52 protein-coding genes, 2 tRNA genes and 1 other RNA gene (2 of these 55 only partly in view) are annotated in these 57385 nt (G+C 59.8%); 27 read left to right on the top strand and 28 right to left on the bottom strand.

Features of this window, described 5'->3' with window-relative positions; all coding sequences use genetic code 11:
• From GOB81_RS05755 to GOB81_RS05715, 9 genes are all read right to left on the bottom strand, one after another.
• Positions 1 to 1519: the 5' portion of an RNB domain-containing ribonuclease gene (locus tag GOB81_RS05755; RefSeq protein ID WP_173569418.1), read on the bottom strand. 506 nt of this gene lie to the left of the window's left edge; 1519 of the gene's 2025 nt are visible here — the first part of the coding sequence; it begins with the start codon at positions 1517 to 1519; its stop codon lies beyond the left edge, outside the window.
• Positions 1516 to 4236 carry a type I DNA topoisomerase gene (gene topA / locus GOB81_RS05750; RefSeq protein ID WP_173569417.1) on the bottom strand — a complete coding sequence of 907 codons (2721 nt, stop codon included), beginning with the start codon at positions 4234 to 4236 and terminating at the stop codon, positions 1516 to 1518. Before topA ends, GOB81_RS05755 begins: the two co-directional genes overlap by 4 nt.
• Before the next feature lie 35 nt (positions 4237 to 4271).
• Positions 4272 to 5417 (bottom strand): DNA-processing protein DprA, encoded by a 1146-nt coding sequence (gene dprA, locus GOB81_RS05745; protein ID WP_173569529.1) that lies wholly within the window; start codon positions 5415 to 5417, stop codon positions 4272 to 4274.
• Positions 5418 to 5446: 29 nt separating this feature from the next.
• Positions 5447 to 6085 (bottom strand): glycerol-3-phosphate 1-O-acyltransferase PlsY, encoded by a 639-nt coding sequence (gene plsY / locus GOB81_RS05740; RefSeq protein WP_173569416.1) that lies wholly within the window; start codon positions 6083 to 6085, stop codon positions 5447 to 5449.
• A complete protein-coding gene (locus GOB81_RS05735; protein WP_173569415.1) occupies positions 6082 to 7404 on the bottom strand; it encodes a dihydroorotase in 1323 nt (440 codons plus the stop codon). Before GOB81_RS05735 ends, plsY begins: the two co-directional genes overlap by 4 nt.
• Entirely contained in the window at positions 7404 to 8360 is a 957-nt protein-coding gene (locus tag GOB81_RS05730; protein ID WP_173569414.1) for an aspartate carbamoyltransferase catalytic subunit, read from the bottom strand. Before GOB81_RS05730 ends, GOB81_RS05735 begins: the two co-directional genes overlap by 1 nt.
• Positions 8353 to 9756 (bottom strand): glutamate--tRNA ligase, encoded by a 1404-nt coding sequence (gltX, locus tag GOB81_RS05725; protein WP_173569413.1) that lies wholly within the window; start codon positions 9754 to 9756, stop codon positions 8353 to 8355. Before gltX ends, GOB81_RS05730 begins: the two co-directional genes overlap by 8 nt.
• Positions 9757 to 9969: 213 nt before the next feature.
• Positions 9970 to 11478, bottom strand: coding sequence for a sodium:solute symporter family protein (locus tag GOB81_RS05720; RefSeq protein ID WP_173569412.1), 1509 nt, complete (start codon positions 11476 to 11478; stop codon positions 9970 to 9972).
• Positions 11475 to 11654 (bottom strand): DUF3311 domain-containing protein, encoded by a 180-nt coding sequence (locus GOB81_RS05715; RefSeq protein ID WP_173569411.1) that lies wholly within the window; start codon positions 11652 to 11654, stop codon positions 11475 to 11477. The genes GOB81_RS05720 and GOB81_RS05715 overlap by 4 nt, the downstream gene beginning before the upstream one ends.
• A 100-nt stretch (positions 11655 to 11754) precedes the next feature.
• Between GOB81_RS05715 and GOB81_RS05710 the strand changes: the two genes are divergently transcribed.
• The 3 genes from GOB81_RS05710 to GOB81_RS05700 all read left to right on the top strand — a co-directional run bounded on the left by GOB81_RS05710 (position 11755) and on the right by GOB81_RS05700 (position 16915).
• Entirely contained in the window at positions 11755 to 13185 is a 1431-nt protein-coding gene (locus tag GOB81_RS05710) for a protein adenylyltransferase SelO (RefSeq protein ID WP_173569410.1), read from the top strand.
• Between the two features lie 210 nt (positions 13186 to 13395).
• On the top strand, positions 13396 to 16242 hold the full coding sequence (locus GOB81_RS05705) for a DNA translocase FtsK (RefSeq protein WP_173569409.1): 2847 nt from the start codon (positions 13396 to 13398) through the stop codon (positions 16240 to 16242).
• A gap of 1 nt (position 16243) precedes the next feature.
• Positions 16244 to 16915 (top strand): RluA family pseudouridine synthase, encoded by a 672-nt coding sequence (locus tag GOB81_RS05700; RefSeq protein WP_338421315.1) that lies wholly within the window; start codon positions 16244 to 16246, stop codon positions 16913 to 16915.
• A 25-nt stretch (positions 16916 to 16940) separates the two neighbouring features.
• On the opposite strand, the gene GOB81_RS05695 is transcribed toward GOB81_RS05700, so the two are convergent.
• Positions 16941 to 18083 (bottom strand): glycosyltransferase family 32 protein, encoded by a 1143-nt coding sequence (locus GOB81_RS05695; RefSeq protein WP_173569408.1) that lies wholly within the window; start codon positions 18081 to 18083, stop codon positions 16941 to 16943.
• A gap of 239 nt (positions 18084 to 18322) precedes the next feature.
• Between GOB81_RS05695 and thiO the strand changes: the two genes are divergently transcribed.
• The 5 genes from thiO (at position 18323) to GOB81_RS05670 (ending at position 21594) form a co-directional block, all read left to right on the top strand.
• The gene (gene thiO / locus GOB81_RS05690) at positions 18323 to 19294 is read left to right on the top strand and encodes a glycine oxidase ThiO (RefSeq protein WP_173569407.1); all 972 of its coding nucleotides are present in this window, start codon (positions 18323 to 18325) and stop codon (positions 19292 to 19294) included.
• A 69-nt stretch (positions 19295 to 19363) separates the two neighbouring features.
• Positions 19364 to 19561 carry a sulfur carrier protein ThiS gene (gene thiS / locus GOB81_RS05685; protein ID WP_173569406.1) on the top strand — a complete coding sequence of 66 codons (198 nt, stop codon included), beginning with the start codon at positions 19364 to 19366 and terminating at the stop codon, positions 19559 to 19561.
• 5 nt (positions 19562 to 19566) lie between these two features.
• Positions 19567 to 20337, top strand: coding sequence for a thiazole synthase (locus GOB81_RS05680; RefSeq protein WP_173569405.1), 771 nt, complete (start codon positions 19567 to 19569; stop codon positions 20335 to 20337).
• Positions 20334 to 20957 (top strand): thiamine phosphate synthase, encoded by a 624-nt coding sequence (locus tag GOB81_RS05675; RefSeq protein ID WP_173569404.1) that lies wholly within the window; start codon positions 20334 to 20336, stop codon positions 20955 to 20957. The genes GOB81_RS05680 and GOB81_RS05675 overlap by 4 nt, the downstream gene beginning before the upstream one ends.
• A gap of 148 nt (positions 20958 to 21105) precedes the next feature.
• Positions 21106 to 21594 carry a hypothetical protein gene (locus GOB81_RS05670; RefSeq protein WP_173569403.1) on the top strand — a complete coding sequence of 163 codons (489 nt, stop codon included), beginning with the start codon at positions 21106 to 21108 and terminating at the stop codon, positions 21592 to 21594.
• Between the two features lie 5 nt (positions 21595 to 21599).
• Here GOB81_RS05670 and GOB81_RS05665 read toward each other — a convergent pair whose 3' ends face one another.
• Positions 21600 to 22541, bottom strand: coding sequence for an N-formylglutamate amidohydrolase (locus tag GOB81_RS05665; protein WP_173569402.1), 942 nt, complete (start codon positions 22539 to 22541; stop codon positions 21600 to 21602).
• A gap of 83 nt (positions 22542 to 22624) precedes the next feature.
• Between GOB81_RS05665 and GOB81_RS05660 the strand changes: the two genes are divergently transcribed.
• Positions 22625 to 22699, top strand: a tRNA-Val gene (locus GOB81_RS05660).
• 184 nt (positions 22700 to 22883) lie between these two features.
• On the opposite strand, the gene GOB81_RS05655 is transcribed toward GOB81_RS05660, so the two are convergent.
• The 6 genes from GOB81_RS05655 to GOB81_RS05630 all read right to left on the bottom strand — a co-directional run bounded on the left by GOB81_RS05655 (position 22884) and on the right by GOB81_RS05630 (position 30116).
• A complete protein-coding gene (locus GOB81_RS05655; protein WP_173569401.1) occupies positions 22884 to 23525 on the bottom strand; it encodes a LolA family protein in 642 nt (213 codons plus the stop codon).
• Positions 23526 to 23539: 14 nt separating this feature from the next.
• Complete coding sequence (locus GOB81_RS05650) at positions 23540 to 24958, bottom strand: NAD(P)H-dependent flavin oxidoreductase (RefSeq protein WP_173569400.1); 1419 nt, start codon at positions 24956 to 24958, stop codon at positions 23540 to 23542.
• A gap of 140 nt (positions 24959 to 25098) precedes the next feature.
• Positions 25099 to 27246, bottom strand: coding sequence for a polyribonucleotide nucleotidyltransferase (pnp, locus tag GOB81_RS05645; RefSeq protein WP_173569399.1), 2148 nt, complete (start codon positions 27244 to 27246; stop codon positions 25099 to 25101).
• A 342-nt stretch (positions 27247 to 27588) separates the two neighbouring features.
• Positions 27589 to 27858, bottom strand: a complete 270-nt coding sequence (gene rpsO, locus GOB81_RS05640; RefSeq protein WP_173569398.1) for a 30S ribosomal protein S15 — start codon at positions 27856 to 27858, stop codon at positions 27589 to 27591.
• A gap of 15 nt (positions 27859 to 27873) precedes the next feature.
• Positions 27874 to 28797, bottom strand: coding sequence for a tRNA pseudouridine(55) synthase TruB (gene truB / locus GOB81_RS05635; RefSeq protein WP_173569397.1), 924 nt, complete (start codon positions 28795 to 28797; stop codon positions 27874 to 27876).
• Between the two features lie 98 nt (positions 28798 to 28895).
• Positions 28896 to 30116 (bottom strand): lytic transglycosylase domain-containing protein, encoded by a 1221-nt coding sequence (locus GOB81_RS05630; RefSeq protein WP_242010076.1) that lies wholly within the window; start codon positions 30114 to 30116, stop codon positions 28896 to 28898.
• 247 nt (positions 30117 to 30363) lie between these two features.
• Between GOB81_RS05630 and GOB81_RS05625 the strand changes: the two genes are divergently transcribed.
• Positions 30364 to 30690, top strand: coding sequence for a TIGR02300 family protein (locus GOB81_RS05625; protein ID WP_173569396.1), 327 nt, complete (start codon positions 30364 to 30366; stop codon positions 30688 to 30690).
• A gap of 187 nt (positions 30691 to 30877) precedes the next feature.
• Here GOB81_RS05625 and clpS read toward each other — a convergent pair whose 3' ends face one another.
• Positions 30878 to 31198 carry an ATP-dependent Clp protease adapter ClpS gene (gene clpS / locus GOB81_RS05620; RefSeq protein ID WP_173569395.1) on the bottom strand — a complete coding sequence of 107 codons (321 nt, stop codon included), beginning with the start codon at positions 31196 to 31198 and terminating at the stop codon, positions 30878 to 30880.
• A 436-nt stretch (positions 31199 to 31634) separates the two neighbouring features.
• On the opposite strand from clpS, the gene GOB81_RS05615 reads away from it, so the two are divergent.
• Positions 31635 to 32717, top strand: a complete 1083-nt coding sequence (locus tag GOB81_RS05615; RefSeq protein ID WP_173569394.1) for a D-alanyl-D-alanine carboxypeptidase family protein — start codon at positions 31635 to 31637, stop codon at positions 32715 to 32717.
• A 37-nt stretch (positions 32718 to 32754) separates the two neighbouring features.
• Here GOB81_RS05615 and prmC read toward each other — a convergent pair whose 3' ends face one another.
• Positions 32755 to 33612: a peptide chain release factor N(5)-glutamine methyltransferase gene (gene prmC / locus GOB81_RS05610; protein WP_173569393.1), complete on the bottom strand. Its 858-nt coding sequence runs from the start codon at positions 33610 to 33612 to the stop codon at positions 32755 to 32757.
• A 94-nt stretch (positions 33613 to 33706) separates the two neighbouring features.
• Between prmC and GOB81_RS05605 the strand changes: the two genes are divergently transcribed.
• Together GOB81_RS05605 and GOB81_RS05600 are read left to right on the top strand one after the other, a co-directional pair.
• Positions 33707 to 34186 carry a hypothetical protein gene (locus GOB81_RS05605; protein WP_242010075.1) on the top strand — a complete coding sequence of 160 codons (480 nt, stop codon included), beginning with the start codon at positions 33707 to 33709 and terminating at the stop codon, positions 34184 to 34186.
• A gap of 109 nt (positions 34187 to 34295) precedes the next feature.
• A complete protein-coding gene (locus tag GOB81_RS05600; protein WP_173569392.1) occupies positions 34296 to 34529 on the top strand; it encodes a hypothetical protein in 234 nt (77 codons plus the stop codon).
• 120 nt (positions 34530 to 34649) lie between these two features.
• Here GOB81_RS05600 and GOB81_RS05595 read toward each other — a convergent pair whose 3' ends face one another.
• Together GOB81_RS05595 and GOB81_RS05590 are read right to left on the bottom strand one after the other, a co-directional pair.
• Positions 34650 to 36338, bottom strand: coding sequence for a putative bifunctional diguanylate cyclase/phosphodiesterase (locus tag GOB81_RS05595; RefSeq protein WP_173569391.1), 1689 nt, complete (start codon positions 36336 to 36338; stop codon positions 34650 to 34652).
• 719 nt (positions 36339 to 37057) lie between these two features.
• Positions 37058 to 37147: transfer RNA gene (locus GOB81_RS05590), tRNA-Ser, on the bottom strand.
• Between the two features lie 394 nt (positions 37148 to 37541).
• Here GOB81_RS05590 and GOB81_RS05585 point away from each other — a divergent pair.
• Genes GOB81_RS05585 through GOB81_RS05575 form a run of 3 tightly spaced genes read left to right on the top strand, consistent with a single transcriptional unit; the run spans position 37542 to position 39608 of the window.
• Positions 37542 to 37751, top strand: coding sequence for a helix-turn-helix domain-containing protein (locus GOB81_RS05585; protein WP_338421314.1), 210 nt, complete (start codon positions 37542 to 37544; stop codon positions 37749 to 37751).
• A gap of 13 nt (positions 37752 to 37764) precedes the next feature.
• Positions 37765 to 39186 carry a hypothetical protein gene (locus GOB81_RS05580; protein ID WP_173569390.1) on the top strand — a complete coding sequence of 474 codons (1422 nt, stop codon included), beginning with the start codon at positions 37765 to 37767 and terminating at the stop codon, positions 39184 to 39186.
• A gap of 11 nt (positions 39187 to 39197) precedes the next feature.
• Positions 39198 to 39608 carry a hypothetical protein gene (locus GOB81_RS05575; RefSeq protein ID WP_173569389.1) on the top strand — a complete coding sequence of 137 codons (411 nt, stop codon included), beginning with the start codon at positions 39198 to 39200 and terminating at the stop codon, positions 39606 to 39608.
• Between the two features lie 50 nt (positions 39609 to 39658).
• Here GOB81_RS05575 and folB read toward each other — a convergent pair whose 3' ends face one another.
• From folB to ffs, 6 genes are all read right to left on the bottom strand, one after another.
• Entirely contained in the window at positions 39659 to 40069 is a 411-nt protein-coding gene (gene folB / locus GOB81_RS05570) for a dihydroneopterin aldolase (RefSeq protein ID WP_173569388.1), read from the bottom strand.
• 3 nt (positions 40070 to 40072) lie between these two features.
• On the bottom strand, positions 40073 to 40888 hold the full coding sequence (locus GOB81_RS05565; RefSeq protein ID WP_173569387.1) for an SDR family oxidoreductase: 816 nt from the start codon (positions 40886 to 40888) through the stop codon (positions 40073 to 40075).
• A gap of 11 nt (positions 40889 to 40899) precedes the next feature.
• The gene (gene recR / locus GOB81_RS05560; RefSeq protein ID WP_173569386.1) at positions 40900 to 41493 is read right to left on the bottom strand and encodes a recombination mediator RecR; all 594 of its coding nucleotides are present in this window, start codon (positions 41491 to 41493) and stop codon (positions 40900 to 40902) included.
• 26 nt (positions 41494 to 41519) lie between these two features.
• Positions 41520 to 41843: a YbaB/EbfC family nucleoid-associated protein gene (locus GOB81_RS05555; protein WP_173569385.1), complete on the bottom strand. Its 324-nt coding sequence runs from the start codon at positions 41841 to 41843 to the stop codon at positions 41520 to 41522.
• Positions 41844 to 41905: 62 nt separating this feature from the next.
• On the bottom strand, positions 41906 to 43852 hold the full coding sequence (locus GOB81_RS05550) for a DNA polymerase III subunit gamma/tau (RefSeq protein WP_173569384.1): 1947 nt from the start codon (positions 43850 to 43852) through the stop codon (positions 41906 to 41908).
• 94 nt (positions 43853 to 43946) lie between these two features.
• Positions 43947 to 44041, bottom strand: an RNA gene (ffs, locus tag GOB81_RS05545) — signal recognition particle sRNA small type.
• A 298-nt stretch (positions 44042 to 44339) separates the two neighbouring features.
• Between ffs and clpA the strand changes: the two genes are divergently transcribed.
• The 11 genes from clpA (at position 44340) to GOB81_RS05490 (ending at position 56376) form a co-directional block, all read left to right on the top strand.
• Positions 44340 to 46694: an ATP-dependent Clp protease ATP-binding subunit ClpA gene (gene clpA / locus GOB81_RS05540; protein ID WP_173569383.1), complete on the top strand. Its 2355-nt coding sequence runs from the start codon at positions 44340 to 44342 to the stop codon at positions 46692 to 46694.
• Positions 46695 to 46799: 105 nt separating this feature from the next.
• Positions 46800 to 47603, top strand: coding sequence for a type I methionyl aminopeptidase (gene map / locus GOB81_RS05535; protein ID WP_173569382.1), 804 nt, complete (start codon positions 46800 to 46802; stop codon positions 47601 to 47603).
• A 33-nt stretch (positions 47604 to 47636) separates the two neighbouring features.
• Positions 47637 to 49490, top strand: coding sequence for a gamma-glutamyltransferase (gene ggt, locus GOB81_RS05530; RefSeq protein ID WP_173569381.1), 1854 nt, complete (start codon positions 47637 to 47639; stop codon positions 49488 to 49490).
• A 140-nt stretch (positions 49491 to 49630) separates the two neighbouring features.
• Positions 49631 to 50872 carry an argininosuccinate synthase gene (locus GOB81_RS05525; RefSeq protein ID WP_173569380.1) on the top strand — a complete coding sequence of 414 codons (1242 nt, stop codon included), beginning with the start codon at positions 49631 to 49633 and terminating at the stop codon, positions 50870 to 50872.
• 95 nt (positions 50873 to 50967) lie between these two features.
• On the top strand, positions 50968 to 51417 hold the full coding sequence (locus GOB81_RS05520; protein ID WP_242010091.1) for an FKBP-type peptidyl-prolyl cis-trans isomerase: 450 nt from the start codon (positions 50968 to 50970) through the stop codon (positions 51415 to 51417).
• Positions 51418 to 51903: 486 nt separating this feature from the next.
• Complete coding sequence (locus tag GOB81_RS05515) at positions 51904 to 52359, top strand: c-type cytochrome (protein ID WP_173569379.1); 456 nt, start codon at positions 51904 to 51906, stop codon at positions 52357 to 52359.
• A 41-nt stretch (positions 52360 to 52400) separates the two neighbouring features.
• Complete coding sequence (gene trpS / locus GOB81_RS05510; protein WP_173569378.1) at positions 52401 to 53396, top strand: tryptophan--tRNA ligase; 996 nt, start codon at positions 52401 to 52403, stop codon at positions 53394 to 53396.
• 37 nt (positions 53397 to 53433) lie between these two features.
• A complete protein-coding gene (locus GOB81_RS05505; RefSeq protein ID WP_173569523.1) occupies positions 53434 to 53931 on the top strand; it encodes a CinA family protein in 498 nt (165 codons plus the stop codon).
• An 80-nt stretch (positions 53932 to 54011) separates the two neighbouring features.
• Complete coding sequence (gene hslV / locus GOB81_RS05500) at positions 54012 to 54608, top strand: ATP-dependent protease subunit HslV (protein ID WP_173569377.1); 597 nt, start codon at positions 54012 to 54014, stop codon at positions 54606 to 54608.
• Positions 54605 to 55918 (top strand): ATP-dependent protease ATPase subunit HslU, encoded by a 1314-nt coding sequence (gene hslU, locus GOB81_RS05495; protein ID WP_173569376.1) that lies wholly within the window; start codon positions 54605 to 54607, stop codon positions 55916 to 55918. The genes hslV and hslU overlap by 4 nt, the downstream gene beginning before the upstream one ends.
• Complete coding sequence (locus GOB81_RS05490; protein ID WP_173569375.1) at positions 55918 to 56376, top strand: SufE family protein; 459 nt, start codon at positions 55918 to 55920, stop codon at positions 56374 to 56376. Before hslU ends, GOB81_RS05490 begins: the two co-directional genes overlap by 1 nt.
• Positions 56377 to 56435: 59 nt before the next feature.
• Here the strand turns inward: GOB81_RS05490 and pdxR are convergent, their stop codons facing one another.
• A protein-coding gene (gene pdxR, locus GOB81_RS05485; RefSeq protein WP_173569374.1) for a MocR-like pyridoxine biosynthesis transcription factor PdxR crosses the window boundary here: on the bottom strand, positions 56436 to 57385 show its 3' portion. It continues 478 nt past the right edge of the window; only the last 950 of its 1428 coding nucleotides appear in the window; the start codon falls outside the window, past its right edge; the stop codon is at positions 56436 to 56438.

Genomic DNA, 57385 nt, shown 5'->3' with positions numbered 1-57385 from the left:
GCATCCCTGGCAGGAGACTGTAAATGGCGGGAAGCCGGGGGGCGTCCGCATTCCTTCCGGCTGCATCGTGATGTCTGAAAAGGGCCGGACGACCGTCATCGCGCAATGCACGTGCCACGACCTGACCAGCGGCTATCATGAAGGACGCGACCAGATCACGGCTTTCCAGCGGCGGGGTCTCCGACACGGTCAGTCGACCGGTCCGATCCAGTGCCACCCGAAGGGGCTCCTGCTCCTCAACGACCACACACCCACGCCTCAGTCGGGCTGCCAGCAAAACTGCGTGGGTCGCGTAGAGCGTATCGAGCCATTCCCGGTTAAAGCCTGAAACGAGTGGCGCAGTGCCATCCCGCATGGCCTGCACCTGCTCGTAGGTCAGCCGCGCATGACTACGCATGACGCCCCGCTGAATGCTCGACCGCGTGACTTCCCCGCTCTCGTCAATGAGCAGTTCGAAGACGACACAGTACCGCTCCTCACCGGGGAGCAGTGAGCAGAGATCCTCGGAAAGACGTGGCGGCAACATGGGCACGACCGCATCCGGCAGATAGACCGAATGACCTCTCCGGCATGCCTCCCGATCCAGCGCTGAACCTGCTCGCACATAATGAGCAACATCCGCGATGGCGACGCACAGGCGAAACCCTTTTCCCTCGCGCACAGACCAGATGGCATCGTCGAAATCACGCGCATCCGGTCCGTCGATCGTCACAAAAGGAACGTCGCGGAAATCATGGCGATCGACCGCCCAGTCCTCCAGCTCTGGAGGACGCAGTCGGGCCGCTTCTTCCAGCACATCATCTGGAAAGACACGAGGAAGATCATATTCAGCGCGCAAGGCGTCCATCACGGCGACAGAATCGTCTGGGCGACCGAAAACCGCTTCAACCCTGTCGCCATTGTCTGCGACCAGAATCAGATCGCCATCCACCGCCCCGTTGGCGCCATCGGCAGGCACAGATCGCACACAGGCATTTTCGGACCTGACTTGGGGAGTTTCCTGTCCATCCGCTCCGTCACAAAATACGCCGATAAACCGTGGCCGGTCCATCCGCCGCATGATCAGCGCGTCATAACGGTTTTTTCCGGCACCCCGCAGCCGCGCCATGACGCGCGAGCCCGCGACCAGCAGCGGTTCACCGGCTGTGTCTCCGTGCAAAAAAACAATTGGCAGCTTTCCGGATGCACCGACTCTCCGTCCAAACGGATCGGTGGGAGCCAGACGTCCAAATGGCGCACCATGCCGATCCCGTCCTGTGACGACGACCTCCGCCAGCAAAGGCAGGTCCGGCTCGCCACGCAGCTTGCCGATCACGGCATCTTCGCGAAACGCGCCTTCTGTCGCCATGCCATGCAGGAGGGTGCGGAGACGTCCTTTCCAATCAGGAGTCAGTCCCAGCCGACGGAGCAGTTGCCCGGCCGTCAGCGGTGTCGGTGTCGCGCGCAGGACACTCAACACCGCTTCCCGGTCAGGCATGGCGGACGCCCCCGCAGAACGGGTGACGGCCTCAGCCATCATTCGCCAGAAGTGTCGTCTTTCGCAGCAGCAGCCTTCTTCCGTGTCGCAGGCTTTTTCACAGCCTTGGTCGCGGTTTTGGCTGTCGCAGTTTTGGCTTTCGTCGCCTTTTTGACCGGCTTTTCCGCGTCGCCTTCGGTTTTCGCCTTAGCCTTCGTGGTTTTCGTAGCCGTCTTGGTGGTCTTTTTCGCCGCAGCCTTACCCTTCGGCTTCAGCGCCTTGCCCTTTTCAACCAGCAGTTCCAGCGCACCGTCCAGCGTGACGTCATCCATGCTCTCGCCACGCGGCAGATTGGCAACAACCTGACCATGCTGGACATAGGGACCGAAGCGCCCCTTACGAACCATCACCGGCTCATTGTCCTTGGGGTGGTTACCGAGCGTGCGGATCGAGGCCATTTTCTTGGCCAGCGCATCCACAGCGCGGTTGAGGCCGACTGTCAGGACATCGTCATCCTTATCCAGCGATCCGTAGATGGCACCCATTTTCACATAAGGCCCGAAGCGGCCGAGACCAGCTTCGATCGGCTCATTGAACTCGGGGTGGATACCGATGATCCGGGGCAGACTGAGAAGCCCGACAGCCTTTTCGAGTGTCAGGTTCTCAGGGGTCAGGCCACGCGGCAGAGAAGCCCGCTTCGGCTTGGCCTTCTTATCCTCCGGGTCCGGCTCCCCCTGCTGGACGTAGAGTCCCCACGGTCCGCGCTTGAGGGTGATATCCTCATTCGTGACAGGATGCTGGCCAAGCAGCTTCATCCCATCCTTGAGGCCCTCGCTGCCGTCCCCTTCGCCGCCCTCGACAGCCAGCTTCCGGGTGTACTGACATTCCGGATAATTCGAGCAGCCGATGAACGCGCCGTACCGACCGAGCTTCAGCCCCAGACGTCCCGTACCGCAGGCCGTGCAGACGCGCGGATCGGTGCCTTCCTCGTTCGGCGGGAAGAAATGCGAGCCGAGATCCTGATCGAGCGCGTCGATGACCTCGGTGATGGTGAGGTCCTTCGTCTGCGCCACGGCCGCGGAGAAGGCCTCCCAGAAGGCGCTCATCACCTTGCGCCAGTCCGCACGACCGCCGGAGATGTCGTCGAGCTGCTCCTCCAGACCTGCCGTGAAATGCGGGTCCACGTAACGTTCGAAGAAGGAGACGAGGAACGCCGTCACCAGCCGTCCCCGGTCCTCCGGCATGAAGCGCCGGGATTCCAGCCGCACGTAATTGCGGTCCTGCAAGACAGTCAGAATCGACGCATAGGTCGATGGGCGACCGATCCCGATCTCTTCCATCTTCTTCACCAGCGACGCTTCCGAATAGCGCGGTGGTGGCTGCGTGAAATGCTGGTCCGGGACCACGTCACCGCGTTTGAGCGGATCGCGCTCGCTCATCGGCGGCAGCATGCGGCTTTCATCGTCCGCAGCCTTGTCGGATTCGTCCCTGCCTTCGGAATAAAGCTTCAGGAAGCCATCGAACGCGATGATCGAACCGGTGGCGCGCAGCACCGTCTTGCCCGGCTGATCCGCCACATCGACGGCGACCTGATCCAGTTCCGCCGACTGCATCTGGCTGGCGACCGCGCGCTTCCAGACGAGTTCATAGAGACGTCGCTGTTCGTTGCTCAGATAGCGCGCCATGGAGGCAGGCGTGCGGCTGACATCTGTAGGCCGGATCGCTTCATGCGCTTCCTGCGCGTTCTTGGCCTTGGTGGTGTAGACGCGCGGCTGCGGCGGCACGTAGTTCGCGCCGAAATCCTGGCCGATGTGACGACGGATATCGGTAATCGCCTCACCCGCCATCGTCACGCCGTCGGTTCGCATATAGGTGATCAGACCAACAGTCTCGCCACCTATATCCATGCCTTCATAAAGCTGCTGGGCCGTCCGCATCGTGACCTGAGCGCCCATGCCCAGCTTACGGGAAGCCTCCTGCTGCATGGTGGAGGTCGTGAATGGCGGCGGCGGATTGCGCCTGACTTTCTTGCGCTCGACGGAGCGGACGGCAAACGTCCCTGCCAGCACGGCATCGCGCCCGGCAAAAGCGTCGGCTTCGCTGGCGAGATCGAACTGGTCGAGCTTCTTGCCGTCGAGATGCGTCAGCCGCGCCGTAAAGGGAGCCCCGGCTGGCGTCATGAATGTCGCCGCCACGGTCCAGTATTCACGCGGCTTGAAGACCTCGATCTCCGCCTCGCGCTCGCAGATCAGGCGAAGCGACACCGACTGTACGCGCCCGGCGCTCTTCGAACCGGGCAGCTTGCGCCACAGCACCGGCGAGAGCGTGAAGCCGACAAGGTAATCCAGCGCGCGCCGGGCGAGATAGGCCTCGATCAGCGGCATATCGAGATCACGCGGATGCGCCATCGCCTCCTTGATGGCGTTCTTTGTGATCTCGTTGAAGGTCACGCGGCGGACGTTCACGCCCTTGAGCGCGTTCTTCTCCGCCAGCATCGCCTTCACGTGCCAGGAAATCGCCTCACCTTCGCGATCAGGGTCAGTGGCGAGATAAAGGGTATCAGCGCCCTTGAGCGCCTTCACGATGGCAGCGACCTGCTTCTGGCCACGCTCATCGGACTGCCACTTCATGGCAAAATCCTCATCCGGCATCACGGACCCGTCTTTCGGCGGCAGGTCTCGGACGTGTCCGAACGAGGCAAGAACGGTATAACCGTCACCAAGGTACTTGTTGATCGTTTTTGCCTTGGCAGGCGATTCAACCACGACGACGTCAGTCATGCTCTCTCCGAGCCAGTCCGGCGTCGAGTGGCAAATCACTCCGTTCCGTCTGGCACCAACTGGACAACGGCTCCTCCGGGCAGCACTTCCGCTCGGCCGGCAAGCTCAAGTTCGGTAATTACCGTCAGAACCGCAGAGACCGAGAACTGACAGCGCCGCACCAGATCGTCAACCGGGACCGGTGTGAATGACAGAAGTGAAAAAATCATTCTCTGCATCCGGTCAAGATCAGCCTCGTCGCAGACGGATGGTCCTTTCCACTCGTCCTGCGTCTCGGCAAATCCGGAAAACCCGGTTCCGGCTGCCTTATCAGAATGGCGAAGATAAGGCAGAATGTCGTCAATAGTCTCGACCAGATGCGCATGCTTCCGCAAAAGATCGTTACTGCCACGGCAACGTGGATCAAGCGGAGAGCCCGGCACGGCAAAGAGCGCACGGCTGTAACGGTCGGCCAGCTGCGCCGTGATGAGGCTGCCGGAATGCATGGCTGCTTCGACCACGACCGTTCCAAGTGACAGACCAGCGATCAGACGATTCCTGCGCGGAAAGTGACGCGCCAGCGGCTGCGTGCCAAGCGGCGCCTCAGTCACGACGGCACCTTTTTCCGCAATCTGTGCCTGCAGGGCCGCATTCTCGGTAGGATAAACCACGTCGAGGCCACCAGCGACTGCGGCAACCGTGCTTCCCCACTGCGGAAAACTGCCATGCAGCGCGCCCCGATGGGCTGCGGCGTCGATGCCACGCGCCAGCCCGGACACAACCGTGATACCGGCGTGGGCAAGTTCTGTTGCCAGACTTTCGGCGAATCTCATGCCAGCCGCCGAAGCGTTGCGTGCTCCCACGATTCCCACGCTGCGCGGGGCCGAAAGGCAGGCGAGATTGCCAAGAACGGAAAGGATCGGTGGTGAATCGGGCAATTCGGCCAGAAACGGCGGATAATCAGGGTCAAACAAGGTGAGAATCCGGCCACCCAGTGCCGCAACACCCTCGATCTCGCGTTCGACCTCTCCGATATCGGGAATTTTCAAGGGCTTCCCACGCCCGCCGCGCCGGGCACGATTCGGCAGGGCTGCGAGCGCCTCTTCCGCCGTGTGATGATCGTGCATCAGCCGCCGCCACGTCACCGGTCCGACATTCTCGGTCCGAGCCAGACGCAGCAGAGCGGGAAGCTCCGGATTCATGTCCGACCGTGCCTGCGCTGCATCCGCAGTCACTGCGAGGACTGGCCGATCCTCGGCTCCGTGCCGGTCAGCAAGCGGGCAATGTTGGCGCGGTGCCGGACAAAGATGATGAGTGCCACCAGTACACCCGCGAGGGGTTTGGCCGACTGGCTAAAGGAATGACCATGCAGAAAAAACAGCATCACCGGCATGCACGCAAAGGCCAGCAGCGCGCCCGCCGATGAAATGCGTGTGATTTTTGCGCCTGCCAACCAGATCGCACAGGTGGCCAGTCCGGTCAGAGGCGACATGGCCAGCACGACGCCGAGTCCGGTTGCGACGCCCTTACCGCCCCGAAAGCCCAGCCAGACGGGGAAACAATGCCCCAGCACGGCAAACACCGCCGCCAGCGAGGCCGCACGGTCGCCCAGTTCCGGCGGGGTCATCACCCACGCGATGGCAACGGCCAGAGCGCCTTTGAGACCGTCCAGCAGGAGGGTGGCAGCCGCAAGTTTCTTGTTGCCGGTCCGGAGAACATTGGTCGCGCCGATATTGCCCGACCCGATCTGGCGGATGTCGCCCTGCCCGGAAGCCGCCGTCAGCAGCAGACCGAAGGGAATGCTGCCCAGCACATAGGACAGCAGGATGACGCCCGCGAGGAGAGTAACGGGTGATTCGAAAAAATTCACGCGGTCGCTCCGAACACCCGCAGGCCGTTCTTCCACGTCCCGAGAACCTTGCCTTCAAGCGCCCGGCCATCGAAGGGTGTGTTCTGTGCATGACCCGGCAGTTCGCCCGCCACCACCTGCCAGGCGCGATCTGGATTGAACAGGCACAGATCCGCCGGTGTTCCGGTGGCAAGCGTCCCGACCGACCGCGCTCCGGGTCTGGCGGCAGCTCCCGTCACGCCCAGCAGGACTGCCGGCTTGCACGTCAGCAATCCAAGCGCGTCGATCAGCGACAACGTGCCGTCATGATAGCGCGTCAGCGTGACACCCAGCAGAGTCGCCAGACCAGTGCCTCCCGCCGAGGCTTGGGCGAACGGCAGGCGCTTGTCGTCGGCATCGCGCGGCGCGTGGTCCGAGGCTATGGCGTCGATCGTCCCATCAGCCAGCGCAGCGCACAGTGCCAGACGGTCTTCCTCACGGCGCAGGGGCGGAGAGAATTTGGCGTAGGTACGGAAATCGCCGATGGCGGTTTCATTCAGGTCGAAATACTGCGGTGCGGTATCGCAGGTCACCCGGATGCCACGCGCCTTCGCCTGCCGGATGAGACCAACGCCCTCACCCGTCGAAACATGCCCGAAATGCAGACGCCCTCCGGTCATCTCGACCATACGGATATCGCGGGCGATCATGATCGCCTCAGCCGCCGTGGGAATCCCCGGCAAACCGAGACGCAGCGCCAGTTCACCTTCCGTCGCACACCCGGAACCGGCCAGTGTCGGCTCTTCCGGGTGCTGCACCACCAGCGCGTCAAACGCCTGAGCGTAGGTCAGGGCCAGCTTCATCTGACGTGCGGAGGCAATCGCCCGCGCGCCATCGGTGAATGCCACGGCCCCCGCTTCCGAAAGCAGCCCGATCTCGGCAAGTTCGCCGCCCTGACAGCCCTTGGTCAGAGCCCCATAGGGCAGAATCGAAACATAATCCGGCTCTTCACCTCGTGAACGCAGCATCCTGACCATCGCGGGGTCATCAATGGCGGGGGAACCGGTGGGAAGCACGGCGACAGTCGTCACGCCGCCGGCGAAGGCTGCGCGCGAGGCGGACTTCACCGTCTCACGATATTCATGACCCGGCTCGCCGATCTCGACGCGCATATCCACAAGACCCGGACAGAGAACTGCGCCCTGCCCGTCCACGATCGCGGCCCCGTCCGGCGTGCCTTCGGCTCCCGGCAGATCGGAACCCACAATCAGGCCGTCGCGGACAAGCAGACGCCCCTGGCGGTCGAGACCGCCTGAAGGGTCGATCAGCCGGACGTTCTCGAAAACGGTGCAGGTGCTCATCAGCGGGTTCCCCGGGAAAGACGGTCCAGCACGGCCATGCGCACGGCCACACCCATCTCGACCTGTTCCCGGATCACGCTCTGGTCCGAATCGGCAATGTGACTCGCGATCTCGACACCGCGATTCATCGGGCCGGGATGCATCACCAAGGCTCCGGGTTTCGCAAGATCCAGCCGCCGCTGGTCGAGGCCATAATAGCGGAAATATTCACGGGCGCTGGGGATCAGTCCGCCCGACATGCGCTCTTTTTGAAGACGCAGCATCATCACCACGTCCACGTCCTTCAGGCCGGTTTCCATCGTGTGATGCACCTCAACCCCGAGGCTCGCCATGGAACGCGGCACCAGCGTGGGAGGCCCGACCAGACGCACGCGGCAGGCCATGGATGTCAGTAGGTGAATATTGGATCGGGCAACGCGTGAATGGGCGATATCGCCACAGATCGCGACCGTCAGGCCGTCGATGCGCCCAAGATGGCGGCGGATGGTGACGGCATCCAGCAGGGCCTGTGTAGGGTGTTCGTGCGTGCCGTCGCCCGCGTTGATGACGGCGGCATCGACCTTCTGTGCCAGAAGCGCCGGAGCGCCGGACTGGGAGTGACGCACCACGAGCAGATCCGTCCGCATGGCGTTCAGCGTCGTGGCCGTGTCCAGCAGCGTCTCGCCCTTGTTCACCGAGGACTGCGCGACCGACATATTCACCACGTCCGCGCCGAGCCGCTTTCCCGCCAGTTCGAAGGAGGTGCGCGTGCGTGTGCTGTCCTCGAAGAACAGGTTGATCACCGTGCGCCCGCGCAGCAGATCACGAGGCGTCTTGCGGGAGCGGCTCATCAGAGCATAGCTCTCCGCCAGATCGAGGATCGGCTCGATCTGGGACGGGTGCATCCCCTGAATCCCGAGCAGATGACGGCCCGAGGGACCGAAATAACGGGAGCCCCCGGACTGCGCCTCAGCCATTCTGTACGGCCCCTATCCTTGCAAGAATTTCATCACGGCCCAGAGCGGCCGCCGTAACGTCGATACCCGGGGAGGTCGTCGTTCCGCACAGGGCGGCCCGCAGAGGCTGGGCAACCTTACCGAGCTTGAGATCGTGCTTTTCCGCGAACAGCTTGAGAGCTTCGTGGATATGCTCACCGTCGAACGGCTCAACGATGGCCAGATCGCGCACCAGATCACCCAGCATCGCCCGATTTTCCGGTGTGAGTTGCTTTTCGGCTTTTGCATCGAAGGACAGAGGCACCTGACGACCCAGGAACGCCGCACTGTCCGTCAGTTCGACCAGCGTGCGGGCGCGATCCTTCAGACCCGGCATGAGCGCCAGCACCCGCTTGCGAGTCACCTCACCGGTGTCCACACCCTCATGTCCGGCCAGACGTTCCATCACGTCGGAAGTCAGGCGCTCGTCATCGGCTTCGCGCAGATAGACGGCGTTGACGTGTTCCAGCTTGGTGTAATCCATGCGCGATGCAGAACGCCCCACGCCGGACAGGTCGAACAGGCGGATCTGCTCGTCGCGGGAGAGGATTTCGGCGTCGCCATGGCCCCAGCCGAGGCGCAGCAGATAGTTGCACAGCGCTTCCGGCAAGTAGCCCATCTCACGGAATTCGACGACCGACTGCGCGCCGTGCCGCTTGGACAGCTTCGAGCCGTCAGGACCATGAATCAGCGGCAGATGGGCGAAACGCGGCGTTTCCCAGCCCATCGCGCGATAGATCATCAACTGGCGAAAGGTGTTGGTCAGGTGATCGTCGCCACGGATCACGTGGGTGATCTCCATGTCGTGGTCATCCACCACCACGGCATGCTGGTAGGTCGGCGTTCCATCCGAGCGCAGGATGATCATGTCGTCCAGTTCGGCGTTGGCCACGCGGACCTCGCCCTGCACGAGATCGTCGATCACGTTCTCGCCTTCACGCGGGGCCTTGATGCGAATGGCATAAGATGCGCCAGCCGGAGCTTCGGACGGATCGCGATCGCGCCACATGCCGTTATAGCGGGGCGGCCTGCCTTCGGCCGTCGCCTTCTCGCGCATTTCCTTCAGTTCTTCCGACGTGCAGAAGCACTTGTAGGCCTTCCCTTCCGCCAGAAGCTGAAGCGCGACCTCCTTGTGCCGTTCTTCGCGTGAGGACTGGAACATGGGCTCTTCGTCCCATGTCAGGCCCATCCATTTCAGGCCATCGAAGATCACGTCCACGGCTTTTTGCGTGGAGCGTTCCTTGTCAGTGTCTTCGATGCGAAGCACGAACTGGCCGCCGCAATGGCGGGCATAGAGGAAATTGAAGAGGGCGGCGCGGGCGTTGCCGATATGCAGCAACCCGGTCGGGGATGGGGCAAAGCGCGTACGAACGGTCATGGCCGCGTGCATATCACGGAGGCCGAGACGGGGCTATGGGGAAGAGCGGGTGACACAGCCCCGCAAAAGCGGAAAACTGAAACGGTCGGCCCATGAAATGTGAGGATGGTTTGCCGCAGTGTCTCGGGATCGAGATTCTGGACGGTTTTCAAAAAAATACCCGGCCTCCCAGAGGAAGGCCGGGCAACAGGCAAACGCCCAAAAGTCAGCGACTTATTCTGCGGCGACAGCCATCGTCTTGTTCGGCACGATGGCCGAAACCACACCGACCACGATGATGTTGATCACGAGCGCGATCAACCCCGTGGAGATCAGTTGTGTGTGACCACCAACCGCCAGAGCATGAATGGGCTTGAGACCGTCCGTCCAGCAGATGCCAAGGCCGACGACCGTGCCGACGACCCATCCCGACAACATGCCGACACTCGAGAAACGATACTTCGTCAGACCGAGAATCAGCGCCGGGAAGGTTTGCAGGATGATGACCCCTCCGAGAAGCTGAAGGTCGATGGCGAACTTCGCGTTCAGGAACAGCACGCAGAGCAGCGCCCCGAGCTTCACGCCGAAGGCCGCGACACGCGAAGCCGTAACGGTTTCATAGCCCTTCGGCAGGATGTTGTGGGTGAGCAGATTGGCTGCACCGATTGCCATCACCGCTGCCGGTACAAGAGCGCCCACCGCGATGGCTGCGAAGGCGAAACCTGCAAACCAGTCAGGGAACAGCTTCAGGAAGAGATATGGCACGACCATTGTGCTGACCGTCGTATCAATGCCCGCCACATGCGCCATCATGCCCAGCAGTGCGATCAGGCCGAGCACGATCGTATAGACTGGCAGATAGACGGCATTCTGCTTGACGGTGTCCGCTGATTTTGCAGCCAGAATACCGGTCAGCGTATGCGGATAAAGGAAGGCCGCCAGCGCCGAGGACAGAGCCAGCGTCGCATATGGCATGATCTGCCCCGTAGGCAGAACATGCTTGTCGTCAGGCAGAGCGACAACGCTGTTCATCACATCGAACATGTGTCCGTAACCGCCGAGCTTGATCGGGATCAGCGTCACCGCCGCAATGACAGCGATATAGATCATCACATCCTTGATGAAGGCTGTCAGGGCGGGAGCGTGCAGGCCGCCGAGCCACGTGTAGGCCGCGAGCGACACGAACGCGATGATCAGCGGAATCTCGCCGGAAAAGCCCAGCGCTTCAACGACGGTCCGGATGCCGATCAGCTGTAGCGCGATATAAGGCATGACCGCGATCAGGCCGGAAAGCGCCACCGCCAGCTCAAGCGGACGGCTTTGGAAGCGTGCACGGATCATGTCTGCCGCCGTGGCGTGACCGCCATCGTGAGCGATCTTCCACAGCTTCGGCATCACCACGAAGATGAAAGGATAGACGATGATCGTGTAAGGCAGCGCGAAGAAGCCATAGGCGCCGACGGCATAGACAAGCGCCGGAACAGCGATGACGGTATAGGCCGTATAGAAGTCTCCTCCGACGAGGAACCACGTAACCCATCCACCGAACTGACGGCCGCCCAGCCCCCATTCCTCGGTCCCGTGCCCACCCTCGGCATCGACATGCTGGGTCGGAGCTGCTTTCTTTCCGTTAGGGAGCAATCCTTTCCAGTGTGAAACCGTGCTTCCAGCAACGATTGTCACGCCGAAAAAGAAGATGAAAACAGCAAGCGCCAGTGTATCGGCCGCCGGAATACCGTTCATGACTGGGCTCCCTTTTTCCAGGCAAGCCAGATCAGCACCGAGGTCACGGGGACCCAGGCGAACTGGTACCAGTAGAAAAATGGAAATCCGAACAGCATGGGAGTCTGAAAATTGTAAAAGGGCACCCAGAGCAGCCCGGCAAAGGGCACCAGGAGCAAGGCGTTGAAAATTTTCATAGAACGACCACTTCTTATTATTGGTTCGTGTGTCGGGCTTGTTAACAGTGTAAAATGACCGGCGGGAAGTCAATAGAACTTCCCGCGAAAGCGGGGTTCAATGCCTTTTTCACCAGCTTTTAATCCTGCCACCGATCATACCCGTCTGGGCGGGTTGTTCTATGACGTGGTGACCCCTGCCGAGTTTCCCCGGCACATCCTGCGCTACCGAAATAACCGCGCTGCGGTGACAGTCGGGCTGGATACGCTGACCGACGCAGAATGGGTGCAGCATTTTGGCCGTTTCGCACCACTTCCGGGCTCGCTGGAACACCCGCTGGCGCTGCGTTACCACGGTCATCAGTTCCAGCAGTACAATCCCGACCTCGGCGACGGACGCGGTTTTCTCTTCGCACAACTGCGTGACAGAAGAGGGCGACTTCTGGATCTCGGCACAAAGGGCAGCGGTCGCACCCCCTGGTCGCGCGGAGGCGATGGCCGCCTCACCCTGAAAGGGGGTGTCCGCGAAATCCTCGCCGCCGCCATGCTCGAAGCATTGGGAGTGGAAACTTCCCGGGCCTTCAGTCTGATCGAGACGGGCGAGGATCTGGAGCGCGGCGACGAACCCTCCCCCACGCGCTCATCGGTTCTGGTGCGGCTGGGTCATTCCCATATCCGCATCGGCACGTTCCAGCGCCTCGCCGCGAACGGTGAAACGCAGGCCATCGCCCAACTGGTGGAGTATGTGCTTGAAACCTATTACCCCGAACTGTCCGTGCCCGAGGGTGGCAGCGGAGCTCAGGTACTGTTCGATGCCGTGTGTCGCAACGTGGCCCGTGTGGGAACTCAGTGGATGGCGGCGGGGTTTGTCCACGGCGTCCTGAATACGGATAACATCGCCATCACCGGGGAAAGCTTCGATTACGGCCCCTGGCGCTTCCTTCCCCGGTTCGATCCGTCCTTCACCGCCGCCTATTTCGACCAGACCGGCCTTTATGCCTATGGACGACAACCGCAGGCGCTTTTGTGGAATCTGGCGCGTCTGGCCGAATGCCTGCTGGAATTCTCGTCCCACAAAGATCTGACCGATGCGCTGGCGCGTTTCCCCGCCCTCTATGAGACCGAACTGGATGCGGCATGGTGCCGCCGTCTGGGTGTGATTCAGGACAATCCTGAATCCGACCGTGCCTTGCGCCACGCCGTCACGCTGTTCATGGAAACGTCAGGCATCCCGTTTCACTGCCTGCCCTTCGACTGGTATGGAGGGGGCGCCAGCCGTGAACGCGCATTGGCGGGACCGCGAGGCGACATTTACAAGGATGCCGCTTTCAACGAAGCCCGCACGCAACTTGAGGCTCGCACGCCCATCCCCGGCCTCTCGTTGGATCATCCCTATTTCACCGGCGGCTTGCCGTGCGACATGCTGATCACGACCGTCGAAACCCTGTGGACCAGCCTGAGCGAGCAGGATGACTGGCAGATGCTCGACCGCAAGCTCGCCGAAATAGATCTGATGGCCGATGCGTTGCGGACTAGACCGATGGAGGCATGAGAAGCCGCCTCTCCGGTCGTCCTTTTTTACGCATATGAAAATGACGAAAAGATTAGGTTCAAAAAATCTTCGCTTTTTGGACATATCCGGGCTTTAAGAGCATTTCCTCATCTTCAGGATGCGCTGTGCGCACGGTATGCTGCTCCTTTGCGCGTGCCTGTTACACAGCGCATCCATTGTCCGTGAACCCGCAACGTCAGGACCGGTGACTTGGCGCGTCTAAGCCGTTTTCTTCCTTCCAGCCTTTCCTCGCCCTCGACGAAAACGTCGCTGAAACGGCGCGGAGACGAGCTCGGCGGCATCGTGCTGTGGATCCTCGCCATCGTGTTCGCCGCCTGCTTCTGGACCTACGATCCGCAGGATCCGTCTCCGGATGTCTCGACCGATCGCGCCGCTACCAACCTGCTGGGACGGCCGGGCGCATTCGTCGCTGATCTCCTGATCCAGAGCGTCGGACTGGCAACCTCTCTGCTGGTGCTGGCGCTGGTCGCGTGGGGCTGGCGGATCTTCCGACATCGCGGGCTCAGCGTTTTCGTGCTGCGCGCCGTCGCGCTGTGTTGCCTGATGCTCGTCACGGCTTCCCTTCTTGCCGCGGTCCCCATTCTCATCACCGCACTTCATGCGCCGGCATGGCCGTCCGACGCCGGGATCGGTGGAGGCATGGGCGCCAGTATCGCCGGGAACGCCGTGTCCGCAGGCATGGCCGCCATCGGACCTGCGGGGGGCGTCATTCTCTGGGTTCTGGGGCTGATTCTGGCGTTCCTCCTAGGCACCCTCGCTTTCGGACTGGACCGCAACGAATGGCGGACCATCGGGCAGACGACCGGCACGACGCTTCTTGTCATGGGACGCCAGCCCGGTCGGCTTGCCCGGACGATCATTGCCCGCCAGCGGCGGGAACTGCCTTATCAGACAGGGTCCGCCAGCAGCGTGGAAGACGATGCCTATGCCGCTGGGAACGCCTTTGCGGACCACGACTCTGGCCGGAAACGGTCATGGATTCCGCGCCGCGCCGAAGCATCCCGGGCCTCCGCCGGACAGTTTCTCGCCTCCACGGCCGCCCGTGAAACCCGATTTGCACCACCCTCTCCCCGGCAGGAAATGGCGCGTCAGCCTGCACCCATCCAGCGCTCGGGCGGGACCGGCACGGACCTCGCCCTGCTGGCACCTTCCCCTGAGTCGCCGCCTGCAAACAGGCCAACCGGTCGTCGTCCGGCCAACACGGTGGATGAAAACGAGCCGGTTGTTCATCTTCCGGCCCCGACGCAGGACCGATATCCTACGGAAATGCCCGGAACTGCCGCCTTCTCGCATAGTGGGGAAGAACCGCAGGTTTCCCTCCCGCCAGACCGGGATATGTCGCCTCCTCCCAGCGAACCACAGCAGGCACTTCGCCCGGTTGCATCGTCTCCCCCTCCCGCCGCGCAGGAGGAGGGCAAGAAATCCATGCTTTCCCGTCTGTTCGGGGGACGTACCGACGCTGACGGGACAGCCGCACAGACAGGCGGACGGTCGGGACGCGATGCTCCACGGACAACGCAGGGCTGGACGCTGCCTCCGGTCTCCCTTCTGAAAGCACCGCCTGCGTCCCGGGCGGCGATGGCGCCATCCCGCGAAATGCTGGAAGGCAATGCGCGACTGCTGGAGACAGTACTCGCGGACTTCGGTGTGCAGGGTCGGATTGTCGATCTGCATCCCGGCCCCGTGGTCACACTTTACGAACTCGAGCCTGCACCCGGCATCCGCGCCGCACGCGTCATCGGTCTTGCGGACGATGTTGCCCGCTCTCTCTCCGTGCTCAGTGTGCGTATCGCGACCGTGCCGGGCCGCAACGTGATCGGCATCGAAGTGCCGAATGCGCTTCGTGAAACCGTCTACCTGTCGGAGCTGTTCAAATGCTCGGAGTGGGTGGACTCTCCCGGTCGGCTTGAACTGGCACTGGGAAAAGATATCTCTGGCGATCCCATTTTCAGCGATCTGGCGAAAATGCCGCATCTGCTCGTCGCTGGCACCACGGGCTCGGGCAAGTCGGTCGGTATCAACGCGATGATCCTGTCGCTGCTTTTCCGCCATTCGCCGGATGAGTGCCGCCTGATCATGATCGATCCCAAAGTGCTGGAACTGTCGATTTATGACGGTATTCCGCACCTGCTCACCCCCGTCGTCACCGAGCCGACCAAGGCGGTCATCGCCCTCAAATGGGTCGTGCGGGAGATGGACCGTCGTTACCGCGCCATGGCTCACCTTCAGGTGCGTAATATCGCGGGATACAACGAACGGGCGGCGCAGGTTCGTGAGCGTGGCGAGGAAGTCACCCGACGCGTCCAGACCGGCTACGATCCGGAAACAGGTAATCCGATCTTCGAGGAACAGTCGCTCACCCTTGATGCGCTGCCCTATATCGTCGTCATCATCGACGAAATGGCGGATCTGATGATGACGGCTGGCAAGGAAATCGATGCCGCCGTCCAGCGCCTCGCGCAGAAGGCCCGTGCCGCAGGTATTCATGTCGTCATGGCGACACAGCGCCCGTCCGTGGATGTGATCACCGGCACCATCAAGGCGAACTTCCCGACCCGAATTTCCTTTCAGGTCATCAGCAAGTTCGACAGCCGCACCATTCTCGGGGAACAGGGCGCGGAACAGCTCCTTGGACAGGGCGACATGCTCTTCATGCAGGGCGGCGGTCGTATCACGCGCGTTCACGGTCCTTTCGTAGCCGACAGCGAGGTGGAAGCCGTGGTCGAATTCCTGCGTGAGCAGGGCGAGCCGATCTACGATGAGGATGTCATTTCCGAGCGTGAGGAAGAGGCACCCTCGCCTGGTGGCATGGACGCCGCCAGCGATGGTGGCGACAACAGCCTCTATGACAAGGCCGTCGCCATCGTTATTCGCGAAGGCAAGGCCTCGACCTCATTCGTGCAGCGCCATCTCTCCATCGGCTACAACCGTGCAGCCAAACTCATCGAACAGATGGAAAAGAACGGTATCGTCAGCGCAGCCGATCATGTGGGACGACGCAAGGTGCTGATCGGGCGCGGCGCTTCGGACGACTGAAGTGCCCCCCCTCCCCTTTCTGAAGCTTTACGAAAGCAATCAGGCGCTCATCATCAACAAGCCAGCGGGCCTTCCGGTTCACCCGGGTCCGCGGGGCGGCCCCAGTGTCGAGGACTGGTTTCCCCTGATGAGCCGTCGGAAAGATGGCCCGTGGCTGGCGCATCGACTTGATGCGGACACGGCGGGCTGCCTTGCCATCGGCCTGCGAAAGCAGACATTGCTGGCCATTCAGTCCTGTTTCGCTACCGGACGCGCAAAAAAGCTCTATTGGGCCGTTGTGCAAGGGACAGCACCAGACACGCTTGAGATCGACCTGCCCCTGAAAAAGGTCAGCACCCTTTCGCAGGGCTGGAAAATGCAGGGAGCGCCGGATGGACAGTCGGCCCGAACCACATTGCGATGTCTGGGACGTGACGGCACCCTGTCATGGGTGGAACTGACGCTGGAGAGTGGACGCACCCACCAGGCGCGCGTGCATTGCGCTGCAGCGGGTCTCCCCGTTGTGGGGGACCCGGTTTATTCAGCAGGCAAACAGATGGCGGGAGAGCGCCTGCATCTCCTGAGTCGAGAACTGATTTTACCCCTAGCCGAGACGATCAGCGCCATCGCCCCGCCGCCGCCTCATATGCTGGCGGCACTTATCCGCTGCGGGTACGATCCGGCACGCGGATAACGCACCCGCGCACGGACTGAAAAGATCAGTTGCTCACCGCGTGCCAGGACTTGCCCTGGTGTTTGTAGTCCACCTGCAGTTCCTCGATGATATCGGCGAAGACCGTGTGATCGTAGATCATCATGGAAGGGATCGGCCGCACGCGGGTGAAATCGGCGTGGAACGTGCGATTCAGAGCGCGTTCGAACACGCCGGGGCCGGTCTTGTAGGGAATATACAGGCCGGGGAAGAGATAGCAGTTGCGATAGAGCGACAGCAGGACGTCGCCGATAATCGGACTGTTGGCGACTGATCCGAAGAAGTCGTTATGCACTACATGGTCATGCGTGAGCAGGAAGACATGGGAGTGATGCTGCGAGAGGCGGTTGAAGAACACCTCTTCCGAGCGGATGCGGATGTCCGCGTCCAGCCACCAGCCCCCCAGTTCCTGAATCACATGCGCGCGCAGGAAGTCGGCGGCCTCGGCGGGATGCCGCATGGACAGAAAGAGGTTCCGGGCTTCCACGCCGTAGACTTCATAAAGCCACTGCGCCGCTTCTTCCTGATTGAAAGTCTTGATCTCGAGCCCCGGCAAGCTCCGGTGATATTCGAAATTCTGTTCGACTTCCTCAGGCGTTTCCTTGTCCCAGTAGAGATAGACTTTCCGCGGGATAAGGGAACCGGCGACGCGTGCGTCAGCCACGCCGTTGCGCATCGGCTCGTTATAGTGGCGGCTCATGACTTCCAGATACAGGCGGTCGCACTCCTCGCCCGTGTGGAATTCATCGTAACAGTTGCCCATGATACGGGCGGCCTTCACCAGATCGCCTGCCGTCCATGCCGTCTGGATGCCCAGAATGTAATTATAGAGCGGGAGAGACAGCGCCTTCATCGCGTCCATGTCTTCCTGGCTCGGCTCATGCCCGGCCTTCAGCTGGCAGAGCAGGCTGACATGGAGAAGAATATGAGCGCCCGGCTGCTGGTGCGGAGACTTGGAGTGGAGCTCATACCCGATGTGATAGACGCGGGCCGCCTCCGCCACGCAACGATCCGTGTGCAGAATGTTCGCAAGAACAAAGGCTTTATCGACCGTGTCGCAGCCATGCTCATTGTAATAAGCAATAGCTCTTTCATTATTAGCCAGATCGGAGGGGCTCAGTTGAGGAGCCTGCGTTGCCGGGTCAGTCATTTCTTCTCTCCGAGGGCCTGTATTTCGCTGATACTCTTACCAAATCCTGCGTTCAACACAACCGGAAGGCGTAACGGAGCCTGTTTTTACCTGTGCTCCGACGTAACGACCGCAACACGGCAATCCGGGACTGCCGCTCCATCGGATCGCGTCAGATAAATCCGCGCCACTCTTAACAAATCCATCGCATGCGCTCATCGTGGCAGCCCTTTTCACCTCCACCCGGACGGGAGATTCTCATGACACCACCTCCAGCCATTCTGGTCCGGGGCGCCGGTGTGGCGGGGCTCGTGTCCGCCGTCATGCTCGCCAACCGGGGCGCCCGCGTTACACTGGCTGAAACAGGCCCGAAAGTCGGTTCCGGTGCTTCATGGATGGCGGGAGGGATGCTCGCCCCGTGGTGCGAAGCCGAGGCCGCCCCGCCGGAGGTGACGGAACATTCCCTCAAATCACTGGACTGGTGGCGTGCCAACGCACCCGATGTGCAGTCCAATGGCAGCCTCGTCCTCGCGCCTCCGCGCGATACCCCGGAAATCGCACGCTTTGGACGCCGCACCAGCCATTTTCGGGAAATCGGTGCTGAGGAAATTGCGGAACTGGAGCCGGATCTTGCCGATCGGTTCCAGCGCGCCCTCTTCTTTCCCGAAGAAGGACATCTCGACCCGCGCAAGACTCTTCCGGCTCTGGCAGACCGACTGGTCAATGAACTGGGCGGCCGTCTCCTGCTGAACTGCCCGGATATCCCTTCCGACGAGACCTTCGACTGGGTGGTGGATGCCTCGGGCCTGCGCGCACGCACGGAACTCCCGGCCCTTCGCGGCGTAAGGGGGGAAATGCTGCTGCTCCGTTGCCCCGACGTGGCGCTGCATCGCCCTGTGCGAATGCTGCATCCGCGCATCCCCATTTATATCGTGCCGCGTGCCGATCATCTCTTTATGGTCGGCGCAACGATGATCGAGAGTGAGAATGGCGGTCCCATCACGCTGCGTTCCATGAGTGAATTGCTCAACGCGGTCTGGACGCTTCATCCCGGTTTCGCGGAAGCCGAGATCGTCGATATCGGTACCGGTCTGCGTCCCTCCTATCCGGACAATATGCCGCTCGTGACACAGGAAGGCCGCACCATTTTCGTCAACGGCATGTACCGCCATGGCTATCTGCTTTCGCCATGGCTGGGAGAGCAAGTCACCGAGATCGTATTCAACTCATGAGGCGGGCTGCTTGCACGCATTGAGCCAAAGCCCCAATTGGTACGTGAACTGCTGGTCAGGGAGACTGACATGAACATTCTGGTCAATGACGAGACCCGTGCGGTCACCTCACGGACCCTTGCCGCGCTGGTCGATGAACTCGGCCTGAGCGGCGCGCGCATCGCTACTGCCGTGGGAGGTGAATTCGTCCCCGCCTCGCGTCGTTCCCAGTTGTCCATCTCGGAGGGCATGAAAATCGAGATCGTCGCCCCGATGCAGGGAGGCTGAGACCGATGCAATTCTACGGCACCACTCTGGCCTCGCCGCTCATGCTGGGCACCGCGCAATATCCTTCGCCCGAGATCCTCGCCGCCGCCGTGAAGGCAGCGCATGCCGGCGTCATTACCGTTTCCCTGCGCCGGGAATCCGCCGGGCAGAAAGCCGGTCAGGCATTCTGGTCTCTGATCCGCGATCTCAATGTGCCGGTGCTGCCGAACACGGCCGGGTGTCACACAGCCAAGGAAGCCGTGACCACTGCGCACATGGCTCGCGAAGTCTTTGAGACGGACTGGATCAAGCTGGAAGTGATCGGCGAGTCCGATACGCTTCAGCCAGATGTGTTCGGTCTCGTGGAGGCGGCCCGCATCCTCACCGCCGAGGGTTTCAAGGTCTTTCCCTACACCACGGAAGATCTCGTCGTGGCTGAGCGCCTCCTCGCTGCCGGATGCGAAGTGCTCATGCCGTGGGGCGCACCAATCGGCTCAGGCAAGGGACTGAACAATGTATTCGGTCTGCGTGCTCTTCGTGCTCACTTCCCCGAAATTCCGCTGGTGGTGGATGCAGGCATCGGCGTTCCGTCCCATGCGGCACAGGCCATGGAACTCGGCTACGACGCCGTCCTGATCAACACAGCGGTCGCCAAGGCAGGCGACCCGGCGGCGATGGCGCGGGCGTTTCGTCTCGCTGTCGAGGCGGGCGCACTGGCCCGTCTTGCCGACCCGATGGAGGCACGCGACATGGCGGCCCCCTCCACTCCCCTTCTTGGAAAGCCGGTGCTCGCATGACTGTTTCGCGTCTTCCCCAGCGAATCTACCCCGTCGTGGATCGCGCCTTCTGGGTTGATCGTCTTGGAGACGCTGGTGCCCGTTTCGTCCAGCTGCGCATCAAAGACAAAAGCGGGGCTGATCTTCTTGCGGAACTGAAAGAGGGAATGGTTTTCGCCAGACGGCATGGCGTCACTCTGGTCGTCAATGATTTCTGGCGGGAAGCCATGACCTGCGAGGCTCCGTGGGTGCATCTCGGGCAGGAAGATCTCGATACGGCTGATCTGGACGCCCTTCGTAACGCGGGCGTCCGGTTCGGTCTCAGCACGCACAGCGTGGAGGAGCTTGACCGCGCGCTTGCGACGAAGCCGGATTATGTAGCGCTTGGCCCTGTCTGGGAGACGCGACTTAAGAAAATGGCATTTGGGCCACAGGGAACAGCCAAACTGACCGAATGGCGCAAGCGTATCGGGGATCTGCCGCTCGTGGCGATCGGGGGCGTCACACTGGCGCGTGCACCGGAATGTCTCGCCGCAGGAGCGGACTGTGTTGCCGCAGTGTCAGACTTCATTCTCGCCGATGATCCAGCGGCACAGATCAGTGCGTGGCTTGCCGCGACCGGAGAAACTGTTCCTCTTTAGCAACACTCGCCCAAAAGCGGGGCGTGCTTAAATTTTCTTCAATAGCTCTGTACAATTATTCGGCTCGGTGATTGGGTCGGAAGTTGTGCAGCGCATAAACATCATTCACAGGGCAGCCAGATTCCTGACCGCATGTAGCGGCCTGTACGTGCTGACTATCAGTCTGCCTGCGCAGGCGGCTGCGTTCGATAGCAAGGACGTCTCGATTCTGGGCGAGACCTTGCACTTCGTCGTTCCGCCGCCGACGGGCAAGATCGGCATCGCGGTCGTCTACAATGAACAGATACCGGGCTCGCAAATGGAAGCTCAGGAAGTCGCCGCCATTTTCGGCGACACCAATGACTCCGTCTCGGGAGTCACGATGCACGCATTTGCCGTCAGCCTCGGCATGCTGGACAAGCAACAGTTCGTCGCTGTGATATCTGCCGAAGGTGCAGGCACGCCCCTGTTGAAAAGCATTATCAATTCCCATCACGCGGTTTGCGTGACGAACCATCTGGATCAGGTGGAGAGTGGTAACTGCCAGCTCTATGTAACGTCACAACCCAGCGTGGATATCCGCCTCAATCAGGATGCAACGGATGCCGCCGATGTGCATTTTGCCACGGCGTTCCGGATCATGGTCCATACCTTGTGACGTGATCAGCCTTTTTCCACTTCTTCAGCAACACAGCGCGCCATATCGGCAATCACACGATCGATTTTTTCAGCAAAACGTGGATTGAGGCCGCAGCCGCCACCAGCCCGGCGATTCATGTAAAGGGCGCGGTTCAGTTCAAGCTGCATGGTGCTCACGCGCTCTTCCGGTCGCCCGTAATAACTGGTGATGAAACCGCCGGCGAATGGGTGGTTTCGGGCTACGCGCATATTCTGCGCCAGCAGGCTCCGTGCCAGTGTCTGGACATAGTGAAGATTGCTCGACGTGCCGAAACGATCCCCGATCACGCAATCGGCCTTGGAACCATCCACGCCGGGAGGCATGGAATGCATGTCCAGAAGGACGCAGAAGCCATACTGCGCCTTCATTTCATCCACGATGCTCGTCAATGTCCCATGATAAGGGTGCCAGTACCGGCGTAGTCGCGCGGTCGTCTCAGCCATGGAAAGCTTCGCGGAGTAGAGCTGTCGCCCGCCGGACACCACCCCCGGCACGCTGCCGAGCCCGGCGCGTCCCCGGGCGGTTGGCATGAGTTCAGCCGCACCTGCATCCGCTATCAGTGAGGGATCCAGATCAAGCGAGGCCCGGTTGGGGTCGCACATGACACGCGGAAAGGTTGCGGACACCAGCGTCGCGCCATGCGACGGGGCGGAGGCGACAAGAGTGTCGACGTGAAAATCCTCCCCACTCCGCAGGACATCAAGAGGAAGGCGCACGCGGGCGAGAAATTCAGCCGTGTAATCGCGCCCTGAATGAGGGGAAGATACAATGAGGGGAATCGCGTTGGCTGTTGGACGGGCCACCAGCACGACCGGATTCCGATCGGTTTCAAGCGCCTCTGAATCATCATAAGTTCCGGAAATATCACGGAAAGATGGGGGTGACTGGTCCAGCATAGGGATCAGGATATCGGAAACGCGCGGCACATTCGAGCAAACTACACTAAATTGTTTTGAGCGGGGTTGCGTTATTCCAGAAGGCCTTGTAAAAGCCCGCTTACCGAACAGATGGGCGCATAGCTCAGCGGTAGAGCACTATCTTGACATGGTAGGGGTCACAGGTTCAATCCCTGTTGTGCCCACCATCTGTTCGGTTTTTCTCCCAAAATAAATCATTTCCAAGCAATCATCTATTGGAAATAGCCTATGCTTTTCCGAAAGCGGGCGAAGCAAAGCTTTTGCTTCTTACCAGCAAAAGCCACCCCAAATTTATCATTCAGATGAAAATGAACGCCGTATCAAACAGGCCGGGACATTGCTCCCGGAGCGTCAGTTTTCTTTCGGCAATGCAAACAGGTTATCGGACACGCTCACACCCTGAACAATATCGGACAGTGAGACGCGTGTCTGTCGGCCTTGCGCATCCACAACGAGCCAGCCACGCAATGCCAGGGGTTGCTCCGAAAGAAACATTACCAGCGTTCCCTCTCCCGGCGCGGCAGTGCGCACAGCGGAAATCTGAACCATGCCATTGTCATGGTGAAAATCCGTGACCGTCACATCCCCGGACAGAGAAACATGCTGACTGAGCAACAACCCTAAAGGTGTGCGGTCCAGAGGAATTTCAGTTGTCTGGTCGAGCTGTGTATCGCGGAAAACGACCTTGCCGTCATTGGCCACCAGAAGCAGCGGACTGGGCTTGTCATATTCAAACCGCATCCGCCCCGGTCGCGCCAGCCACACTGTTCCGGTCGTGCGCTGGCCGTCAGGCGCAGTCTGCTCGAATCGCCCTTTCATGGTGGTCGTGGCGTTCATCGCGTCCTGCACGCGAATGACCCAGCCACGATCAGCCGGAGAAAGCGCTGCCTGAGCGTGTGCCGCATGGATTCCCCACGACGAGGTCGTCAGCACCATGCTCCCTGCGAGCAGTAATCCCCGCAGGAAGGCAACGCCTTTCCGTCCAGTCAACATGATTATGTGGCCTCTCAACGTCCGGTCATGATCCGTTCGACCAGTTGCTTCACCGTGGGTACGAAGCCGTTCGAGTAGAACGGGTCCGTCGCAAAGCGCCAGGCGTTCGTGCCCCCGAACATCAGGTTATGGTCGGCAACAGTTTCCTGATCAGGACCCTCAGCATGGGAGATCGCCTGAAGCGTCTTCTGGATACAGAAGGAACGCGGATCAGCTTTCCGGCCATTGCTGTATTCCGGAGGACGCTGGCTCCAGTTGGAGAAGCGGCATTCTGACAGACACCCCATGCAGGCCACCTGATCCGAGAGAATTTCCCGGGCACGCTCTGGTGTCACGAAAATCAGCGTCGAATCAGGCGTCCGCATCGCTTCCGTGAAGCCCTCAGCTTCCCACACCTTGAGGTGCAGAAGATCGGCCTCGGCAACGAACACGGCACGCTTGCGGGCACCGATGCCATACTGAGCCACGAGTTCGCCCACAGGTTCGGTGGAAAACGCTACCTGCCGTTCGGAACGCTCTCTCAGCTCCTGCATGAAACTGTTATTCACAGCCGATGAGTAAAAACCTGTCGGCGAGAAGCGGTTGAGATAGACATCCCCCTTTTTCAGGGTCTGCAACCGGGCTTTCCATGCTTCCGGAATCGGGCTTTCCTGCGTCAGCAGCGGCCGGGTTCCGAACTGAAAAACAATGGGTCCCAGCTCCGGATTATCGAGCCAGTCCTGCCATTCTTCCAGCCACCATACGCCACCGGCCATGATGATGGGGGTGTCACCCAGCCCGAAGGTCTGCATCAGTTTGCGGAGTGCCGCCACACGGGGATAGGGATCTTCCGGCACAAGCGGGTTCTCGGTGTTGGACAGACCGTTATGGCCACCGGCGCGCCAAGGATCCTCATACACCACGCCGCCCAGCAAATCTGCCGTCCGACTGTAAGCCCGCTTCCACAATGCATTGAAAGCTCGGGCAGACGATACGATGGGATAATAATGAACGCCGAATTTGGTGGCGATGTCCGACAGACGGTACGGCATGCCTGCGCCGCATGTCACCCCGTGAATCAGCCCTTTCGCGCCTTCCATGACGCCTGCAATAACATCTTCCGCCCCACCCATTTCCCAGAGGATGTTGACGTGGATGCGCCCTTTTCCGCCAGCACGTTCATGAGCGATCTTCGCCTGCGCGATACCACCCTTGATGGCATAATCGATCAGTTCCTCGTGCCGTTCACGACGCGTGCGTCCCCTGTATATCTGGGGAACAACATGTCCGTTCTCGTCGTAACTGTCGGCATTCACGACCGAAATCGTGCCGACACCGCCCGCTGCGGCCCACGCGCCAGCGGACTCGCCAGTCGAGACAGAAACGCCCTTCCCGCCCTCGACCAGAGGCAGGACTTCAACGCCCCCCAACCTAACTGCGTTAATCGCCTTCATGCCTGTCCTGTCGTCATCCCTGTTGGTGCCGCTCGCATTGGCGTCTCTTAACCTGCCGGTGTTTAAGGCGCCATAGGCAAACGGGCGCCGCAGCCTGTCGCCGCGACGCCCGCCCGTTCAATCATCCCGAGAAAAGGACCTCAGTCCTCGCGGCGCGGAGCGCGAGCCGGCTTCTCACCCACGTCGGAAGTGATATCGGCACCGGTAGCCTGATCCACAACCCGCATGGACAGCTTTACCTTGCCGCGGTCATCAAAACCAATGACCTTCACCTTAACCGCATCGCCCTGCTTCACGACATCCGTGGTGCGGGCCACGCGGCCCTGCCCCAGTTCGGAAATGTGAACCAGACCGTCCTTTGCGCCAAGAAAGTTTACGAATGCGCCGAAATCTGCCGTTTTGACGACTTTACCGTCATAAATGCGACCGATTTCAGCCTCAGCGACAATGCCGTTGATGCGGGAAATGGCTTTCTCGGCCTGCTCCTCGGACGATGCGGCAATGGTGATGGTGCCATCGTCACCAATATCCACTTTCGCGCCGGAATATTCGACGATCTCACGGATAACCTTGCCACCGGTTCCGATCACGTCGCGGATCTTTTCCTTGGGCACGCTCATCGTGGTGATCTTCGGTGCCGTTGACGACACATCCGAACGACCTTCCGTCAGCGCCTTGGACATCTCGCCAAGAATGTGGAGACGACCGCCACGGGCCTGCTCCAGCGCGATTTCCATGATCTCCGGCGTGATGGACGTGATCTTGATGTCCATCTGCAAGGCTGTGATGCCCTGCTCGGTTCCGGCCACCTTGAAGTCCATGTCGCCGAGGTGATCCTCGTCGCCAAGAATGTCGGAGAGCACGGCATAGCCACGATCTTCCTTGATGAGGCCCATGGCGATACCGGCAACCGGACGCTTCAAGGGAACCCCGGCGTCCATCAGCGCGAGAGAAGAACCGCAGACCGTCGCCATGGAAGACGAACCGTTGCTCTCCGTGATCTCGGAAACCACACGCATGGTGTAGGGGAACTCGGCCTTCGTCGGCAGCAGCGGATGAATCGCGCGCCATGCCAGCTTGCCATGACCGATCTCACGACGACCCGGCGAGCCCGTACGACCACACTCACCAACCGAGAACGGAGGGAAGTTGTAATGCAGCAGGAAGTTGGTGCGATATTCGCCTTCGAGCGCATCGATGATCTGCTCGTCCTGACCGGTGCCCAGCGTGGCGATGACCAGCGCCTGCGTCTCACCACGGGTGAAGAGCGCGGAACCATGTGCACGCGGCAGGATACCGACCTCGGAAACGATCGGACGGACCGTTACCAGATCACGACCGTCAATACGCATGCCTGTATCAAGCACCGAACCACGAACGATATCGGCTTCAAGATCCTTGATCATCGGCTTGGCGGCGTCGGCATCCAGACCGGCATCCGTCAGCTTTTCGATGATGACCTTCTTGGCTGCGCCGACCTTCTCGTAACGAGCCTGCTTGGCCTTTTCCTTGTAGGCGGCGGTCAGCAACTTGCGACCCAGCGTATCGACCTTCTTGCGAAGAGCGATGGCTTCCTTGGTCGGGCCTGCCATTTCCCACGGCGCTTTGGCCGCATGCTCGGCCAGAGCGATGATTGCTTCGATGACCGGCTGGAATGCCGCATGACCGAAGTTCACCGCGCCCAGCATGACGGACTCGGAAAGCTCGCTGGCTTCCGATTCCACCATCAGCACGCCCTCGGATGTTCCGGCGAGGACGAGATCCAGAGCGGACTCCTTCACGTCGTCAACCGTCGGGTTCAGCACATACTCGCCGTTGCTGTAACCGACGCGGCAGGCGGCCACGGGGCCAAAGAACGGGATGCCGGACAGCGTCAGCGCTGCGGAAGCACCGATCAGCGCCGGAACAGCCGGATCGTTTTCCATGTCATGGCTCAGAACCGTCGTGATGACCTGAACCTCGTTGCGGAACCCTTCAGGGAACAGCGGACGGAGCGGGCGATCGATCAGACGCGAGTTGAGCGTTTCAGCCTCGGACGGACGGCCTTCACGCTTGAAGAACCCACCAGGGATCTTGCCAGCAGCGTAGGCTTTTTCCTGATAGTTGACCGTCAGCGGGAAGAAATCCTGCCCCGGCTTCACGGTCTTGGCACCGACGGCGGTGCAGAGAACAACCGTCTCGCCGTATGTCACGACAACCGCGCCGTCAGCCTGACGTGCGATCTTGCCGGTCTCCAGAATCAGCGGACGACCGCCCCACTCAATTTCTTTACGGAAATAATTGAACATTCTTATGTCGAACCTTTCGGGCCGACCCTTATCGCAATTCCGGAGAGGACCTGTCTAACAGCCCTTCTTGGCTTTTCCGGAAGTGGAGAGATCGGAGGCAGACAGCGTCTCGGACGGCATGGTGGCTGGCGAAGCACGCCAGAACGCCATGTGGCCTGAAACGCCGTGGCCTGGACCGAACCTCCGCGAGCGCGGACCGGCTCATGTTATTGCCCGGACCATCCGGACATAAAGAAACCCGAGGCTCCACAAAAGCGGAACCCCGGGCGAATCCTTACAGGATTATCGGCACAGGGAAAACAGCAGAGTGACCGGCAGCATTCCCTTTTGTCCGGACTGCAATCAGCGACGCAGACCCAGGCGACCGATCAGCGTCTCATAACGCGTCTGGCTCTTACGCTTCAGGTAGTCGAGCAGGCTACGACGGTTGCCGACCATCACCAGCAGACCACGACGCGAATGGAAATCCTTCGCGTGCGTCTTGAGATGCTCGGTCAGGTTGATGATACGCTCCGTAAGGATCGCAACCTGTACTTCCGGCGAACCCGTATCGGTCGGATTCGTGCGGTATTCTTCAATAAGCGCCGTACGGCGGTCTGCGGTGATCGACATCGTCGTCTCCAAAAGTCATAGCAAACGAACAGGCTTCAGCCACCCATCTTCAAGGCGACCCAAGCCCAGCACAGCCTCACCGTCCATCATGCGGACCACATCGTCCGGTCCCGTTTCCGGGATGCGTCCGATGAAATCCATCAGCCCAAGGGCTTGTCCATGCCGGATAAGGGCAGCTTCGTCAGGCATCAGGGCCAGCGCCGGGATGTCGGCCAGCGCGGTCGAGACCGGACGAAGAAGCTCCGGTGAAGCGGGGCTTTCTTCGGCGCTCGCGACGATTTTGTCCAGCGAAATTGCATCTGCTTCCGTGAAGGGACCGACCCGCAAACGACGCAACACGGCGATATGGCCCACTGTTCCGCACGCCAGCGCAACGTCGCGGGCCAGCGACCGCATATAGACGCCCTTGCCGGATTCCACCTCGAACACGGCATGATCGGCATCCGGACGATCGATCAGTTCAAAGCGGTCCACCCGCGCCGGACGCGGCGGCAATTCCGGAGGACGACCCTCGCGCGCCATGTCATAAGCCCGCTCACCGGCAATCTTCAGCGCCGAAAACACGGGAGGCACCTGCATGATGTCGCCAGTCAGATTGACTGTAGCCTGCCGCAACTGATCGTCAGACGGGCGCACATCCGACGTTGCCGTCACAGTGCCGTCGGCGTCATCGCTGTCGCGGGCCTCACCCATCTTCAGGGTAAAATGATACTTCTTGGTGCCGTCCATGATGTAGGGGACCGTCTTGGTCGCGGCGCCCAACGCAATCGGCAGCAGACCTGTCGCCAGCGGATCAAGAGTGCCCCCATGGCCGACTTTCTGGGCATTGAACGCCCGCTTGACGATACTGACCACAGCGGTGGACGTCATGCCTGTCGGCTTGTCGATCACGAGCCAGCCGTCCAGAGGCCGTCCCTTACGAACTCGGTTTCGCGCCATCCATCCCACTCCCGGTTGCCGGGCTGCTGGATCAATCTCCCGGAGAGGCGCGGGTCTAGCCGAGCCCTATGCGGATCGCAACGCCTGATGCACAGGCGTCAGGTCGATTGCGGCACCGCGAAGCAGGCAACGGAATGGCTATGGAGGATGCGGCAGGCGGTTGTCGCATCCTGCGCGGCGAACCCAACCAGACGCGCCCGGTAAAGGGCATTCGCGGCCGGAGAAGCCTTTGCAACGACCGGATTCACACCATTATTGCCGATGATCGCCTGCGCCTGCGCCAGCGCAATGCGCGCGTCGTTGCCGGAAGAGAATGCGCCCACCTGCACGGCCCAGCCTCCCCCCCGCGTCACCATGGGACGTGTCACGGCCGGCGTCGTATACACCGCAGGCATCACACGCGGCGCAACCCGGGTGGAAGAAGGTTCGACATAACTGGCCAGTTCATGCGGCAACCCCTCCTGAGGTGCGGAAGTTGCCGTAGAAACGGGAGCCGGAGCGGCAGACGCAACCTGAATGGCGGGCTGTGGAGGCGGCAAGGAAGTCGGAGCGGGATCAGCATGCGGCGTGTCCCGGTCAACCAGACAGTTGGATGGATCATACGCCGCATCAACATTTCGCAGGCAGCCATCCCCCGTTCTTGCCACCGGCCCACTGACAGGCGCCTGAGCCGTTGCATAGCCGGTTTCATAGGCAGGAACCAGAGCGACAGCCGTGCTCGCCTGCGCCACCATGATGGGCGCGCTTCCACCGACAGCACCCGGCACGGCATCATTCAGGTGAGGACTGATGGATGCCACATAGTTGACCGTCTCATCCGGCAGAGGGTCACCCGTCTGAAGATACTGCTCCAGACGACCGGGACCGGCGTTATAGGCCGCCAGAAAGCCGGGCGATCCGAACTTGCCATAAAGCTGATGGATATAGCCGGTGCCGGCCATGATATTGTCGTGGGGTTCGTAAGGATCGTTACCCAGCGAAAACTCCCCAGCCAGTTCAGACCACGTAGCAGGCATGAGCTGCATCAGGCCCATCGCCCCGGAACCGGATCGGGTCAGACGGCCGTGCTGATATTCCTGCCCACCCGACTCCTGATGAATGACGGCGCGAATCCAAGGCTCGGGAACCGAAAAGCGGCTGGAAGCCTCGCGGATGTAGGGTCCCCATGGATCGCTTGAGGGTCCGGGCGCCGTATAATCGCCACGCCCCCACTGCGACGGACTTCCGCCCGGCCGTGAACCGCCGCTGCTACATGCGGCCAGCCCCACCATGGCGCTCACCGCCAAAGACCGAAAGAACACCGTTCGCCCCCGGTTCATTACGTGCCCCCTGAAACCACACGAAACCGATCCAAGATTACACCGACGTATACCAACGGAAAATTAAGGCAAAAATGGGAACTTCCGCCGCAGAGCATCTGAAGGGCGATTCTTCTTTGCTTGGTTGACGGCGCTCATCTGAACTGGCATGTCGCCACCCCTTAGATTGGGTGCTGCCCTGATGGCCGCGCCATAATGCCGTCGGGGACTCGCGTCCCCTGCCACGAATACGATCGACAGGTTCAACATGGCCCAGCCCGAACTCGGTTCCAAACGCGTTTGCGTGTCGTGCGGTGCGCGCTTCTACGACCTCAACTCAGAACCGGCAGTTTGCCCGAAATGCGGTGCTGCACAGCCGGTTGAGGTTCCTCGTCTGAAGCGCACCAGCGACCACATTCCCGCCGCGCCCGTCAAAGCCCCCAAGCCGGTGGAAAGCGACATCGAAAGCACCGATGACGATGATGACGATGATGACGACGATGTCATGGAAGACACATCCGATCTGGACGATGATGCTGATGACATCAGCTCAGATATCGATGTCAGCTCCACCAAGGATGAGCACGACAGCTGATCTGTGATCTGACCAAAACAGGAAGCCGCCCTCTCCGGACAGGATGGGGCGGCTTCTGGTCAGTCAGCAGATTCAGTAAAAAAACGCAGGTTTCACTCGTGGAAGCCTGCGTCGTCGCATCTCAGGTAAGGCTCTCGCAATTACGCGCCGTGCTTACCTGCATCGTCATTTTCACATACAGACAGAGTCAGTCGCGCTCGATCGTGCATTGCAGAGGATGTTGATTCTGGCGCGCCAGATCCATCACGAGCGCAACCTTGCTCTCCGCCACTTCATAAGTGAAGACGCCGCAAACCCCGACGCCTTTCTTATGCACATGCAGCATGATGTTGGTCGCCTCGTCCCGGTTCTTGCTGAAGAACCGCTCAAGAACGTGCACGACGAATTCCATCGGCGTATAGTCATCATTCAACATGAGAACTTTGTACATCGACGGCTTTTTGGTCTTCGGAACCGTCCGGACCATTACGCCGATATCGGATGTGTTGTCTTCGGTATTCTCCGTCATCAACCCTACTTGGCTGCTCCCCGACGTGCCTGTTTATGCTTCGCGTCGAAGTTCAATCACCGCGACTGGCGTACCTCTCTGTAAACCCCGGCGGCCTGCATGCAAACAAAAATCGCGGAACAATACGGCCAGAGCACGTCCGCCCTGCAACCATTTCCATACTGCGATTGTGAGAGGGAGTGTTCCTCAGGCATATTAAAAAGAAGTTGTCGGAAGGGTGCCTTGATGATGCTGTTTTTTCGAAATATTAGCACTTTTACCCTAGACGATGGATTCGGCACTGCTAAGCTTTCGGTTCACTTCGTCTCCTGCCTGGAACATTGCGCGCTTCGCCATGAAAAATGATTCGCCCCATCCCATCCTGAGGACCGAAGCGACGCGGCTCACGTACAGCGATAAAAACGCTGACTCAGGCTCAAAAGCTGCCAGAAGATCCATGCCGTTTGCAGGTCTTTTGAAAAAAGGCATCACACTGTCCCTCGTCACGGCATCGCTGGCGGCCACGCATGCCGCGCAAGCCCAGTATGTCGGACGGATGAGCGCCTTTATTGAAGACGCACGCACAGGGACTGTGCTGGCACAGGTAAATCCCGATCTGCAGCGTTATCCGGCAAGCCTGACCAAGCTCATGACTCTCTACATGGCTTTCCAGGCACTTCGGGGTGGACAGATTTCTCTTGATCAGGCCGTTCCCGTGTCCGTCAGGGCCTCGACTCGCGAGCCTTCAAAACTGGGCCTTGTTCCCGGCGGTTATATCACGGTCGAGCAGGCCATTCTGGGCCTCGTCACGAAATCGGCCAACGATGCAGCCTGTGCGCTCGGTGAACTGATCGGCGGCGATGAAGACCACTTCGCCGCCATGATGACTGGACAGGCCCATGCACTCGGCATGACGGCTACGACCTTCCGCAATGCTTCCGGCCTGCCGGACCCGGATCAGGTTACGACAGCGCGGGATCTGGCAACTCTGGGACGTCGTCTCATTTCCGATTTCCCGGAAGATTATCATTATTTCTCGACATCGATGTTCTATTTCCATGGACGGGAAATCCCGAACCACAACCCCATGCTGCGTTTCTATCCGGGCGCAGATGGCATGAAGACCGGTTACACGGCGCAGGCGGGCCTCAATCTCGTGGCCTCAGCCCTCCGTGAAAATGTGCGGCTTGTGGGTGTGGTGATGGGAGCTTCATCCAATGCCGAACGCACGCGAGAAATGGCCGACCTGCTTGATCAGGGCTTTCAGGATGAAGGCGTGGCTCCCGTGGAGAGACGCTCCTTCGCGCCTCGTCCTCTGGTGCTGGCCCGAAATGAGACATCCCGGCGACGCATGATGCAGTTTCTGGCAGCCAATGGTCCCAGACACAGAACACCCCTTCAGGTCGCTGAAGCGCCGCGTGGACGTCTCAGAAAGCTGGGCATCATCCATTATGTGCTGGCAAAAGCTCCTGTCACGAAGCATGTGAAGGGAACGGCTGCACGTGCAGTCTTACATTCCAAGCATCGCTCAAAAACCTGACCAACAGCGTATCGGTGGAAACATCTGATATTCCCGGTCACTCCCGGGATAATACAATTGCGCGCGTAATCCCGCCCAGATCCGCGCACAACTCTACGACCTGAAGTCCTGCGACCCTCGCCAACTCCTTCAGGTCATCCCCCTGCCCTATGCCAAATTCCAGAATCGCCAGCCCATCTGGAGTAAGCAGGTTGGGCAAACACGGCAGAATGTCGCGATAAGCGGCCAGACCGTCCGCGCCACCATCCAAAGCCATCATCGGCTCGTAATCCGCAACATCTTTCATGAGGCCGCCGATATCGGCCTGGGGGATATAGGGCGGATTTGAAATCACCACATCAAAGCGTGCCGCAAGGGGGGCGGCCCACTGAGCCACGCAAAAAAGCGCCCTCTCCTCCAGATGGTTGAGGCGAGCGTTTTTCGCGGCCTGTCGAGCCGTGCTTTCCACGCGATCAATCCCGATCCCTCGCGCGGCTGGATATTCCGCCAGCGCCGCGAGCAGCAAGCATCCGCTTCCCGTCCCCAGATCGAGCACGGAAGACACTGTGCTACGGTCGGGGCGATGACGAATCAGAGCTTCCATCAGTGTCTCGGTGTCACCGCGTGGAATGAGCGTGTCCCGCGTCACCTCCAGATCAAGCGACCAAAAACCTTTACTTCCCCGGAGATAAGCCATCGGCTCACCTTTTCCGCGCCGTTGCACGAAGCCAAAAAACGGCATCGGGTCAGATATGGGTTCGTCCGGGTGGATCATCTGCCATGCAGTATCTTGGCCATAAGCCAGTTCAAACAGGAGGCGCGCTTCTTTCCGGGGCTGATCGATGCCATGCTCGGCAAGATATTCGGTTGCATCGGCAAGCATCGTCTTTACGCGACTGTCATTTTTGGCTGTCATGACGTATTGGTAGCGATGTGCGGAGGCATTGTCATTGCGTGATACGGCACCTTCTGACCGTCGTTCTGCCACCAATGACGAGAAGCGACAGACAATGAGCGCATCTACCTCCCTTCGACCGAAAATTGCTCGTGCAAGGCGGAACGTCAGCGCGGGCTTCGTTCTTATGGCAAGCCTCATATCTACGGCCCACGCAGCTCAATTCATTGTCGAGGATGGCAAGGCGCCAGAAGAAATTTCTGAAATCTCGCGTGTTTATATCGATGGAAAACTTGCGGCGACATTCGAACTGAACAGCCAGACACCTGAAAAACGCACCGTCATCAAAGTGCCTGATGACTCTGCCACTCATACTTATGCGTTATGTGGTGAAATTGTCATTCAAGCAGCGAGTGGAAAGCACGAAACTCATCTGGTCAGCAGCGAAGGCGCATTACACAACCCGGATGGTCATGTGTTTCAGGCGATGGGAGCCGCAAATTTCACTGATTTTTATCTGATTGATCCAGAATCGCCGGGTGCTGCGGACCACCAGCCAGGCCGTGCAGGCGCTTGCAGTGTACCGACAAGCTGAATGGTGTATCCCGATTTACGGCATAGGTTGAATTTTGTAAGGCGACCAGGGGTCTTTCACGGAACAGTCAGGCCCGACCTGCCCCACCCTCAGTTTCTGAAGTTTTGATATGACCGGAAAAAACCGTAGCGATTATAACTGGTCAGAGGACTGGACCGCTGAGTCGCCGGAAGATCAGGAAGCTGATGCTGCTGCCGATACCATCGAACAGAATGCGGGAATCGCAGAGCCCCCACAAAAAAACACCACGTTCATGCGCGCCGTTGTGTTTCCGGTTTTCATGGCTGCGATCATTCTGATTTTTGCATTTTGGGGAATGTCAGCATGGCTCGGGATAGTCTGAAGATCCTATTCTGATTTCCTGTTTGCATCTTTTCAAACGCGCTCGATCCTGACCAATACGATGGTCAGGAGATGATCCAGAGCACCGTGCCTTTTGTGATCATGAGATGTGCGAAGTGGATCAGCTCTTCTGTTGTTTAAGACGAAGGGCACGGTTGATCGCCTCGACCCGTGGGGCATCCCTCTCGCTTGGTCCCGGTTTCCTGATGAGGTATCCCTGTATCTCTGAACAGCCTTCCTCGGTCACACGGGCAAGATGCTCCTGGGTTTCGACTCCTTCCGCCACAGTGGTGACACCCAGACGCCGACCCAGATCAGCAATAGCTTTGACCACGGCTGCACAATCCGGTCGTGTCACCGCATCGCGGACGAACGATCCATCAATCTTGATTTTGTCGAACGGGTAAGCGCGCAGGTGCGCCAGAGAAGAATAGCCGGTGCCGAAATCATCAAGGGCGATACGGACACCCAGAGCGCGTAGTTTCCCGAAATCCTCAATGACGCCCTGATCGCTGCCAAGCAAAGCGGTTTCCGTAACCTCGATCTCCAGTCGATCAGGGCGAAGGCCGGTTTCCTCAAGTGCTTCACGCACAGAATCGACCAGCATTCCGCCGCCGAACTGCGCGGCCGAGATATTTACGGCAACACGCTCTTCATCTTCCCATGTCGTCGCATCCGCACAGGCCCGATGGAGAATGAACCGCCCAAGAGGCTCAATCAGTCCACTTTCTTCAGCAACGGGGATGAACTCGGCCGGAGAAATCCAGCCCCGATCCGGATGGTACCAGCGGACCAGTGCCTCCCGCGCCGTCACCCGGCGTGTCTGGATCTCGACAATCGGCTGATAGAAAACAAACAGATCCTCCATGGTCTGGAGCGTCGCACGAAGGTCCGCCTTGAGATGCTCCCGATCCCGGATGCGTTCTCCCATGGCGGGCTCGAATACGGTGAACTTGCCTTTTCCTGCATATTTCGCGGCGTATAGTGCGATATCGGCGCGGGACAGGAGCTGTTCGACGGTTCTGCCATGAGCGGGCGAATAGGCGATCCCGATAGACGTCCCAATCTGCATATTGGCATGATCCCCGAAACTGTAAGGGGTGCCAATCGCGGCTACCAGATTTGCAGCAAGAGTTTCCGCACGTTCCGCGTTATCGTCATGCAGGATCACGGCAAACTCGTCACCCCCGATCCTGCCGATTTTCATGTCGGGGTGGTCGCATGCGTTTCGCAGACGGTCCGCGACCATTTTAAGAAGCGTATCCCCGACCCCATGACCGCGTGTGTCGTTGATAGTCTTGAAACCATCGAGATCGAGGAAAAAAATGGCCATGCGGTGATCAGGCTTTTCCAGCCCCGCTTCGATCCATTCCTGAAACGTGTTGCGGTTCGCCAGTCCCGTCAATGTGTCGTATTGCGCCAGACGGAGGATCCGTTCTTCGGCTGCCACTTCCCGCGTCACGATCGCCCATGTCAGCATGGGGCCGAGAAAACTTCCATCATCAGCCGTAATGGCGGTCACGGTCAGATCGAGCGATTCAGGACCGAGGCGGATTCTGGCGCTATGAGGCAGATTGGCCGGATCCGAGATAAGCCCCCGCTGATGTGTCGGATGCCTGTGGAAGACGTCGATTGAGGAGCCGACGAGTTGATCCGCGCTGATGGGCAACAGATGTTCGATCTGCCTGATCAGATTCTTGGAGGTCTCGTTCGCATAGGTAATGGCGAAACTGTCCGGATCGACTGTCATGACAGCAACCGGCATGTTGTCGATCATGCGAAGCAGACGAGATTCAACGTGCGCTTCCATTTAATACATCACCCTTCAACTCTCGGGCTAAAGGGGATTCCCTGCGTCTGAACGGCCCACGAGGCTTCATGCGAAACAGTCTGTTCGCAAAAGATGGTTTCCAAATATCGGTCGATCTGCATATCGAGACTCGTACTTTCTCCGCTCTGCCCGCGACACGCGGCGGCCGAAACAAAAACAGAAAACCATCCTGCTCCTGCCTGCATCCCGATATGTACAAAGTCTTCTTTCTCATTACTTAACGATATTGAAGAAATTCTTTACTTTTGAAAAAAACATGAATGATCCGGCCATTTTAGAAATAATATAGTCTTTGATGCTGTCGTGAAATTTTCATTCCAAACTGAAAATCCACGCACTGTTCGAGGCCCCATTTTTCTGGGCAAATATTTCTTTTGCGCCATCACCAGCCGCTTTAGACGGCCAAAAACGATACTTCAGGCTAAGAGTGGAGTTCCTTCCGCAACCGGTCGCATCAGAACTTACTGCCTCTCTTCATTACGGGCAGAAAGCACCATTCGCTGACTACTTACAGTGGCGATCACATGGCTTGGCAGGTTTGATCTTCAATTCATCAGCCGCGCATTCACCGCTGAGAGCCTGTTTTCCTGTCTGCATAGTGCCCACAGATTCATGGGAAGAGGCGGAAAATCAGAGACTACAGACTGGCCGAAACTCAAGGCAAGCTGGCGTTTCCGGAAATGCAGGGAATCAGGATTTGGCGGAAGGGGTGGGATTCGAACCCACGGTACGGTTACCCGTACGCCAGTTTTCAAGACTGGAGCCTTCAACCACTCGGCCACCCTTCCTCAGCGAATCAGCGCTTCGCTTCTCGCAGGCTTATGCGGCAAAAAACCTACCAAAGCAATAACCTGTTCTCAGCTCTCTATCCTATTGCAATCACTTAATTATTTTGATCAGAAAAGAATGATGGAGAACAATACATCCGGCAATCCTGGTTGACAGGAAGATGATTCCCTCCATCCATAATGCAATAAATACTCAATATTAATACTTATCATAAGATAAAAAACACGATCAATACTGACAATAAACCAATTAACTGTCTCCAGAAAAGGGTGCAACGCGCCCGATAAGCCCGAACACTCACCGGATTTTTTGCGTGGCACGAACAATTAGGGACAATGCATATGTCCTTCAGGTTCGCCAGCATATGTGCGTGTCCGGAAAAGGATTTTGAAAGTGAAAAACATCAAACAAACAGATATTAAATTCATCAACATTGCCAAAGCCTGCACAATTTATGGAATCGGCCGAACATATTGCTACAGACTTCTTTCAGAGGGACACATAAAGGCAAAAAAACTCGGCGGAAGAACTCTCATATCAGCTGAATCTCTCAACCAGTATTTCAACACCCTGCCTGATTACAAGTCGGGGACGGCTATCTGAGGAGGACACGCTCATGGATCGCGTGATCGTTTATCCCGCACAGGTCATCGCCGACACGGATACCCTCATCGCTGAGCGCAACACGGAACGCGCCATTGGACAGGCTATCGCCATGACCATGGGTGGCCCCGGACCGTTCGCCAGCGGCCTGGGCGCAACCTGTTCCGGCTCCGATCTGGTCATCAATGTCGCAAGCGGACAGATCAATGAAGGAGCGGTGGCCGACTCAGCCGCTTACGGCTCTCTTGCCGCTGACAGCACCGTCATCATACGGCAATACACGGCTGCCGCCACCAGTTTCACCCTGACGTCGTCCACCGCAGCACAGACCTATTATATTTACGCCACGGTTGCTCTGACCGACACGGGCACGACGATGCTGCGCTATCTTGATGCGTCCGACACCACGCACACACTTTCCGGCGTCACGGATACGGGAACGACCCAGCCGACGGAACGAACCGCCGTCGCCACTATTGCCATCTCCACCAGCGCGCCTCCGGCCAGCGCGATCGCTCTCTGGAGCATCACTCTGCCAGCCAACGCGACAGCTGTGACCCAGTCGATGATCTCGCTGGACAACAGCAACCTTTTCTATCCGAAAATTCCAGCTCTCGCGCCGAAGGATTCCCCCACATTCACCGGCTCTCCCACGGCGCCCACGCCGGCATCCGGAGATTCTTCGACCCTTCTCGCCACCACAGCCTTCGTGACGAACTGGTCCGCAGCCAACCTGCTCCAGTGTGACACTTATGAAGGGCCGACTGCCACGGCGGGCGGCTATTCCGTCATCCAGCTTTCCATGCAGTCCCGTACCAAGTTCGCCATCATCGAGTTGTCCGGCGGCGGCGGCGGCGGCGGCGGCGCTCCCACCTGCAGTTCAACACAGGGTGGCACGGGCGGCGGCGGCGGGGCTGGCGGTTACTGCCGCTTCCGGGTGGATGTTTCCCAGCTGCAATGGCCGGTAACGGCAACGCTTGGCCCCGGCGGACGCGGCGGTCAGTCAGCTTCGACCGCCATGACCGGCAATGCCGGTGGCTCTGCTGCGTTCGGCAGCATGGTTGTGGTGACCGGAGGCTTCGGCGGCCTGGTGGCGCAGGGCGGTGGTGTCGCGATCATCGGAGGGGCCGGGGCTGGTGGTTCCGCGCAGGTCACCAGCACAACCGGCATCACGGTCCTGAACAGCGGAACCGGGCAGAGCGGCTTTTCCGGCCATGTCTCCGGTGTCTCGGAAAATTACTTCTTCGGTTATGGCGGCGCAGGCGGTGGCCGTCCGCCCTATTACGCGGGAGGCTGGGAATCCGGCTCCGGCGAAACGGGCAAACCCGGAGATCCCGGTGGTGGTGGCTCAGGTTCCTGCGTCGCGCCCAGTGGGACCTACATGAACGGCGGCGATGGTGGTCCTTCGTGGATGACCGTCACGCAATATGGATAAAGGCATTTGATATGAGTTATTTTTTTGAAGGTTGGGCCGGTCTGCTTCTTCCCGGCTGGACGGAGTTGTCCGTGGCAGGGTACGCCCGTGTGCCCATCAATTTCATGGCCCTGGGTGGCGGCAGCGAAACACGTCCCGACGTGGATCTCGTCTTTCCGGCTCCGCAGGCAGCTTATCCCGTGTGTGCGGGCATCGGACTTTTCACCGCAGACAGCGGCTCCGATGGCCCCATCGTGTACTGGCAGTTCTCTCACTGGGAATATACCAGCCGCATCGCATCGGTGCTGGTGCCGACACCGGAAGTCACGCTTCTGCTTGACCGCACCCAGACATGGCAGAATGGAGCCTCCATCGGCCATACGGCGGCAGGGGGCACCGTCTATGTTGGACAGGATGTCACCCTGATCGACGGGCGCGACTGAGAACTTCCGTCACGCCGGGAGGCACATCACCCCCGGCGTGACAGCCTCATTCAGCAACTCGCCTGCTGCGATGACCACCGCTCGATCTCGACGCCGACGGAATCCATGTCGGAAAAAATATCGAGTTTCTCGACCATGATACGCACGACGCGTACCCGGCGATCCTTCATCACTTCCATGGCGATGCGTTCCGCCAGCGTTTCCACCAACTGTGTGTGAGTCTCGGTCGCCAGACGACGAATGGTCACCACGGCCGTCTCATAAGAGACGGTACGGCTCAGATCATCCACGCCCGCGACCAGTTCCCGACTGTCATCCACACCGAACGACACATTGATGCGGATACGCTGCGTCACACCCTGCTCGTGCGGAAAAACGCCGATATAGGCGTCAACAATCATATCCTTGATGAACAGCCGTCGCAGGGATCTGTCCGCAGGCCATGGCGCCAGAATTGTCATCGCCTATTCTTCCACCGCGTTTCCGGAAGCCGGAGGGGAGTAATACCACTGAAGATGCTGCGCGCCATCCAGCGCCAGCATCTGGCCGGTCACGGACGGCAGCATCAGAAAGGCCAGTAATGCCCGCGACACTTCCTGTGGCGATGTCCCGCGACCCAGCGGAACAGCCTCGCACTGACGCCGGAACTGCTCGTCCGTCTGCCGTGTGCTAGGCAGCGCTGGCCCTGGACCAATGGCATTCACGCGAATCTTCTTTGGCGCGAGAGCGAGCGCCATGGTCTGCGTCAGGGTCCAGAGCGCCGATTTCGACACCGTATAGCTGACGAAATGCGGCGTCAGGGACCAGACCCGCTCATCCAGCATGTTCAGCACCATCCCTTCCTGACCAGTCGGCAGGAGACGGGCAAATTCCTGTATCAGCACATAAGGAGCCCGCAGATTGGGCTCCATATGTTCGTCCCAGCTTGTGCGCGTGACGGTATTCCACTCATCCCGGTCAAAGGTGGAAGCGTTGTTCACCAGCACTCCCACGGGGCCTCCAAGCTGCTCGGCCGCCTTTCCGATCAGGCCGGTGACTTCCTGCTCATGCGCAAGATCGGCTTTCAACAGGCAGCATTTCTGCCCTAACGCCTCGATCTCCTGCCGGAGTGCGTGCGCGGCCTCATCCCCGGAACGATAATGCACGGCCACTGAAAAACCCGCTTCAGCCAGAGCAAGAGCCATCGCCCGCCCCAGACGCTGGGCCGCCCCGGTCACAAGCGCAGCACGCGGAATGTCCGCACTGATCAGGGTTCCTGCCAGCGTGGCCTCGGCGCTCATTCCCGTCCCCTTCACAGCAGACGCCGGGAACTGACGGCAGCGGCCAGTGTTCCGTCATCCAGCACATCCAGCGCGCCTCCCATCGGCACGCCCTGAGCAACACGGGTGACAATGACGCCGAAAGGCATGATCCGTTCCTGCAGCCAGTACATGGTCGTCGCCCCTTCCACAGTTGCGCCAAGCGCCAGAATGACTTCCTTCACGGAACCATCCTTCAGGCGTTCGAACAGAGAGGCGACGTTCAGATCCTCCGGCCCTACACCTCGCAACGCGGACAGAACGCCGCCGAGCACCTGATAGACTCCGCGATGCGCCCCTGCCCGCTCGAGCGCCCAGAGATCGCTGACATTTTCCACGACACAGACAACGTCATGGAGGCGGTCCGGATCGGAGCAGATGCGGCAGGGATCACTCACATCAAGGTTACCGCAGAACGAGCAGGTCTTGACGGACAGCGCGGCACTTTCCATCGCCCGGGCAAGCGGCAGCATCCTGCGCTGCGGGTCTCGCAGAAGCGCAAGAGCCACGCGCCGAGCCGAGCGCGGACCCAGTCCGGGCAGGCGCGCTATCAGCCCGATCAGATGATCGATGTCGGCAACAGCCATGTGGCGACGACCGGAGGACGAACCGCTCAGAATGGCAGCTTCAGTCCCGGCGGAAGATTCAGGCCGCCAGTCACCTTGCTCATTTCTTCCGACGCCCGCTGATCCAGACGTGTCTTCGCATCCACACAGGCTGCGACGATCAGATCCTGCAACAGTTCCATTTCGGACGCATCGGCGAGCTTCGGGTCAATCCGGATGGACTTCATATCGCCCTTCCCGCTCATCGTCACCTGAACCATGCCTGCACCGGAACTGCCCTCGATCTCGATTTTCTCGAGACTGGCCTGCATCTCTTCCATCTTGCTCTGCATCTGCGATGCCTGCTTCATCAGTCCGGCGAGATTTTTCATGTCCGTGTCCTTCCATCGCACGGGAGCAGCAAGCCGCTCTCCGTATTCTTACGTCACATTCTTCAGTCGTGTTCTTCGAGGTCGATATGCTCCGGGTCAAGCCCTATCACCGGAGATCCAAGTTCCTCAGGCGGCAGTTCGTAGTGGTCATCAAAAGTGTGATCACGCACATCGCCCAGTTCCGCATCCGGAAAAGCACCGAGAATGGCCTGCACCAGAGGATGAGTGGCTGAGCGCCGGTTATGGAACTGGATGATCTCCGCGCTCTGTTCCGCCAGCGTCAGCTCACCCTCTGCCTCCGAAGCCCTTACGATCCATTCCGCACCCAGATGCGCCCGCAGGAGATCCTGCAAACGTTTCACCACATCTCCGGGCGCGTCCCGGTCCACCCTGACCTCCACCAGATAAGGGGCGAAGCTCACAAGATGGGTCGAATGACGCAGATGACCATGCAGGCTCGCCTCCCGGCAATCCTTCACAAAGGCCACCAGTTCCCGCCAGCTTCGGGGGGCTTGCGGACCGGACGGGGCCGCCGCACGAGCAAGTGGAATCGGCTCGGGTGCAGGATTGTCCCGCTCCCACCGTTCATTCGCGACTTTACGGCGACCGCCATCATCGGGAGATGCCATCATCACAGGAGGAGCCCGGTCCGGACCACCCGTGCCTGCTGCTGCCTGTGCTCCGCTGCTACCTGACGGAGCAGCTCTCTCTTTTTCCATTCGTTTCAGCAGGTCTTCAGGGGATGGCATCGTGGACGCATGACAGAGCCGGATCAGCACCATTTCAGAGGCTTCCCGCCTTAGTGGAGCGTCATCGACTTCCGAAATGCCCTTCAGAAGCATCTGCCAGAGACGTGAAAGCGTCGACAGCGAGAGCGTTCCTGCGAAACCAGCCCCACGCGTCCGCTCCATCTCGGGCAGTTCAACCGTGTCTTCCAGCCCCTTCACCGTCTTGAGGCGTGTGACTGTGTGAGTCAGTTCCGCAAGATCCCGCAGCATCAGACCCGGATCGTTACCCCGGTCATACATGGAGTCGGACAGACCGATCGCTGCCGTCACATCCCCACGCATCAGCATCTCGAACAGATCGAAAACCGCGGCACGGTCCGACAGGCCAAGCATGGCGGCGACACCGGCTTCCGTAACGCTCTCGTCACCCGCTCCCTGCGCGATCGCCTGATCCAGCAGGGAAAGACCATCACGGACGGACCCGTCCGCAGCGCGGGCAATGAGTTTCAGCCCTTCCTGTTCGGCGGAGACATGCTCTTTTTCGACGATTTTCGTGAAGAACGTCAGCAGTTCGGACTGGGAAACGCGCCGGAGATCGAAGCGCTGGCAGCGGGACAGCACCGTGATCGGCACTTTCCGCAACTCAGTCGTCGCAAAGATGAACGTCACCTGTGGCGGCGGCTCTTCCAGCGTTTTCAGGAGCGCGTTGAAAGCATTGCGCGACAGCATATGCACTTCATCGACGATGAAGACCTTCATCCGCCCCTGAATCGGACGGAAGTGACAGGCCTCGATGATCTCGCGCACATCATCCACACCCGTACGGGAGGCGGCGTCCATCTCCAGCACGTCGGGATGGCGGTCAGCAAGAATCGCCACGCAGTTCGGACACACACCACAGGGATCGGCCGTCGCCTCCCCCATCCCGTCCGGTCCCGTGCAGTTCAGACCGCGAGCGATGATTCGCGCCGTGGTCGTCTTGCCCACCCCGCGCACGCCGGTGAGCATGAAGGCATGGGCGACACGGCCAACAGCGAAGGCATTGCGGAGCGTGCGGACGAGGGCGTCCTGCCCGATCAGTTCATCAAGTTTCGCGGGGCGATATTTGCGGGCGAGAACGCGGTAACCGGCGCCGGTCGATTTCGGCAGCGCCGCAGGTGCAGCAGCTTTCCCGGGATTCGGAGGAACCAGGGCGGAAGGCTGCTCCTCGCCAAAAAACCCACCTCCGTCCGCTGGCGGCAACGGGAGATCGTCTTCTGCCTCTGTATCGATGTCTGGCATGGTTTCCGGCAAATATCCGCTGACGGCCCGTGGGGCGTGTGAAGAAGGCTCTTCTGCCTTCCTAGCGAATCTGTCCGTCTTGTTCAAAGGTAAGGTGAGAGACCCGCGACAACCCGAGCGAAACTTACTGCGGCTGCTTCCTTCCGGATCTGACCGGGTTGGCAAGGTGCCCGTCCGCCACGGATCTCCCGTCGCGACAGATACCATAGCTCCCGCCGGGACGCAAAGAGGGTTTCACACAAGCCACATTCGCCGCCCACGGCGCGATTCCCGGTCCTAACGGCTTTTAAACTTCATCCTGCCAGTCTGCCGAAATTCCCAATTTCCGGACACTCTTCGGCAATGCAAATGACAAGGTCATGAAAATTTTTCCGCAGCGTCCCGTGTTATGGCTGGCATTTCTTCAGGAACAGCCCAAATATGATGACAGGGATGCGTCCCTGCGGCGTGACCGTATGCGCCATGCGGCGAAAGGAGTGTCTTAATCATGTTGTCACGCAATCTCGAACAGACGTTGCACCGGGCACTGACGCTGGCGGGTGAGCGGCATCATGAATACGCCACGCTGGAACATCTTCTGATCGCCCTGATCGACGATCCGGATGCGGTCACTGTTTTCCGTGCCTGCGGCGTCGATCTGGACAAGCTCCGGGGTGATCTGACGGAATTCCTGGACAAGGATCTCGCTGGCCTCACGTCCGAGCGCCCTACCGAGCCCAAGCCAACAGCGGCGTTCCAGCGCGTAATCCAGCGTGCCGCGATCCATGTGCAGTCCACCGGCCGCGATGAAGTCACGGGCGCGAATGTGCTCGTCGCTCTTTTCGCCGAACGTGAAAGCCACGCCGTCTACTTCCTGCAGTTGCAGGATATGACGCGCCTCGACGCGGTGAATTTCATTTCTCATGGCATCGCCAAGGCTCCGGATCGTTCCGTTCGGCGCAGCGCCAACGGCACCCCGTCTTCCTCCGCCGAGAAAGAGGAAAGCGAACGCGAGGAAAAAGGGCGCGGCGCCGCGAAAACCGGCGAGGCTCTCAATACCTACTGCGTGGACCTGAACAAGAAGGCGGCGGACGGCAAGATCGACTCTCTTATCGGCCGTGAAGCCGAAGTCGAGCGCACGATCCAGATCCTGTGCCGCCGCACGAAGAACAATCCCCTCTATGTGGGTGATCCGGGCGTAGGCAAAACCGCCATCGCCGAAGGTCTGGCCAAGCGCATCGTCGAAGGAGACGTTCCGGAAGTCCTTCTCAACGCCACCATCTTCTCCCTCGACATGGGCACGCTGCTGGCTGGCACACGTTATCGCGGTGACTTCGAGGAGCGACTGAAGGCGGTCGTGACCGATCTGGAGCAGAACCCCGGCGGTATCCTCTTCATCGACGAGATCCACACCGTCATCGGTGCCGGTGCGACGTCCGGTGGAGCAATGGATGCGTCCAACCTGCTCAAGCCCGCGCTGGCCGCAGGCACGCTGCGCTGCATCGGCTCGACGACCTACAAGGAGTTCCGTCAGCACTTCGAGAAGGATCGGGCGCTTGTTCGTCGCTTCCAGAAGATCGACGTCGAGGAGCCAAACCTGGATGACGCGGTGAAAATCCTGCGTGGTCTCAAGACGAATTACGAGAAGCACCACAAGGTCCGCTACACGGATGACGCTATCCGCGCCGCCGTGGAACTCTCGGTGAAATACATCCATGACCGGAAACTGCCGGACAAGGCCATCGACATCATCGACGAGGCCGGTGCCTCCCGCATGCTGCTGCCGGAAAGCAAGCGTCGGAAGACCATTACCCTGAAGGACGTGGAAGACGTGATCGCCAAGATCGCGCGCATCCCGGCCAAGACGGTCTCTGCCGACGACAAGGAAGTGCTCCGCGCGCTGGAGCGCGACCTGAAGAACATGGTCTTCGGTCAGAACAAGGCCATCGAGACTCTGGCAGATGCCATCAAGCTCGCCCGTGCGGGCCTGCGGGAGCCGGAGAAGCCGATCGGCAACTACCTATTCTCCGGCCCCACCGGCGTCGGCAAGACGGAAGTGGCTCGACAGCTTGCCAGCACACTCGGCATCGAACTGATTCGCTTCGACATGTCCGAATATATGGAGCGCCACTCCGTTTCCCGCCTGCTCGGCGCGCCTCCGGGTTATGTCGGGTTCGATCAGGGTGGCCTGCTGACGGATGCCGTCGATCAGCATCCGCACGCGGTCCTACTGCTCGATGAAATTGAAAAGGCCCACCCCGACCTCTTCAACGTGTTGCTGCAGGTCATGGATCATGGCCAACTGACGGATCACAACGGCAAGACGGTCGATTTCCGCAACGTCATTCTCATCATGACGACCAACGCGGGAGCCGCCGATCTCAACAAGGAAGCCATCGGCTTCGGTCGCGACAGTCGCGAAGGCGAGGATGAGGAAGCGATCAAACGCCTCTTCACACCTGAATTCCGCAACCGTCTGGATGCCATCATTCCGTTCGGCAACCTCCAGCCGGAGACCGTCGGACGCGTCGTGGAGAAGTTCGTGCTCCAGCTGGAAGCCCAGCTGGCGGACCGCAACGTCACGATCGAGATGTCTTCCGCCGCGAAGGAATGGCTGGCCGAACGTGGTTACGACCGCCTCTATGGCGCACGCCCGCTGGGTCGCGTCATTCAGGATGCCATCAAGAGACCGCTGTCCGAGGAACTCCTGTTCGGTCGCCTGACCAAGGGCGGCGCGGTCAAGATTTCCGTCAAGGATGGAGAGCTTTCCTTCGAATATCTGGCGAACTCAGCCCCCGCTCCTGTGGCTGAAGCACCGGAGGAAGGTGAGGAAAAAGCGGACTCGGACGGCCTTTCCTCCTGAGAAAAAGAACGACCCCGTCTGTAAGGACGGGGTCGCCCGCCTTGCACCATCACGCCAGAAGAGGCATGGTTCCGGCCTAAACGGCGCGATATATGAGGGGAGATAATGGAGGGTAAATCAGCACGGCACGGGATCGTTCTGCACTCGGAAGCAGACTTTCAGGGTCTCCGTGCGGCAGGCAAACTGGCTGCCGAAACACTCGATATGATCACCGACCATGTGCGTCCCGGCGTCACGACCGGTGAGCTCGACACGATCATTCATGAGTTTACTCTCAGGAACAATGCCACTCCGGCGACCCTCGGCTACAAGGGTTATCCGAAGTCCAGCTGTATTTCGATCAACCACGTTGTCTGTCACGGCATTCCGGGAGAACGGGTACTGTTGGATGGTGACATCCTGAACATCGACGTCACCTGCATTCTCGATGGCTGGTTCGGCGATACGAGCCGCATGTACATCGCGGGAAAGGCCCCTATCAAGGCCGAAAAGCTGATCGATGTGACCTATGACTGCATGATGGCCGGCATCGAACAGGTCCGTCCCGGTGCTACGCTCGGTGACATCGGACACGCCATCCAGACTCTGGCGGAAAAGCAGCGCTTCTCGGTGGTGCGTGATTTCTGCGGCCACGGTATCGGTCGCACCTTCCACGCTGAACCGCATATTCTTCATTACGGCGAGCCGGGTGAAGGCATGAAGTTGCAGGCAGGGATGGTTTTCACCATCGAACCGATGATCAACATCGGCAAGCCGGATGTGAAAATCCTTGATGATGGATGGACAGCTGTCACACGTGACCGCTCCCTGACAGCCCAGTTCGAGCATATGCTCGGCGTCACGGAAGACGGGTATGAGATCTTCACCCTTTCCCCGAAAGGCTACACCCGGCCGCCTTATGGCGCATAAGAGCGACCACCCAACGCTGTGACAGGACACGAGATGACCGGACGGAAGAAAATCCTGTGGCCTTCCCTTCGGGCCGTCTCGACTGTCACGTGCGCTTTTACATTTCTGGTGGTTTCCGGGCCGTTACAGGCCCGAGGTCCGGAAGCGGTTGTCGGTGTGCCGGACCCGCTCGCTTATAATGCCGCCACGGGCGGGGCAGCCTCCCCCCTTGCTCCCGTGCGGGGTCGTCACGGGATGGTTGTCTCCGCACAGCATCTTGCTTCCGAAGTCGGTGCAAAAATTCTGGCGGATGGTGGCAATGCAGCCGACGCAGCGGTCGCTGTCGGATATGCACTCGCGGTCGTTTACCCCGCTGCGGGAAATATTGGCGGCGGCGGTTTCATGGTGCTGCGTCCTCCGCATCAGCAGGCTGTGTTCCTCGACTTCCGCGAAAAAGCTCCCCTCGCATCTACGGCAACGATGTTTCAGGATGCGCAGGGTAACGTCATTCCCTCTCTTTCCACCGCTGGCTGGAAAGCGGTCGGCATTCCTGGCACGCCGGCTGGACTGGAACTTGTCCGTGAGCGGTGGGGACGTCTGACCCGGCAACAGTTGCTGTCGCCCGCCATCCGTCTGGCACGCGAGGGATTCGTCGTGGAAGAGGGAGACGTTGCTCTCCTGCGTCCCTTTGAAGCCGAGTTCCGCGCAGATCCCATTCTTAAGAAAATCTTCCTCCGACCGGATGGACAGTCACTTCAACCGGGTGACCGGCTGACCCAGAAAGATCTGGCCGACACGCTGTCCAAAATCGCACAGCATGGACCGGATGTTTTCTACCGGGGGGAAATTGCCCGTAAAGTGGTCGATGCCAGCCGAGAGCATGGCGGCATCCTGCAAATGGCGGATTTCGAGCGCTACAGACCGCGCGTTCTTCCTCCCCTCGCCTGTTCCTATCGCGGATATCGGATCGACACGGCTCCTCCTCCCAGTGGCGGCGGCATCGCTCTGTGCGAAATGCTGATGATCCTGTCCGGCTATGATCTTGGTGCGGAAGGATTGCATACCGCCACGCCGCTCCGGCAGGAAATCGAGGCCATGCGCCACGCCTATTCAGACAGGCGAGACCTCGGGGATCCTGCGTTCGTCACCAATCCGATCGACCATCTGCTCGACCCTGCCTACGCTGTGCAGATCCGTGCCGCGCTGCCTGCTTCAGGGGCGCTCAGTTCGGATGATCTTACGGCGGGGACACCCGTTCCACGGAAACCGGCCTCTCTGCCGACCCTTTCCAGGACAGGCGAAAAACCTGAAACGACACAATATTCCATCATGGATTCGTCCGGGTTCGCTGTCTCGACGACCTACACCCTCAATGGCTGGTTTGGTGCGCGGGTGATGGCTCCGGGGACGGGCTTTTTCCTCAATGACGAGATGGATGATTTTTCGGCCAAGCCGGGTGTGCCCAACATGTTCGGAATCGTTGGGAGTCAGGCGAATGCGGTACAGCCCGGCAAGACTCCTCTCTCATCCATGGCACCCACCATCGTCTCGAAAGACGGCAATACGGTCATGGTGATCGGCAGCCCCGGCGGTTCGCGCATTCCCACCATTGTTCTGTCGGTCCTCACCGGGGTGATCGATTATCACCTCAATATTCAGCAGGCCATTGATCTGCCGCGCATCCATGAGCAGTGGGAGCCTTCAACAGTCGAGATCGAAGCTGGCGCCGTGGATGCCACCGTCGCGAAAACGCTGGCGCAGCAAGGTTATGTGCTGCACGAACATGCAGCGTGGGGCATACCGGAAGGCATCGTCACCGGTGCGCTCGCGCCGTCCCGTGCCGAGCGCAGCATTCTGTTCGGCGGTGTTGACCGGCGTCATCCGGGTGGCGCGGCGGTCGGAGAATAAACCTGAGCATTCAGGAGTGTGTTTTTGCCTTGGGGCTAGTGCAACCAAAACGTGGATGCTACTGAGCGCCGTTGAACTGCGCGGACTCTGTCCGTATTCTTCACAATTCAGGACCACCGCAGATACCGGAGAGAATTGACATGGCCCCGGCCGACGCCAACCGACGCATCAAAAAGGTCGTTCTGGCCTATTCAGGCGGCCTCGATACCTCAGTCATCCTGCGGTGGCTCCAGACCACGTATGGTTGCGAGGTCGTGACCTTCACCGCCGATCTTGGTCAGGGCGAGGAACTGGAACCCGCCCGCAAGAAAGCCGAGATGTTCGGCGTGAAGGAAATCTTCGTCGAGGATCTGCGCGAGACCTTCGTGAAGGATTTCGTGTTCCCGATGTTCCGCGCGAACACGCTATACGAGGGCCAGTACCTCCTTGGCACGTCCATTGCGCGTCCGCTGATCGCTCAGCGCCAGATCGAGATCGCCGAACAGGTCGGGGCGGATGCCGTGGCGCATGGCGCGACCGGCAAGGGCAACGATCAGGTCCGCTTCGAGCTGGCCTATTATGCACTGAAGCCGGACATTCAGGTGATCGCTCCCTGGCGCGAGTGGGATCTGACGTCCCGCACCCGTCTGCTGGCTTTCGCGGAAGAGCACCAGATTCCGGTGACCCGCGACAAACGTGGTGAAGCGCCCTTCTCCGTCGATGCGAATCTTCTGCACTCGTCCTCTGAAGGCAAGATCCTCGAAGATCCCGCCGTTGGTCCGGAAGAAATCGTCTTCCAGCGGACGATTGCTCCTGAAGATGCACCGGATGTCGCGACTGAAATCACCATTGATTTCGTCTCAGGGGATCCCGTCGCGATCAACGGCGAAGCCATGTCGCCAGCGACTTTGCTGACCAAGCTGAATGAACTCGGCAAAACCAACGGTATCGGCCGTCTCGACCTCGTCGAGAACCGTTTTGTCGGCATGAAGTCGCGCGGCATCTACGAAACGCCGGGCGGCACGATCCTACTGACCGCTCATCGCAGCATTGAGTCCATCACGCTCGACCGCGAGGCCATGCACCTCAAGGACAGCCTGATGCCGAAATACGCGGAGATCCTTTATAACGGCTTCTGGTTCTCGCCCGAGCGCCGGATGCTTCAGGCCCTGATCGACGCGTCCCAGCACTCCGTCAGCGGTCGCGTGCGGCTGAAGCTCTACAAAGGCAACGTGATCTGCGTCGGACGCGAGAGCCCGAACAGCCTGTATGACACCCGGGTCGTCACCTTCGAGGACGATGAGGGCGCCTACAACCAGCAGGATGCTCAGGGCTTCATCAAGCTCAATGCGCTGCGGCTGCGGCTCGGCGGACAGATCGGACGTCGCGGAGGGGCGCTCTGACGCGCCTTCGTGTCCAGTCCGGGCGACAGCAATCAGCAACGGTTTCCGAGGGGTTTACTGTGCGTTCTTCACTGACTTCTATTCGTCTTTCCGGCCTGCTTCTGGGCGGCCTGCTCTGCCTTCCGATCGCCGGTTGCGGTCACGACGACCCGGAGCCGACGCCAGAAGAAATCATGAAGAAGGAAATCGCCGAGCCGGGCGTAAAAGTTCTGCCGGACGGACTTGCCTACAAGGTTCTCACTTCTGGCCCGAAGGATGGTCCGTCACCCCGCAAGGGTGACAACATGATGATCATTTATGAGGGCCGCCTGCCGGATGGCTCGATCTTTGACAGCTCGGACCAGCATGGTCAGGGCGCTTACATGCGCATGCCGCTTGACGGGCTCGTGCCGGGGTGGATGGAAGCCCTGCCAATGATGCATGTCGGCGATACATGGACGCTCTATGTCCCCGCCAAGCTGGGTTATGGCAGCAGGGAAATGGGTATCATCCCTTCCAACAGTCCGCTGATCTTCAAGATCCAGCTCCTGGGCGTCGAGCACTAAGAATAAGATCTGTCGAAAAGGCCGGGGCTCCCCGGCCTTTTTTCTGGCTTCTGTCCAGCCCAGTCTGATTTTTTCAGGCTTTCTTCTTTATGCTTTTCTTCCTTGCCGCCGGGTCTGGAAACATGGCCTTGCAGGCAGGGCTAAGCTGGTCCCGCTTTGACTGAAGGCACGCAGCAATCTTTTTCTCATTCGGGATGGAGAATGTGCACAGCTTCAGTGCGTCTCCCTTACAGGCGGCCGTCTGCTGTGCGCGGGTCGCTGCGGAAGCGGGTGACGACGTAAGAGTGAGGGTGAACAGGCCGAGGGTAGCCGCCGCCAGGAGGAAAGGTTTTTTGCATCGAGCGAAAATCGCCACTGACATGGTCCTTTTGCAGTATAACCCGCCACAGCAAGCCCTAGGGGGTATCCGTAACGGACGGTAACGTTAACAGCGTTATGTATAGTCCAACATCCACCCATTCAGAGAGTTTTTACTGACATTCCGCCATGCGCAAAAAATTGATCCCGCTCGCTGCGGTTCTGCTCCTCGCCACAGGCTGCTCCAAACATAAAAGCCCGCATCTTCTCTACGGTTCCAATTGTGGCATCTGCCATCATGGCGGAGACGGGATGGCAGGGGCCGTGCCGCCACTCACCGGCAGGATCGACCGTATCGCCAGCACGGCGGAAGGACGCACCTATCTGGCTGCAGTCCTCATGAACGGCGTCAGCGGCCCCATCAAGGCGAACGGGCAGCGTTATCAGGCTGAAATGCCGCCCTTCCGTTATCTGACCGATCAGGAGGTGGCCGATATCCTCTCGTGGCTGTCCGAACGAGGCGGGACACAACCTTCCCCCCGGATCAGCCCCCAGGAGATCGCAACCGCCAGAGCACACCGGATTTCCGCCGGCGACGTGGCCGTCATGCGCGATAAACTCGACCAGCAGCATCCTCTCCCATAAGACGACTTGACCGACCGCATCAAGAAACAGAGAAAGCAGGCATGACACGCGTATTTTCAGGCATTCAGCCGACCGGTATCCCTCATCTTGGTAATTATCTCGGGGCAATCCGTAACTGGGTGGCCTTGCAGGCGGATCATGAGTGCATTTTCTGCCTGGTCGATCTGCACGCGCTCACCGTGTGGCAGAACCCTGCCGACCTGAGAGAACAGACCCGCCAGCAGACCGCCGTACTTCTCGCCTCCGGCATCGACCCGGCGAAGCACATCCTGTTCAACCAGTCCGCTGTCAGCGCCCACACCCGACTGGGCTGGATCTTCAACTGCGTCTCACGGCTCGGCTGGCTGAACCGCATGACCCAGTTCAAGGACAAGGCCGGAAAGGACCGCGAAAATCACTCAGCGGGTCTTTATGTCTATCCAAACCTGATGGCGGCCGACATTCTGGCTTACAAGGCGGTCCGCGTGCCGGTGGGTGACGACCAGCGCCAGCATATCGAACTCGCCAACGACATCGCCAAGAAATTCAACCACGATTACGGGGTCGAGTTCTTCACCGAAATCGAGGCGTTCGTGCCCCCGCAGGCGGCACGTGTGATGAGCCTGCGCGATGGCTCCAAGAAAATGTCCAAATCGGATGCGTCGGCACAGAGTCGCATCGATATGACGGACGATGCCGACACAATCTCACTCAAGATCCGTCGGGCCAAGACGGATGCGGAACCCCTGCCCTCTTCCCTTGAGGGACTGGAAGAACGACCGGAAGCCCGCAACCTCGTCGGCCTCTATGCCGTCCTGGCCGGTCTCACACCGGAACAGGTTCTGACACAGCATGGCGGCGAGGGATTCGGCCCGTTCAAGCAGGCGCTGACCGACGTGATGGTGGCCCATATCGAGCCCATCGCGCAGGAAACCAGGCGTCTGCTCGAAGATGTGCCGCACCTCGAAAGCGTGCTGCGCGACGGCGCAGTGCGTGCATCCGCGATTGCGGATCCGATCGTGAGTGAAGTTGAACGCCTTGTCGGTTTTCTGAAATAAGATTCAGCCGGAGATTTCCTGCCGGGGAGACGTGATGATGACGGATGTCCTGCCTGATCCTGTGCTCTCAAAAGCCCGAACTGTTCTTGATGTCCTGAAAACGGCAGAGCTGATGGTCGTCACGGCAGAAAGCTGCACAGGGGGGTTGGTTGCGGGTGCCCTGACGCATCATCCCGGCTCCTCCTCAGCCGTTGCAGGTGGCTTCGTCACCTATTCCAACTCGATGAAACAGACCTGCCTCGGGGTGCCGGCAGACTTCTTCCCTCGGTGGGGCGCTGTCAGCGAACAGGTGGCGCAGGCCATGGTGGAGGGCGCGCTGGCTCACGCTCGGGAAGCCGATATCGCCGTCTCCCTGACCGGCATTGCGGGACCGGACGGTGGGAGCGCCACAAAACCGGTCGGTCTCGTCTGGTTCGGGGTACAACGCCGGGGGCGGCAGGCTCTCACGCAAGAGCGCGTCTTTACGGGAAACCGCACATCCGTCCGGGCTCAGGCTGTATTGCACGCACTGGAAATGGTGCAGGCCGCCGTGTGAGAAGGGGGATATCCACATCCCGGCCGAGGCCATTCGCTCCCCTCTTGAGATCGCTCCCAAAAAGCCTATCTCTGTGAACCATGAACACACATCAGACTTCGCCCCACGATCCCGTCGGCTGGCATGGCACCACCATCCTCTGTGTCCGGCGCGATGGAGAGGTCGCCATGGCCGGTGACGGACAGGTGACGCTCGGCCAGACCGTCATCAAGGGCAATGCCCGCAAGGTCCGCCGCATTGGTCCGAAAAAGCAGATCCTCGCCGGGTTTGCTGGCGCGACAGCGGATGCTTTTACGCTCCTAGAACGGCTGGAAGCCAAACTCGACCGGTTCCCCAACCAGCTTGAGCGCGCCTGTGTCGAACTGGCGAAGGACTGGCGCACGGACCGCTATCTGCGTCGTCTCGAGGCCATGCTGATCGTGGCTGACCGGGAAGGCTCCTACACGGTCACGGGTAACGGCGATGTTCTGTCGCCGGAAGATGGGATCATCGCCATCGGCTCGGGCGGCAATTACGCACTTTCCGCAGCCCGCGCCCTTCTGCCCATTGAAGGACTGACCGCCAGCGAAATCGCCAAGCGCGCGATGCGTATCGCGGGAGACATCTGCGTTTATACCAACCACTCGGTCACGCTCGAAACCCTGACCGCAGAAGACGGAAAGGCCGCGCAGTCATGACCATCAACCATTTTTCCCCCGCCGAAACCGTCACCGAACTCGACCGCTATGTCATCGGGCAGACGGATGCCAAACGTGCTGTCGCCATCGCGCTGCGCAACCGCTGGCGTCGCGCGCAGTTGCCCGAAGGCCTGCGCGAAGAGGTGGTGCCGAAGAACATCCTGATGATTGGCCCGACCGGTTGCGGCAAGACCGAGATTGCACGGCGTCTTGCCAAGCTGGCGCAGGCTCCGTTCATCAAGATCGAGGCGACCAAATTCACCGAGGTCGGCTATGTCGGTCGGGACGTGGAAAGCATCATCCGCGATCTGGTGGAAAACGCCATTGTCCTGCTGCGTGAACAGCGCCGCAAGGATGTGCGGCCCCGCGCCGAGGAAGCCGCCGAGGAACGCCTCGTCTCGATCCTCGCAGGGGAAGCTTCATCCGCCGACACGCGCTCGCATTTCCGCAAACTGCTGCGCAGCGGGTCTCTTGATGACAAGGAAATCGAGATCGCCGTCACACCAGATCCGGCCAGCCAGAACAGCGGTGATGTGCCGGGCATGATGCCGGGTGGTCCCATGAATTTCGGCGACATGATGAAGAATATCATGGGCCGTGCGCCGCAGACACGCCGCCTCACGGTCGCTGCCGCCCGCGAGCAGATCGTTCGCGAGGAAGCCGACAAGCTGCTCGATAACGATGCGCTCAATCGTGACGCCGTGCAGCATGTGCAGGACAACGGCATCGTGTTCCTCGACGAGATCGACAAGGTTTGCGCGCGGTCTTCCGAAGGATTCCGTGGCGCGGATGTGTCGCGCGAGGGTGTGCAGCGCGATCTGCTACCGCTGATCGAAGGCACCACCGTTTCAACGAAATATGGCTTCGTGAAAACGGATCATATCCTCTTCATTGCGTCCGGTGCCTTCCATCTCGCCAAACCGTCCGATCTGCTGCCCGAGCTTCAGGGGCGCCTGCCCATTCGCGTGGAATTGCAGCCGCTCAGTCGCGAGGATCTGCGTCGTATCCTGACGGAACCGGAACACTCCCTATGCAAGCAGTATGTTTCGCTGATCGGCACCGAAGGCGTCACCCTGCATTTCACGGATGATGCAATCGACGCGCTCGCCGAACTGGCAGCAGACGTCAATGAGCGCGTCGAGAATATCGGTGCACGCCGCCTCGCCACGGTCATGGAGAAACTGCTGGAGGAAGTGTCCTTCACGGCTTCCGAGCATCCGGGCGAAACCATTACCGTCGATGCAAACCTCGTTCAGGAGCGCGTCGCCCCTCTTGCCCACCAGGGCGATCTCAGCCGGTTCATTCTCTGATGCTCAATACCTGTTTCGTTCGTCCTGAAGACGAGACGGCCGCCGACGCGATCGAAACCATAGGAGATGAACTCACCCTGTTCGATGACTGGATGGACCGCTACCAGTACATCATCGAACTGGGGCGCAAGCTGCCTCCCTTCCCCAAGGAATGGGAGGACGACGCTCATCGCGTGCCGGGTTGCCAGAGTCAGGTCTGGCTTGAGGCACAGGTTGACGGTGACGGAAAGATGTATTTCGCGGGCACATCGGACGCCGCCATCGTGATGGGTCTCGTTGCACTGCTCCTGCGGGTCTATTCCGGTCGTACGCCCGATGAGATCATTGCCACCGATCCTTCTTTCCTCAGCGACCTCGGGTTGGTGCAGGCGCTTTCCACCAATCGTGGCAATGGGGTCGAGGCGATGGCGCGAGCCATCCGCTCCGCCGCCGCACAGGAAAATGCGAAAGAGTCCTGATTAATTCAAGGACGTTTCGGGTCGATCAAACTCCGGTCGACCCGAAACACTCAGATCTGTCAACACAGAATTTCATCCAGAGTCGAGCAGAACCGGTTGACGCTTTCCTCCGTGGCATCAGCAAAACCCATGACAAGCCCTTCCATTTTCTCAGCAAGACAAAGGGCCGACAGGCGGGCTGGTCGAAACCCCTTCTGTCCCAGTTCGGTCATCACCCTGGACTCAAAACCGCTTTTCCTGAACCGCACGGCAAGCTGTACGCCTCCGTCAGGCTGCCGGACCTCGACCGTTTCACGACACGCCAAAGCCTGAAACAGCGCATTGCCGCGCATTTCATAGGTTTTGGCGATGCGTCGTAACTGGGCACGATAAAGGCCGGATCGCATCATCTCCGCCAGCGCCAGTTGCGTATGGAGATTCGCCATCATGCCGAAATTGCGCAGCGCCGCCCGCAATGGTTTCACAAGTGGCCGTGGCACCGCCATCCACCCGATCCGCAGAGCGGGCAGCAACGTTTTTGCCGCAGATCCAAGATAGATGACTTCCCCACCACGGGCATACGCCGCCATGGCCGCAATCTCCCGTCCCCGCCACAGGAATTCACTGTCATAATCGTCTTCCAGAATCAGTGCGCCCGTGCGCCGCGCCTGCTCCAGAATCTGCATTCTTCTTGAAAAAGAAAGGCGCGAACCCAGCGGATACTGATTTGAGGGTGTGACATAGACAACGCGCGCATCATCCGGAATGAAGGCTGGCACGATCCCGTCCTCATCAACGGGAACAGGCGCAAGTTTAAGGCCAGCGCCAAGAAAAGCCGTGCGGGCACCAAGATGCGCCGGGTCCTCCAGCGCAGCCGTGTCTCCCGGATCGGTCATGACCTGCGCAATCAGGGTCAAAGAAGCCTGTGTTCCCGTCGTGATCAGGATCTGTTCAGGAGAAACATGCACGCCACGATCAGCATAAAGACGCTCCGCCACAACCTCCCTGAGCGCCGAAATACCGAACGGGT

Source organism: Acetobacter conturbans (assembly GCF_011516755.1).
In the GTDB taxonomy this organism is placed as follows: Bacteria; Pseudomonadota; Alphaproteobacteria; order Acetobacterales; family Acetobacteraceae; genus Acetobacter; species Acetobacter conturbans.
The sequence above is the reverse complement of the archived record's forward strand: the minus strand, read 5'-3'. Positions and strand labels throughout refer to the sequence as shown.

What these genes read in the sequence shown, in the direction of transcription:
- thiS (WP_173569406.1), top strand. Translation starts at nt 19,364, where the DNA reads ATGAACATTCTGGTCAATGACGAGACCCGTGCGGTCACCTCACGGACC.
- gltX (WP_173569413.1), bottom strand. Translation starts at nt 9,756, where the DNA reads ATGACCGTTCGTACGCGCTTTGCCCCATCCCCGACCGGGTTGCTGCAT.
- GOB81_RS05525 (WP_173569380.1), top strand. Translation starts at nt 49,631, where the DNA reads ATGGCCCCGGCCGACGCCAACCGACGCATCAAAAAGGTCGTTCTGGCC.
- map (WP_173569382.1), top strand. Translation starts at nt 46,800, where the DNA reads ATGGAGGGTAAATCAGCACGGCACGGGATCGTTCTGCACTCGGAAGCA.
- GOB81_RS05600 (WP_173569392.1), top strand. Translation starts at nt 34,296, where the DNA reads ATGACCGGAAAAAACCGTAGCGATTATAACTGGTCAGAGGACTGGACC.
- GOB81_RS05625 (WP_173569396.1), top strand. Translation starts at nt 30,364, where the DNA reads ATGGCCCAGCCCGAACTCGGTTCCAAACGCGTTTGCGTGTCGTGCGGT.
- GOB81_RS05565 (WP_173569387.1), bottom strand. Translation starts at nt 40,888, where the DNA reads ATGAGCGCCGAGGCCACGCTGGCAGGAACCCTGATCAGTGCGGACATT.
- GOB81_RS05650 (WP_173569400.1), bottom strand. Translation starts at nt 24,958, where the DNA reads ATGAAGGCGATTAACGCAGTTAGGTTGGGGGGCGTTGAAGTCCTGCCT.
- GOB81_RS05595 (WP_173569391.1), bottom strand. Translation starts at nt 36,338, where the DNA reads ATGGAAGCGCACGTTGAATCTCGTCTGCTTCGCATGATCGACAACATG.
- GOB81_RS05555 (WP_173569385.1), bottom strand. Translation starts at nt 41,843, where the DNA reads ATGAAAAATCTCGCCGGACTGATGAAGCAGGCATCGCAGATGCAGAGC.
- recR (WP_173569386.1), bottom strand. Translation starts at nt 41,493, where the DNA reads ATGGCTGTTGCCGACATCGATCATCTGATCGGGCTGATAGCGCGCCTG.
- GOB81_RS05730 (WP_173569414.1), bottom strand. Translation starts at nt 8,360, where the DNA reads ATGGCTGAGGCGCAGTCCGGGGGCTCCCGTTATTTCGGTCCCTCGGGC.
- GOB81_RS05575 (WP_173569389.1), top strand. Translation starts at nt 39,198, where the DNA reads ATGAGTTATTTTTTTGAAGGTTGGGCCGGTCTGCTTCTTCCCGGCTGG.
- GOB81_RS05505 (WP_173569523.1), top strand. Translation starts at nt 53,434, where the DNA reads ATGACGGATGTCCTGCCTGATCCTGTGCTCTCAAAAGCCCGAACTGTT.
- pnp (WP_173569399.1), bottom strand. Translation starts at nt 27,246, where the DNA reads ATGTTCAATTATTTCCGTAAAGAAATTGAGTGGGGCGGTCGTCCGCTG.
- clpA (WP_173569383.1), top strand. Translation starts at nt 44,340, where the DNA reads ATGTTGTCACGCAATCTCGAACAGACGTTGCACCGGGCACTGACGCTG.
- GOB81_RS05630 (WP_242010076.1), bottom strand. Translation starts at nt 30,116, where the DNA reads ATGAACCGGGGGCGAACGGTGTTCTTTCGGTCTTTGGCGGTGAGCGCC.
- GOB81_RS05655 (WP_173569401.1), bottom strand. Translation starts at nt 23,525, where the DNA reads ATGTTGACTGGACGGAAAGGCGTTGCCTTCCTGCGGGGATTACTGCTC.
- clpS (WP_173569395.1), bottom strand. Translation starts at nt 31,198, where the DNA reads ATGACGGAGAATACCGAAGACAACACATCCGATATCGGCGTAATGGTC.
- GOB81_RS05490 (WP_173569375.1), top strand. Translation starts at nt 55,918, where the DNA reads ATGCTCAATACCTGTTTCGTTCGTCCTGAAGACGAGACGGCCGCCGAC.
- ggt (WP_173569381.1), top strand. Translation starts at nt 47,637, where the DNA reads ATGACCGGACGGAAGAAAATCCTGTGGCCTTCCCTTCGGGCCGTCTCG.
- hslU (WP_173569376.1), top strand. Translation starts at nt 54,605, where the DNA reads ATGACCATCAACCATTTTTCCCCCGCCGAAACCGTCACCGAACTCGAC.
- GOB81_RS05515 (WP_173569379.1), top strand. Translation starts at nt 51,904, where the DNA reads ATGCGCAAAAAATTGATCCCGCTCGCTGCGGTTCTGCTCCTCGCCACA.
- trpS (WP_173569378.1), top strand. Translation starts at nt 52,401, where the DNA reads ATGACACGCGTATTTTCAGGCATTCAGCCGACCGGTATCCCTCATCTT.
- GOB81_RS05715 (WP_173569411.1), bottom strand. Translation starts at nt 11,654, where the DNA reads ATGAAAATTTTCAACGCCTTGCTCCTGGTGCCCTTTGCCGGGCTGCTC.
- GOB81_RS05550 (WP_173569384.1), bottom strand. Translation starts at nt 43,852, where the DNA reads ATGCCAGACATCGATACAGAGGCAGAAGACGATCTCCCGTTGCCGCCA.
- topA (WP_173569417.1), bottom strand. Translation starts at nt 4,236, where the DNA reads ATGACTGACGTCGTCGTGGTTGAATCGCCTGCCAAGGCAAAAACGATC.
- GOB81_RS05695 (WP_173569408.1), bottom strand. Translation starts at nt 18,083, where the DNA reads ATGACTGACCCGGCAACGCAGGCTCCTCAACTGAGCCCCTCCGATCTG.
- GOB81_RS05580 (WP_173569390.1), top strand. Translation starts at nt 37,765, where the DNA reads ATGGATCGCGTGATCGTTTATCCCGCACAGGTCATCGCCGACACGGAT.
- GOB81_RS05615 (WP_173569394.1), top strand. Translation starts at nt 31,635, where the DNA reads ATGCCGTTTGCAGGTCTTTTGAAAAAAGGCATCACACTGTCCCTCGTC.
- GOB81_RS05720 (WP_173569412.1), bottom strand. Translation starts at nt 11,478, where the DNA reads ATGAACGGTATTCCGGCGGCCGATACACTGGCGCTTGCTGTTTTCATC.
- prmC (WP_173569393.1), bottom strand. Translation starts at nt 33,612, where the DNA reads ATGACAGCCAAAAATGACAGTCGCGTAAAGACGATGCTTGCCGATGCA.
- thiO (WP_173569407.1), top strand. Translation starts at nt 18,323, where the DNA reads ATGACACCACCTCCAGCCATTCTGGTCCGGGGCGCCGGTGTGGCGGGG.
- GOB81_RS05680 (WP_173569405.1), top strand. Translation starts at nt 19,567, where the DNA reads ATGCAATTCTACGGCACCACTCTGGCCTCGCCGCTCATGCTGGGCACC.
- truB (WP_173569397.1), bottom strand. Translation starts at nt 28,797, where the DNA reads ATGGCGCGAAACCGAGTTCGTAAGGGACGGCCTCTGGACGGCTGGCTC.
- hslV (WP_173569377.1), top strand. Translation starts at nt 54,012, where the DNA reads ATGAACACACATCAGACTTCGCCCCACGATCCCGTCGGCTGGCATGGC.
- GOB81_RS05675 (WP_173569404.1), top strand. Translation starts at nt 20,334, where the DNA reads ATGACTGTTTCGCGTCTTCCCCAGCGAATCTACCCCGTCGTGGATCGC.
- folB (WP_173569388.1), bottom strand. Translation starts at nt 40,069, where the DNA reads ATGACAATTCTGGCGCCATGGCCTGCGGACAGATCCCTGCGACGGCTG.
- dprA (WP_173569529.1), bottom strand. Translation starts at nt 5,417, where the DNA reads ATGAATCCGGAGCTTCCCGCTCTGCTGCGTCTGGCTCGGACCGAGAAT.
- GOB81_RS05605 (WP_242010075.1), top strand. Translation starts at nt 33,707, where the DNA reads ATGAGCGCATCTACCTCCCTTCGACCGAAAATTGCTCGTGCAAGGCGG.
- GOB81_RS05710 (WP_173569410.1), top strand. Translation starts at nt 11,755, where the DNA reads ATGCCTTTTTCACCAGCTTTTAATCCTGCCACCGATCATACCCGTCTG.
- rpsO (WP_173569398.1), bottom strand. Translation starts at nt 27,858, where the DNA reads ATGTCGATCACCGCAGACCGCCGTACGGCGCTTATTGAAGAATACCGC.
- GOB81_RS05735 (WP_173569415.1), bottom strand. Translation starts at nt 7,404, where the DNA reads ATGAGCACCTGCACCGTTTTCGAGAACGTCCGGCTGATCGACCCTTCA.